A 55590-nucleotide genomic window follows, 5' to 3' on the forward strand; every position below is an offset into this window, starting at 1 on the left:
CGGCAGTAGTCGGCGAACAGCTGCGCCGGCTTGGTCAGTTGCCCGCGCTTGAGCCAGGCGGCCACCAGCCCCGAGCCCGTGACGTCCTCGACGATGTCCACGCACACCACCTTCTTGCCGTCGTAGGTGCATTCCGAGTGCGGGCGGGTGACCAGTATCGAGAAGCCGAAACCCTGGCCGACCATGCCGCGCACCATTTCGATCGAGGGCGAGCTGAAGGCGATGCGCGGGGTGAGGCCCAGTTCTTCGAACAGGCTGACGAAATAGGTACGGCTGGGCTGCACGTCGAGCAAAATCATCGGCTCGGTGGCCAGGTCGCGCAGCGATACTTGCGGCTGCCGGGCGAAGCGGTGGTCGGCCGGCAGCAGGGCGTAGGGGCGCTGGGCCGGCATCAGCGGTTCGGTTTCGATGGTGCTGTCCAGGTCGTGCTTGTAGAGGATGGCCAGGTCGAAGCTGCCCGAGGTCAGGCCCTGTACCAGCTCTTGCTGTTCGCCGTCGCGGATGCGGATCTCGACGCCGGGGTAGAGCGCGCTGAAGCCGGCGATCAGTTGCGGCAGGTACAGCGGTGCCACGGTTTCGAAGCAGCCGATGTCGATCTGCCCGGCCACCACGTCATTGTCGGCCAGGGCGTTCTGTTCGAACTCGCGGGCCATGCGCAGCAGTTCCTGGGCCTTGCGGTAGAAGCGCGCGCCGCTGGGGGTGAGGGACACGCCCTGGGCGTGATGGCGGATCAGCAGTTGCACGCCGAAGCTGTCTTCCAGCGCCTTGATGGCAGTGGAGATCGACGGCTGGGCGATGTACAGCTTGCGCGACGCCTCGGCGACGCTGCCGTATTCGACGGTGGTGATGAAATACTTCAGTTGACGCAGGTTGTAGGCAGCCACGGCGGACCTCGATGTTGGCAAGTGGCAGGCAACCAGCAAGTCGCGTACCACGGCTCCAGACCAGCTGGAACAATACCAACCCCGAGGGCTGCTGTGGGGGGCTTGCAGGCCAGTATTTTCATGGCCTGCAAGCAGGTTTTTTATCGCCAGCGCTTCAGAATTGCAGCTCTGCGGCCGCCGCCACGCGGGCGATAGGGCCATGCAGGGTCTGGTTGTGGTGGGCGATGATCACCTCGGCGGCCAGCAGGTCGGTGTCCATGCAGCTGTGCCCGTCGGCCACCAGCACCGGCTTGAAGCCCAGCTGCGCGGCGGCGCGGCAGGCGCTATCGACGCAGTATTGGGTCTTGAGGCCGACGATCACCAGGTCTTCCACCTGTTCGGCCTTCAGCCACTGCTCAAGGTCGGTACCCTGGAAGGCGCTGGAGGCCTGCTTGTCGAACAGGCGCACGTTGCCGTGCGAAAGGTTCAACTCGGGCGCCACCTGCCAGAACGGGCTGCCCTGGGCGATGGGGGAACCGTCTGGGCCGGTGTGGCGCACCGCCAGGATCGGCGCGCCAGCGGCCTGGGCCTTGGCGATGACCTGATTGATAGTGGCCAGCAGGCGCTCGCCTTGCCAGGGCTTCTGCGGCCCGTGGATCAGACCTACCTGGACGTCGACGATCAGCAGGGCAGGGCGGTTCAGCTTCAATGCAGCCATGGTGTTTCTCCTTGAAATAACCAGCGCCGGTGCGGCACAAAAAAGGCCCCGACCATTGCTGGCGGGGCCTTGGGTGTTGCGTGTCAGGTGTTGCTCACGCCTCGCCGCACGGCCCGCCGGTGGCGGTCGTGGTGGTACGGGTCGAGGTGGTGCGCAGGGCGTTGTTCATGGCTTTACGGTGCCCTATGCCGGGCGGGGACGTCAACCCGTGGAAGATGAAACTCGACTGCTCGGGTGAAATTGCCCCTCACTGTTATGGGACGCCATGCCCGGCTACGCGTACGCTGGCGGTTCAATTTCCAAGGCAAGGACGCAGCACCATGATCTCCCTCGATACGCTGCCGGTGTTTTTCCTGGCCGTGATTCTGTTGCTGCTCTCGCCAGGGCCGAACATGGCCTTCGTGCTCGGCCAGGCCATCGCCCGGGGTTGGCGCGGTGGCCTGATGGCGGCGCTGGGCATCACCATCGCCGACCTCAGCCTTGCGGTGTTGACCGCCACCGGCGTGACCGCGCTGGTGGCCAGCTGGCCGCCGGCGTTCGACCTGATTCGCTATGCGGGGGCGCTGTACCTGCTGTGGCTGGCGTTCAAGACCCTGCGCGGTGGCGGCCTGGGCGCGCTGAACAGCCGCGAGCAGCTGCCGCTGGCGCGCATCCTGTTTTCGGCCACGCTCAACAGCCTGCTCAACCCCAAGGCGCTGCTGTTCTTCATGGTGTTCCTGCCGCAATTCGTGGAGCCTGCGCGTGGCCAGGTGGGCTGGCAGCTGATTCAGCTGGGGGTGATGCTGGCGCTGACGGCCACGGTGTTTCATTCGTTGCTGGCGGTGTTCGGCGCGGCCATTTACCGGCGGCTGGCGGCCAACGGGCGCTGGGCCAAGGTGCAGTCGCTGGGGCTGGCAACGGTGCTGACCATGCTGGCAGTGCGCCTGGCGCTGTTGAACCGCCCTTGAGAGGAAGGGGCAGGGTGTAGCAGCGGCCAAAGGCCGCGTCCTAGAACACCGCTTGCATCAGCCAAGGCACGCGCGGATAATCCGCAGCGTGTATATCCAGCCGAGTCCGCCCTCCATGTCCCAACAAGTTTTCCTGCGCGATGCCATGCGCCGTCTCAACTTCACCCGCGACGCCCTGGCGCAGCGCATTGGCGTGTCTCGCCGGGCGCTGGACAGCTGGTTGCTGCCGGACGAGTCGCCGGAAATGCGCAAGATGCCCGACATCGCCCAGCGCTTCATGCTGGAGATTCTGAAAGGTGTGGCGCTGGATACACAGGGTGTACACATTCACGCCGCCAACAGTGAAATGGGTCATCACCTGCTGTCGGTGGACGGCTATACCCGTGACTCGGTCGAAGACCTGCTGCGCGTGGCTGACATCATGCAGCCCATCGCCCGCCGCCAGAAGACCACTCGCGTGCTGGAAGGCGCGGTGCTCGCCAACCTGTTCTTCGAGGCCAGCACCCGCACGCGCCTGAGCTTCAGCTCGGCGTTCGCGCGCCTGGGCGGCTCGGTGTGCGACACCACCGGCTTCACCTTCTCGTCCATGGCCAAGGGTGAGTCGATCCACGACACCAGCCGTGTCATCGCCGGCTACGCCGACGCCATCGTGGTGCGCCACCCCGACCTGGGCGCGGTCGCCGAATTTGCCCAGGCCACCCACGTGCCGGTGATCAACGCCGGTGACGGCCCCGGCGAGCACCCCAGCCAGGCGCTGCTGGACCTGTACACCATCCAGCGCGAATTCTCGCGCCTGGACAAGCTGATCGACGGCGCGCACATCGTCTTCGCCGGCGACCTCAAGTACGGCCGCACCGTGCACTCGCTGAGCAAGCTGCTGGCGCTGTACCGCAACCTGCGCATCACCCTGGTGTCGCCGCAGTCGCTGATGCTGCCGACCCACCTGGTGGAATACCTGGCCAGCCACGGCCACCACGTGGAGCAGTCCCACGACCTGCACACCGCGCTGAAGGGCGCCGACGTGGTGTACGCCACGCGCATCCAGAAGGAGCGTTTTGCCCAGGACGAGACCCTGGAAGGCTACAGCGCCGATTTCCAGATCAATCAGGCCCTGGTCAACGCCACCTGCGGCCCGCACACGCTGATCATGCACCCGCTGCCGCGCGACTCGCGCCCGGGCGCCAACGACCTCAGCGTGGACCTGAACCACGACTCGCGCCTGGCCATCTTCAAGCAGACCGACAACGGCATCGCCGTGCGCATGGCCATCTTCGCCACCCTGCTGGGCGTGGAGAACCAGGTGCAGCATTCGCTGCGTGAAGTGGGCTGGCGCGTGCCGGTGTACCTGGGGCCGGAAGAGGATATGCCGTACCGCGATCAATGATCGTTGGACGCGGCCTTTGGCCGCTGCTACAGGTTTTGTAGCAGCGGCCGATGGCCGCGTCGCCACTCCTCGCGGCGCAATTCCCATAACTGGCGCTGCAGCCTCCCGCATACGAATTCCCCCTCGGCCTCACCCACCAGCCGCATGCCCTCGCGCTCCGACACCCGTCGCGAGCCAGTATTGGCCACCGCCTTGGGCACCCGCAGCACGGGCCGGTCCAGTACCTCGAACCAGTAGCGGGTCACCGTGCCACAGGCTTCACTCATGTAGCCCTGGCCTTGCCAGGCGGGCGCCAGCCAGAAGCCTCGATGATTGTCCGTTTGATCCATCAGGCCGATGCAGCCGATCAAGTGCTGCGGTGCGTTGCGCAGGCGAATCGCCCACTCCCAGTGCTTGCCCGCCGCCATGGCCGGCAGCACGAAATCCCGCACCCAGGTGATGGCGCCATCGGCGGGGTAGGGCCACGGCACGTGGCTGTCGAGGTAGCGCACCACTTCCCACTGGGGAAACAGGCGCTGGATGTCGGCGGCGTCGCTCAGTTGCAGCGGCGTCAGCAGCAGGCGTTCGGTGTGCAGTTCAGGGGGCATGGCGGGGACTCCGTGTCAGTCCCCGCAGTGTAATCAAGGGGTGGCGGCAGGCCAACGGCTGTTCTTGTACGGGTTCTGCGACGGCTGCGGGGCGCTGTCGCCCGCCAGCGGCGCCAGCGACAGGGTGCCGTGGTCGCTGAAGCGCACGGTGCCGAACACGCCGTTGGCCAGCTTGCCATGCAGCTCGTAGGGCAGGTTGTCCAGCGACTGGGTCTGGCTCAGGCCCAGGGTCTGGCGCAGCACGCTGAAGGCGGTGACGCTGACCGGCACGGTGACGATGGTCTCGGAGAACCGCGCCAGGGTGCCGCTTTCATTGCTGACGCCCGAGGCCAGCGGGCGGCCGTTGACGTCCAGGTTCAGGGCCACGCCGTTGTAGGTGTAGCTGTCTTCATTGGGGTTCTGCAGGCGGATCTTCACCGCGAAGCGCACTTCCAGGTCCTGGCCCTGCAACGGCTCGATGCCCACCACGTTGATGTTGATCGGGTCCTGGGGCGGCAGCAGGGCGCAGGCGCTCAGGCCCACCACCAGCATCAGCAGCAGGTAGTGGCGCAGGGCGGGCAGTACGAATCGACGCATGTTCACATTCTCGAGACAGGTGTTGTTGTCTGCGTCAGACCACCGCCAAGGCCCCGCGTTCGCCGCAGTAGCCCGATGCTGGCCACAAAATGTTACGACTCTGACGCAGGTTTCATCGAACGCTCATCCAGGCAGCGGTTCCAATGGGCCTATAGTCAGGATTCGTCAACGGGAGAAGGCACCATGCGAGCATTACCGCCCATCCTCGCCCTGCTGCTGGCCGCCACGGCCGCCAGCGCCTGGGCCGACACCAGCAACCCCTACAACAGCGCCGTGCGCCGCGCCAACCCCAACAGCATGCAGGGCACCCGCCCGGTCACGCCCACCTCGCCGGCCCTGCGCCAGCAGGTCAACCCCAACCCGCCGACGCTGCAGAACGGCGGCATCGGCAACGGCAACAACCTGCGCAGCACCCCCGCCAAGCCCGACTTTGACAGCCAGCGCCCCGCGCGCGATGACAACCGCTGAAAGGAATAGCCCATGCTTCGTCAGATTCTGTTGAGTGCCTTGCTAAGCCTGCCCCTCGCCGTGCACGCCGCCACGGCGCCTGCCACCTACCCCAGCGAGCAGGGGCCCTTGAGCGTTACCCCGGTGGCCGAGGGCCTGCACCACCCCTGGGCCCTGGCCTTCCTGCCCGACCACAAGGGCTTCCTGGTGACCGAGCGCCCGGGCACCCTGCGGGTGGTCAGCCCCGAGGGCAAGCTGTCGGCGCCCATCAGCGGCGGGCCCAGCGTGTGGGCGCACGGGCAGGGCGGCCTGCTGGACGTGGCGCTGTCGCCGCAGTTCAAGGAAGACCGCCTGGTCTATTTGTCCTTCGCCGAGGCCGGGCCGGACGGCAAGGCCGGCACCGCCGTGGGCCGCGGCAAGCTGTCGGATGACCTGACCCACCTGGACAACTTCCAGGTGATCTTCCGCCAGCAGCCCAAGCTGTCCACCGGCGAGCACTTCGGCTCGCGGTTGGTGTTCGACCGCGACGGCTACCTGTTCATCGCCCTGGGCGAGAACAACCAGCGGCCCACCGCCCAGGACCTGGGCAAGCTGCAGGGCAAGGTGGTGCGCATCTTCCCCGACGGCCGCGTGCCCGACGACAACCCCTTCGTGGGGCAGAAGGGTGCGCGCCCGGAGATCTGGTCCTACGGCCACCGCAACCAGCAGGGCGCGGCGCTGAACCCCTGGACCGGCACCCTGTGGACCCACGAGCACGGGCCACGCGGTGGCGACGAGATCAACGTCATCGAGCGCGGGCAGAACTACGGTTGGCCGCTGGCTACCCACGGCATCAACTACAACCTGGCGCCGATACCCGAGGCCCAGGGCAAGACGCTCAAGGGCGCCAAGGATCCGCTGCACGTATGGGCGAAATCCCCGGCCATCAGCGGCATGGCATTCTACGACGCCGAGCGTTTCAAGGCCTGGCAGCATGACCTGTTTATCGGCGCGCTGGCTGACCAGGAGCTGATCCGCCTGACCTTCGACGGCGACAAGGTCAGCCACGAGGAGCGCCTGCTGGGCGGCCTGAACGCGCGCATCCGCGACGTGCGCCAGGGCCCGGACGGTTTCCTCTACGTGCTCACCGATGCGGACGATGGGCAGTTGCTTAAAATAGGATTGCAGCAATAACCCACCCCGTAGCAGCTGCCGAAGGCTGCGTCATGGCCAGCACGGTGCATCAGGTAGTGCGCGTGGGGGCCGGGACGCAGCCTTCGGCAGCTGCTACGGGGTCATCTACAGGACGTTTTATGCTTGAGCCACTCACCGCCTACCAGCAAGCCCTAACCGACCGCGGCTACGCCACCGACCCCGCCCAGGCCCGCGCCGCCCAGGCGTTGCAGGCCTGTTTCACGGCACTTGAGGCGGGCCAACCGTGCCCAGGCGTGTACCTGTGGGGCCCGGTGGGCCGTGGCAAGACCTGGCTGATGGACCTGTTCCACGGCTGCCTGACCGTACCCGCCCGGCGCCAGCACTTTCACCATTTCATGGCCTGGGTGCACCAGCACCTGTTCCAGCTGGACAGCGTGCGCGACCCGCTCAAGGTGCTGGCCGGCAGCCTGGCCAAGGAAATTCGCGTGCTGTGCTTCGACGAGTTTTTCGTCACCGACATTGCCGACGCCATCATCCTCGGCGGCCTCATGACCGCGCTGTTCGACGCCGGTGTCACCGTGGTGGCCACCTCCAACCAGCCGCCCGATCAGCTCTATGCCGATGGCTTCAACCGCGGGCGCTTCCTGCCGGCCATACGCGCCATCGAGGCGCACATGCAGGTGGTGGCGGTGGACGGCGATGAAGACCACCGGCTGCACCCTGGTACCGCGCTGCAGCGCTATTGGGTCAATGATCCTGGCGCCCTGGGCACCGCCTTCGAGGCGCTGAAGGGCGACGAAGCGGCCTCGCCGCAGCCGCTGGCGGTGGGTTACCGCCAGTTGCCGGTGGTGCGGGCGAGTGAACACGTGCTGTGGTGCACCTATGCGCAACTGTGCGAGCAGCCGTGGGCGGCCATGGATTTCATGCAGCTGTGCGACCGCTTCAGCGCCATCCTGCTGGGCGAAGTACCGGCCCTGGGCGCCGAGCAGCGTGCGGCGAAAATCGCCCGTGGCACCGAGGACGGCGTGGAACGGGTGGTGGCCGGCGACCGCGAGCTGCCGCAGCTGTCGCCCAACGACGACGGCGTGCGCCGCTTCATCGCCCTGGTCGACGAGTGTTATGACCGCAAGGTGCCGCTGTACATCGAGGCGCGGGTGGCGCTGGATGCGCTCTACACTCAAGGGTACCTGGCATTCCCGTTCCGGCGCACCCTGAGCCGCCTGCGCGAGATGCAGTTGCAACGCTTCAGCTGAGGAGAGCACGCGATGGCCGACCCCTTGTCCCATTACCTGCTGGCCCAGGCCTACAACAATGGCTGGGCCAACCACCGCCTGTACAAGGCCTGCCTGCAGCTGAGCCAGGACGAGTTCCTGGCGCCGCGCAGCAGCTTCTTTCCGTCGATCAAGGCCACCCTCAACCACATTCTCACGGTGGACTGGTTTTACCTGCAGGCGCTGGAATGCGAACAGGCGGGTGACGCGCCCGAACTGGACAGCGGGCGCTTCTTCGAGCCCGAGGAGCCGTTCAACACCTGCCTGGCCCTGCACCGCGAGCAGGCCCAGGCCGACCACCGGTTGATCGCCTATTGCCGGCTGCTCAAGGACGACAGCCTGGGCCGCCACGTGACTATCCTGCGCCCTGACCGCACCCAGCGTGACACCCGCGTGCGCCTGCTGGCGCACCTGTTCGAGCACCAGGTGCACCATCGCGGCCAGGTCCACGCCATGCTGGCCGACACCGACATCAAGCCGCCGCAGCTCGACGAATTCTTCTGCGAGGGCGAGGCGCACCTGCGCGCCCGCGACTTCGCCGAGCTGGGCTGGACCGAGGCCCAGGTGTGGTCAGGCCAGTAGGCGGATGGGCGCGCCGGCGTGCCAGGCGAGGATGCCCTCGATCATCTGGCTGTAGAACAGCCGGTAGTTGTTGGCGCTGACGTAGCCCACGTGGGGCGTGGCCAACACGTTCGGCAGCCTGCGGAAGGGGTGCTCGGCCGGCAGCGGCTCGACGCTGAACACGTCCAGCGCGGCGCCGCCCAGGCGGTTGGCCTTCAACGCTTCCACCAGCGCCTCTTCGTCGACGATGGGCCCGCGCGCGGTGTTCACCAGCAGCGCCCGTGGTTTCATCCAGCCCAGCGCCTCGCGGTCCACCAGGCCGCGGCTGCGCTCGCTGAGCACCAGGTGCACGCTGAGGATATCGGCCTGGGCGAACAGCTCCTGCTTGCTGACCCACTGCACGCCTGCGCCGGCAGCGCGTTCGGCGGTGAGGTTTTCGCTCCAGGCGATGACGTTCATGCCGAACGCCTTGCCGAAGTTCGCCACCTTCTGGCCGATGCTGCCCAGGCCGAGGATGCCCAGGGTCTTGCCGTGCAGGTCGCCACCCAGGCCGATCTGCCAGCCGCCGGTTTGCAGCGAGGTAGCCTCGGCCAGCACATTGCGGGTAGCGGCCATGATCAGCGCCCAGGTCAGCTCGGGCGCGGCGTGCTTGTAGCTGTCGGTGCCCACCACCGGCACCCCCAGCGCCTTGGCGGCGGCCAGGTCGATGGCGGCGTTGCGCATGCCGCCGGTGACCAGTAGCTTGAGGTTCCCTAGGCCCCGCAGCAGCGCCGCGTCGAACAGCGTGCGTTCGCGCATCACGCAAATCACCTCATAGGGCGCCAGGCGCGCCACCATGGTCTGGGTGTCTGCCGGGTAGTCCGGCAGGAAATCCACCTGGCCCAGCGCCTGCAACGGCGCCCAATCCACCACGTCACTGGCCACGTCCTGCCAGTCATCAATCACGGCTATGCGCACGGCGTTTGCTCCTTGAAAGTCAGTTTTTCGACAGCCAGGCCAACAGGGCCTTGTGGAATTGCTCGGGTTCTTCCATCTGTGGGGCGTGGCCCAGGCCATGGAACTCCACCAGGGTGGCGTGGGGGATGACCTGGCTCACCTGCTTGCCCAGCACCGCATAGTGGCCGATGCGCGCCTTCACCTCGGGCGGGGCGATGTCGCTGCCGATGGCAGTGGTGTCGGCGTCACCGATCAGCAGCAGGGTCGGCATCTGCAGGTCCTTGAACTCGTAGACCACCGGTTGGGTGAAGATCATGTCGTAGATCAGTGCCGAGTTCCATGCCACCAGGTTGTGCCCCGGGCCCGCGTTCAGGCCGGCGAGCATGGTTACCCACTGCTCGAACTCGGGCTTCCAGCGCCCGGCGTAATAGGTGCTGCGCTCGTAGTTGCGGATGCCATCGGCGTTGAGTTTGGCTTCGCGCTCGAACCACTGGTCGACGGTGCGGTAGGGCACGCCCAGGGCTTTCCAGTCTTCCAGGCCGATGGGGTTGACCATCGCCAGGCGCTGCACCTGGTCGGGGTAGAGCAGGGCGTAGCGGGTGGCCAGCATGCCGCCGGTGGAGTGGCCCAGCAGGGTGACCTTGTCCACGCCCAGGGACGCCAGCAGCGCGTGAGTGTTGTTGGCCAGTTGCTGGAAACTGTATTGGTAATAGTCCGGCTTGCTGGAGGTGCAGAAACCGATCTGGTCGGCCGCCACCACCCGGTAGCCAGCCTCGGTCAGCGCCTTGATCGACGTGCCCCAGGTGGCCGCGCAGAAGTTCTTGCCGTGCATCAGCAGCACGGTCTGGCCGTTGGCGTGGCCCTGGGCGGGCACGTCCATGTAGCCCATCTGCAGTGACTTGCCCTGGGAGTCGAATTCGAAGTGCTTGAGCGTGTAGGGGTAGTCGAAGCCTTGCAGTTCCGGGCCGTAGACCGGCGCCTGGGTGGCGGCGTGGGTGGTGCCGGCGAGCAGGCAGGTGAAGAGGAAGGCGGGCAGGCGCAGCATGGGTGGTCCTCATGACAAAAATTAGCAGACTCTACCCCGCCAGGCCCAGGTCTGCCAGCAGCCCTGTAGCAGCTGCCGCCAGGCTGCGTCCGGGCGTTGCGCGGGGTGTGCGGACGCGGCCTGCGGCCGCTGCTACGGGGGTTGCGTATGCGCAGGGAAAGCTCTGTTAGAGTGGGATCGTTCAAACCGTCGAGCAGTTCCATGGCGCAAAAAGACACCATCTCCATGCAAATGGTCCGCGAAGCCCTGCAGCAAAGCGGCGTCGACCCCGTGGCCCTCCTGCCGGAAGTCGGCATTGACCCCGCGCTGCTGCAGCAGGCCGACGCCCGCGTGCCGGTGCTGCTCTACTCGCGCCTGTGGCGCCTGCTGGCGCTGCGCCGGGACGACGAATTCTTCGGCATGGACCCGCGCCCGCTGCGCTCTGGCAGCCTGGCGTTCCTGTGTCGCGGCGCCATGGCCCAGCCGACCCTGGCGGCAGCGCTGGAAAGCGCCCTGGGCTTTTTGTCGCTGATGCTGCAGGACCTGCCCGCGCAGCTGGTGCGCGAGCACGGCCTGGCGGCCATCGTCATCGACGACGCCGCGCTGCCACCGCGCCGCGCGTTCACCTATTTCACCTACTGGATGATCGTCCACGGTGTGGCCTGCTGGCTGGCGGGGCGGCGCATCCCGTTGCTGGCCGTGGAGCTGCGCGGCCCGGCGCCGGCCTATTGCGATGACTACCGGGTGATGTTTTCGCACAACCTGCGTTTCGAGCGGCCGCGCACGCGAATCATCTTCGCCGCTGACTGCCTCGACCTGCCGGTACGGCGCACGCCGCAAGAGCTGCAGCGCTTCCTCAACCGCGCGCCGGCCAACATCCTGGTCAAGTACCGCGACCCCGATAGCCTGGCCCGGCGCCTGCGCCAGCAGCTGCGCGAGCAGCCGCCGCACAGTTGGCCGGAAGCCGAGGAGCTGGCGCGCCAGCTGCACCTGTCGGCGGCCACCTTGCGCCGGCGCCTGGCCGAGGAAGGGCAGACCTGGCAGGGCCTGAAAGACAGCGTGCGGCGCGAACTGGCCATGGCCTGGCTGGCCGAGGCGCCGCTGTCGTTCGAGAGCATCGCCGAACGCCTGGGCTTTGCCGATGCCAGCTCGTTCTACAAGGCCTTTCGCAAATGGTCGGGGGCAAGCCCGGGCCAGTACCGCAGCCTGATCCTGGCCGGCACTGGCCAAACCGCTCACCCCGTCTGAGCGCTTTGGCCATTGCCGCGCGGGCAGGGCGGGGCCATATTTCAGGGAGACGCCAACAACAATAAGGACGCGCTCCATGCAACTTGCCCAACGGACTTTCCTGGTCAGCGGCGCCGCCTCGGGGCTCGGCGCCGCCACCGCGCGCATGCTCGTCGAGGCCGGCGCCAACGTCGTGCTGGTCGACCTCAACGCCGACGCCGTGGCTACCCAGGCCCAGGCACTGGGCGACCGTGGCCGTTGCGCGGTGGCCGACATCCGCCGCGAAGACCAGGCCGAGGCCGCCGTGCAACTGGCGCTCAGCCATTACGGCGGCCTGCACGGCCTGGTCAACTGCGCCGGCGTGGTCACCGGCGAGAAAATTCTCGGCAAGCACGGCCCACACGCCCTCGAGAGTTTCAGCCGCCTGCTGGACATCAACGTGGTGGGCAGCTTCAACCTGATGCGCCTGGCCGCCGCTGCCATGGCCGAGGCCGAGGCGGGCGAGGACGGCGAGCGCGGGGTTATCATCAACACCGCCTCCATCGCCGCCTACGACGGCCAGATCGGCCAGGCCGCCTACGCCGCCTCCAAGGGCGCCATCGTCAGCATGACCCTGCCGGCCGCGCGCGAGCTGGCGCGCTTCGGCATCCGCGTGATGACCATCGCCCCGGGAATCTTCGAGACACCGATGATGGCCGGCATGAGCGACGAGGTGCGCGCCTCCCTGGCCGCTGGCGTGCCGTTCCCGCAGCGCCTGGGCCTGCCGAGTGAATACGCGGCGCTGGTGCGCCACATCCTGGAAAACCGCCTGCTCAACGGCGAGGTGATCCGCCTCGACGGCGCCCTGCGCATGGCCGCGAAATGAAGGGCTGCGACATGAAGGAGAGCGTCATGAACCACGACCCCATCGTCATCGTCAGCGCCGCGCGCACGCCCATGGGCGGGCTGCAAGGCGACCTGCACAGCCTGACCGCGCCGCAGCTGGGCGCCGAGGCCATCCGCGCCGCCGTCAGCCGCGCGCACCTTGCCCCCGACGCCGTCGACCAGGTGCTGATGGGCTGCGTGCTGCCCGCAGGCCTGGGCCAGGCCCCGGCGCGCCAGGCCGCGCTGGGCGCCGGGCTGCCCCAGGCCACGCCCTGTACCACCCTCAACAAAATGTGCGGCTCGGGCATGCAGGCGGTCATCCTGGGGCACGACCAGCTGCTGGCCGGCAGCGCCAGCGTGGTGGTGGCCGGCGGCATGGAAAGCATGAGCAACGCCCCCTACCTGCTGGACAAGGCCCGCAGCGGCTACCGCATGGGCCACGGCCGGGTGCTGGACCACATGTTCCTCGACGGCCTGGAAGACGCCTACGAACCCGGCCGGCTGATGGGCACCTTCGCCGAAGACTGCGCCCAGGCCAACGGTTTCACCCGCCAGCAACAGGACGACTTCGCCATTGCCTCGCTGACCCGCGCGCAGCAGGCCATCGCCAGCGGCCAGTTCAAGGACGAGATCGTGCCGCTGAGCGTGCGGGTGGGCAAGGAAAGCCGGCTGGTCAGCGACGACGAGCAGCCGCCCAAGGCGCGCCTGGACAAGATCCCCAGCCTGAAGCCGGCGTTCCGCGAGGGCGGTACGGTGACCGCCGCCAACGCCAGTTCCATCTCTGACGGCGCTGCGGCCCTGGTGCTGATGCGCCACAGCGAAGCCAGCCGCCGCGGCCTGCAACCGCTGGCGATCATTCATGGCCACGCGGCTTTTGCCGACGCCCCGGCGCTGTTCCCCACCGCGCCGATCGGCGCCATCCAGCAACTGATCAAGCGCACCGGCTGGGACCTGGCCGAGGTCGACCTGTTCGAGATCAACGAAGCCTTCGCCGTGGTTACCCTGGTGACCATGCAGGCCCTGGATTTGCCCCACGCCAAGGTCAATGTCCACGGTGGCGCCTGCGCGCTGGGCCACCCGATTGGCGCCTCGGGCGCGCGCATCCTGGTGACGCTGCTCAACGCCCTGCGCCAACGCCAGCTGCGCCGCGGCATTGCCGCCATCTGCATCGGCGGCGGCGAAGCCACCGCCGTGGCCATCGAATGCGTTTATTAAGGAATTGCCATGCTAGCCAATGACGAACAACGCCAGATCAGCGACGCCGCCCGCCAGTTCGCCCAGGAACGCCTGCGGCCGTTCGCCGCCCAGTGGGACCGCGACCACACTTTCCCCCGTGAGGCCCTGGCCGAGATGGCCGAGCTGGGCTTCTTCGGCATGCTGGTGCCCGAGCAGTGGGGCGGCTGCGACACCGGCTACCTGGCCTACGCCATGGCCCTGGAGGAAATCGCCGCCGGTGACGGCGCCTGCTCCACCATCATGAGCGTGCACAATTCGGTGGGCTGCGTGCCCATCCTCAACTTTGGCACCGAGGCGCAGAAGGCCCAATACCTGCAGCCCCTGGCCAGCGGTGCCATGCTCGGCGCCTTCGCCCTCACCGAGGCCCAGGCCGGCTCCGACGCCAGCAACCTGCGCACCCGCGCCCGCCGCGACGGCGACCACTACGTGATCAACGGCAGCAAGCAGTTCATCACCTCGGGCAGCAACGCCGGCATGACCATCGTCTTCGCGGTCACCGACCCGCAGGCGGGCAAGCGCGGCATCAGCGCCTTCATCGTGCCCACCGACAGCCCTGGCTACCAGGTGGTGCGGGTGGAGGAAAAACTCGGCCTGCATGCCTCCGACACCTGCCAGTTGGTGTTCGAGGATTTGCGCGTGCCGGCGGCAAACCTGCTGGGCAGCGAAGGGCAGGGCTACAAGATCGCCCTGGCTAACCTTGAAGGCGGGCGCATCGGCATTGCCGCCCAGGCGGTGGGCATGGCCCGCGCCGCCTTCGAGGTGGCGCGCGACTACGCCCGCGAGCGCGAAAGCTTCGGCAAGCCGTTGCTTGAACACCAGGCCGTGGCCTTCCGCCTGGCCGACATGCACACCCAGATCAGCGTCGCCCGGCAGATGGTCTATCACGCGGCGGCGTTGCGTGATGCCGGGCAACCGGCGTTGGTGGAAGCATCGATGGCGAAGCTTTTCGCCTCGGAAATGGCCGAAAAGGTCTGCTCGGACGCGTTGCAGACCCTGGGTGGGTATGGTTATCTCAATGACTTTCCGCTGGAGCGCATTTACCGCGACGTACGCATTTGCCAGATTTACGAAGGCACCAGCGACATTCAGCGGATGGTCATTGCGCGCAACTTATAACAAGGAGAGAGCCTCGATGGCGTACCACACCCTGCTGCTGGAAACCCGTGGCCGTGTCGGCCTGGTCACCCTCAACCGGCCCGAGGCGCTGAACGCCCTCAACGCCCAGCTGATCAGCGAACTGAACCAGGCCCTCGACGTGCTGGACGCGGACCGTGATATCGGCTGCATCGTCATCACCGGTTCCGCCAAGGCCTTCGCCGCCGGCGCCGATATCAAGGAAATGGCCGAGCGCACCTACCCGCAAATCTATCTCGACGACCTGTTCAGCGAGACCGACCGCATTGCCAACCGGCGCAAGCCGATGATCGCTGCGGTAGCGGGCTTCGCCCTGGGCGGCGGCTGCGAGTTGGCGCTGATGTGCGACTTCATTCTGGCCGCCGACACCGCGCGCTTTGGCCAGCCGGAAATCAAGCTCGGCGTGCTGCCGGGCATGGGCGGCACCCAGCGCCTGACCCACGCCGTGGGCAAGGCCAAGGCCATGGAGCTGTGCCTCACCGGGCGGCTGATGGACGCGGTGGAGGCCGAGCGCGCCGGCATCGTCGCGCGTATCGTGCCGGCCGAACAGTTGCTGGAAGAGGCCATGGCCTGCGCCACGCAGATCGCCGCCAAGTCGCTGCCGGTGGCCATGATGGTCAAGGAAAGCGTTAACCGCGCCTTCGAAGTCAGCCTCAGCGAAGGCGTGCGCTTCGAGCGCCGGGTGTTCCATGCAGCGTTCGCCACAGAGGACCAGAAAGAAGGCATGGCGGCGTTCATCGCCAAGCGCGAGGCGCGGTTCAAGGGGCGTTGACACTAAAACCCTGTAGCAGCGGCCGCAAGGCCGCGTCCGTAGGCGCCGCGCAGGGCCGGGAATACCCCGCCGTGGCCGGACGCCGCCTGGCGGCAGCTGCTACGGTAGTGCACCCTCCCTAATTACTTATGTCATTGCCTGCCCGGTGAACTGCTTCACTGCTGCCCCCGCCTGCCGTACTCCCACGGCAGGCCCGGCAGATGGAGCTACCGGCATGTCCCTTGATTTACTCCCCAATGAACGCACCCCGCACCGCGCGCTGATCGAGGCCGCGCTTCCGGCCTGGCTGATTCACGCCCCGGCAGCGTTGCGCCAGCGTTTTTTCGACAGCAGTGGCGTCAGCTCTCGCTCAACCGCCGCCGCCCGGCCGCTGATGGATCAGTTGCAAGCCCCGGCGGCGTTTTGTGCGCCGTTGCTGCAGGCCGAACTGGACCGCCAATACCCGGCGCTGAAGCTGGATGTCAGCGGGCATGAACTGGTGCGCATGACCCGCGACGTCAGCGCCCTGTACAGCCGCCTGCGGCCGCAACGCCAGACGCTGCTGGAGGCAGCGATGCAGAATTTCGCCCCGGGCAACGCGCAGCCCGGCGGTTTCGAGCGTGGTTCGGTGATCTTGCCCGTGGGCGTGTTCACCTTTGAAGTCACCGACAAAGGCACGCTGCGCTACACCTACCCGCAATCGAAAGTGGTCGAGCTCGAGCCCCACGCGTTCGCCCGGCTGTGCCGGCGCCTGGACCTGGGCGCGCAATACCAGGCCCACGTCGAGGCGGTCTGCGGCATTGGCCGCTACAAGGCGCCGGGGCAGGACCTCGCGCCGCAGAAGCAGCGCACCCTGCTCAAGTTTCACCTGCGCGACCGGCTGGAAGTCGAGGCCATAACAGCCTTCATGAAAGGCGACCTTTCCGCAGGCGCCTACCAGATGCTGCTGCAATTCACCCAACCGCAATCCGCCAGCCAGGTGCCGATGTGGGAGGGGCAAAAAACCTACGTGGAAAAGATCGGCCTGCTGCGTACCCGTTACCACGAACCCGTTGAGCTGCTGGGCGCGCTAAGTATCAGCCGGCGCTACGTGGACAAGGTGCCGGGCCCCTGCGTGGTGTATTTGCCTGGCGACCCCGACCAGCCGCTGAAGGAATACCCCAACCGCACCGCCTTCGAACATGCCCTGCGCGAAAAGCTGCGTGACCGTGGCTACCAGCGCTATTTCGAACGCTTCCTCGACCACCAGCAGGCAGCGGGCTTCTTCGAACGCTTGAACAACACCCTGACGCCACCGCCGGTGCTGCTGCCGGGCCAGTTCCCACGCCCCGGCACGCCGGACCCGCAGGCGGACATTGGCCTGGTGCTGCCCGGGCAGAAAGTCAGCCTGACGCGGGTGATGTTCAAGATGTACGTGGACCTGGTGCAGCGCAACGCCCGCGCGCAGATGGTGCCCACTGCCCAGCACGATGAACAGGCGCGCCGCGCACGGGTGGCCTGGTGGGAAAGCGCTGGCCTGAACTTGCTGAACCTGGCCGCCTTCGCCGTGCCTGGGGTAGGCGCGCTGATGGCGGTGGTAGGCGCCGAGCAGTTGGTGCGGGATATCTGCGTGGGCGTCGATGACTGGCAGCACGGCCAGACCGAAGAGGCCATGGCGCATTTCGCCAGCGTGGCGCAGAACCTGGCCATGGTAGCGGCAGGGGTGGTGGGTGGTGCGGCCATCGCCCGCTCGCCGTTCATGGAAAGCCTGATGCCGGTGGTCGACGGCAGCGGTGGCAGCAGCCTGATGCACCCCGACCTTGCGCCTTATGCCAGCGACCTGGCGCTGCCAGAGGGCTTGCAGCCCAACGTCCAGGGCCAGTACGAGATTGACGGTGGCACTTACGTCACCCTGGACGATCGGCTGTACCAGCAAACCTGGGACGCGCGTAGCGGCCAATGGCTGCTGGAGCACCCCAGGCTTGCGGGACGCTACCGGCCGGTGCTGCGGCACAACGGCGGCGGTGGTTGGCAGCATGTGCTGGAAGACCCGCTGCAGTGGCAGGGGGCCACGCTTATGCGCCGCTTCGGGCCGCTGACCGATGGTTTCACCGACAACGAGCTGTTCCGCATGCGCCGTGCCTGCGGGGTCGCCGATGATGAACTGCGGGCGCTGCACTTCAACCGCACACCCATGCCGGCGTTGCTGGAAGACACCGTGGTGCGGCTGCGCAGCGAGCGCCAGGTGGACCTGCTGGTGGAGCAATTGGCCGGTCAGCGGCCGCTGGGCGAGGGCAATGACTACGTGATGCCGCTGCTGGCGCGGCTGCAGCCCTGGCCGCGCGGCATGGGCCTGAGCATTGCCCTGGAGGATGGGCGGGTGCTGGACTACCGGTTGCCAGGCGAAGGTGGCGGGCGGGTGATATTGCGACGCGAGGACTGGCTGTCAGGTGAAGTGGCGCCCCAGGTGCTACGGCAGCTGACGCCCGGCCAGCGTGCCGAACTGCTGCCTGCCGGCGTCGAAGCCACGCCCCAGGCCGAGGCCCAGGCGCTGGCCGATGCGCTGGCCCGGCAAGCCGAACAAGCCCGCGCAGAGATCGCCGCAGGCCTCGTCGCCCGCCAGCAACCGGCGTTGCTGCCGGCTGCGCAGCCGTTGCAGCGTGACTTCCCCGGGTTGCCGGCGCGGGTGGCGAACGAAATCGTGGCCCAGGCCAACGAACAGGAGCTTGAACGCCTGGTCAGCGAGCACAAGGTCTCGGCGCGCCTGGGCGAACAGGCGCGGCTGGAGTTGCGCGAGCTGCGGCTGAACCGCGCGATGGAGGGTCTGGTCGATGCTCGCTACAGCTCGCCGGACCGCGACCTGCTGGTGTTCGGGCTGCTGGATACGCTGCCAGGCTGGCCGGCCGACAGTCGTTTTGAACTGCTGAGCGAGGACTTGACGCGGGTAGCGGCTGCTGGCCCAGCAACTGCGAGCAAGGTGATTCACATCATTCGCCGCGACGGCCTGTACCAGGCGTTCGACGCGGCTGGCACCGCGCTGTCGCCAGCCCAGGATGTATTCACGGTGATCACCCAGGCGTTGCCCGCTAGCGTGCGCGAAGCGATGGGCATCGCGACCGCCAAGCGGCTGCGCCAGACGTTGTTGCGCCAGGCGGTCACCGACCGCGACCGCGCAGGCTTGCTGCTGAACCAGCGGCGGTTGCGGCCGTGGTTCCAGGCGCCCACCCGGCACGGCGAACGCATTGGCTATGTGCTGAGCGGCAGGGGGCAGGCGGGGTGGCGGCAACGCCTGCGTGTTCGGCGTCTGTTCCCCGCAGTCATCGAGTCTCGCCAGGATGAGCTGTACGCGTGGATACAGTCCAGGCATGCCGATTTCGAACTGGCCCTTCAGGGGGTGGAGCAAGAGTACGATGTGTTGGTCGGCAGCCTGGATGAGTGGGTCGCGGCCGGTGCCGACCGGCATCAGGCCGAGGTGCGGATTCGTTATCGCCAGGAAATGCTGCGCGTCTGGCGCTGGGAATCACGGATGTTCCACGTGAGCGGCTGGGTAGGGGCGGGTGAGCTTCCAGTGGTTACCGCCCAGTTCCCCTTTGCGCGTAACGTTGGCATGACGCGATTGGGGCTGGTCGAAGACCCTTCGGCGTTTCTGCGCCAGTTCCCCAACGTGACGAATGTCGAACTCAGCGAGAACCGCTTGACCCGCATTCCCGAGGCGTTGGGCGAGATGCAGCACCTGCGCGTGCTGAGGCTGGACGGCAATCAGCTGGAGGCGAGCGATACACTGTTCCAGTCCTTGTTCCCCGAAGGGCGTGAAAGCACCATCACCCGCTTGGACCTCGACTTTGCCCTTCACACCGTCGTCGTGGAAGGGTTGCCTGAATCATACGCCCTGAGCGCTGCGGCGCTGGCGCCGTTGCGTCGTGCCACGCAGCTGCGCTGGCTGGACCTGTCGAGCAACGCCATCACCCTGAATGATGCGGCGTTCGAGGTGCTGGGGGAGCTGACTACACTGATCGACTTGCGGCTGCGGCGTACCTGGATCGATTTCAATGCCAACCGCCAGGCATCGCTCGCCCGGTTGGTGAACCTCAGTACTCTGGATTTGAGCGACAACTTCCTGGTGTTCCCGCCCAACGTTGGTGAATTCCACCGACTGCGGACACTTGGCCTGTGGAACAGCGGCATCACCGACATGCCGTTGGGCCTGAATCAATTGCTTGGCCGCAACCCCATGGAGCTACGCGACATCAACCTGGGTGATAACCTGATTATCGACGCGGGCGCGCTGCCGGTCGATGTCCTGGCGGCGATGGGCGACCATATCCTCGTGAATATTGCTGGCAACCCCTGGTCGGACGAAAGCCTTGCCACGTTGCGCGCCGCCCGAATCGCCCTTCCTGGGCCGGCAGTGGCCGCAGTGCCTGTACCTGCCCTCAGCCGCGCCTGGCTGGAAGGCGCCAGCGCGGACTTGCTGGTGCGCAGCGAAGCCGACCGCCTGCTGCCTGAAACACAGAACTTCTACCAGGTGCTGGACCAGGTGCCGCGCACCCGTGGCTACACCCTGGACCCCACCGCCATGCGCGCCCGCATGTGGGCCTTGGTGGACGCGGTGGCGCCCGCTGCCGACGCCTTGCCCGGTGACGGCCTGGGCATCGAGGACCTGCGCACGCAACTGCTGGCCCAGGCCGACCTGGTCGTCAACACCTGCGGCGATGGCATCAGCACCCTGGTGGATGAGCTGGAAACCACCTTGCTGGCCTGGCAGGCCGCTTCGTCAGCCGTGGAGGGCGGTGAGGCGATGATCGAACCGCTGGCGCGTCTTGGCCGGCAGCTGTTCCGCCAGCGCCTGGTAGATGACCTGGCCCGGGTGATAGAGGCTGCGCGCGATCGCCGGCGCGCAGGGCTTTTGGGGGCAGGCCCGGAGGCAGCCTTGGACCGGCTGGATGACATCAGCGACGAGGACCTGTTGGTCCACTTCCCGGATGAGGTCGAGATGCGTCTGTACCTGCGCGAGGTGCTGGCCACCGAGCTACGCCTGCTTCCGCAACCACCCCGGCTGTATGCCACCCACGCCAGCCAGGCCATGGTGGTACGCGCCGGGGCATGGGTGCGGGCACAGGACACCGCCGCCGCCTTCGGCGACTGGCTGGTGCAGCAACCTTTCTGGGACCGCTACTGGCGCCGGGTGCAGCCCGAGCCGTTCGCGGCGGTGCAGCAGCGCTGGGACAACGTGCTGACGGTATTCCTCGACGCCACCAGTGAATCAACGAACCTGCAGCAGCCGGGTTTCGACCCCGCCACTATTGTTGACAGCTTCGACCTGTCGGGGGCCGAGCTTGACGAGGCGGTGGAGTTGTTGGGCCGCTTCAGCTCGCCGCTGTTGCAGGCACCCATCCCCTGGCGCAATGCCGAGGGTGTGCCGCAGCACTTGCGCATCGTTCTGAGCGATGGCGTGGAGCTGCAGATCTACGACTGGTTCAAGGAACAGCAGCGGCTGCAGGATGAGGCAGGGCTGCTGAGCCTTACCCGGACGTGGCTTGAGGGGAACGACGCCGACGATTGACGCCGGCCCTCACACCCCCTCGAAAAATTGCTCCACCTGCTTGCGGTCCAGCAACTCCAGGGTTGCTGGCCGCCAGCGCGGCTGCTGGTCCTTGTCGATCAGCAGCGCCCGCACGCCTTCGAGCAGGTCGCCGTGGGCAAACCATTGGCGGTCCAGGTGCATTTCCATCGCGAAACAGTCCTCAAGGCTCAGGTGGCGGCCACGGCGCAACATTTCCAGGGTGACCGACATCGCCAGCGGCGAGCGCTGTTTCATCAGCTGTGCGGTGGCGTCGGCCCACTGGTGGCTGTCGGCGACCGTCACCTGGTGCAGTTGCTCGATCATGCTGGCGATGTCGGGCAGGGCGAAGAAGTGGTCGATGGCCGGGCGCAGGCGGTCCAGCGGCGCGTTCGGCAGTGTTTGCACGCCCAGCTTGGCCAGAGCGCTCTGCAGGTCCTTGAGCGGGTAGTCGGACCAGCTGATTTTATCCAGGCGCTCGTCCAGGGTGGGCAGCTTGCCGCTGTCCACGTACCAGTCGGCCAGGCCGCAGTACAGCGCGTCGGCGGCCTGGATCTGGGCGCCGGTGACGCCCAGGTAGATGCCCAGCTCGCCGGGGATGCGCGGCAGGAAATAACTGCCGCCCACGTCGGGGAAATAACCGATGGCCACCTCCGGCATGCCGATGCGGCTGCGCTCGGTGACGATGCGCAGGTCGGCGCCCTGGGCCAGGCCCATGCCGCCGCCCAGGGTGTAGCCGTCCATCAGCGCCAGCACCGGCTTGCGGTAGTTGTGCAGGCACTGGTCGAGGGCATACTCCTCGGTGAAAAAGGTCTCGTGGCGCTGGCTGCCGTCCAGGTAGGTGTCGTACAGCCAGCGCACATCGCCACCAGCGCAGAAGCCACGGCCGGTGCCGCGCAGCATTACTGCGTGAATGTGCGGGTCGCAGGCGTAGGCGTCGAGGTAGCCCTGCACGGTGCGCACCATGGCAAGGTTCAGCGCGTTCAGCTCGCCGGGGCGGTTGAGGGTGATGTGGCCGATGTGATTGCGCACTTCGCCAATCACTTGGTCATCCAAGGTGCCCAGGCTCAAATTGAGGGTGCCAAACGCCGCTGCGGTCATCGCGTACTCCCTGTTTTGGTAAGCATTCCAATGGCTTGCCGGCCCTGACGGCATTCAGGAAGCGGCGCCCAGCAAGCATAGACCGGATTTTGGCGGCGCGCCGTAGCAGCTGCCGAAGGCTGCGTCCTCAACACCGCAGTGTGTGGGACGCGCCGGTGGCGGCTTACTTGAGGATGTTGGCGAAACGGTCGATGGCCAGGGTGTAGCCCTGGGTGCCGAAGCCGGCGATCACGCCCAGGGCTACCAGCGAGACATAGGAATGGTGACGGAAGGCTTCGCGCTTGTGCACGTTGGAGATGTGCACTTCCAGCACCGGCACTTCGCAGGCGATCAACGCGTCATGGATGGCCACCGAAGTGTGGGTCCAGGCACCCGGGTTGATGACGATACCGGCCACGCGACCGCGGGCCTGGTGAATCCAGTCGATCAGCACGCCTTCGTGGTTGGTCTGTTTGCATTCCACGGTGAAGCCGTGTTCCTCGCCGCGGCGGGTGGCCATGGCTTCGACGTCGGCCAGGGTCTCGTGGCCGTACACGGTCGGCTCGCGCAGGCCGAGCATGTTCAGGTTGGGGCCGTTGAGTACCAGGATGATCTTGGACATTATGGGTTCCTTGTAATGGGCAGGCGAAAAGCAAAAGCGTGGCGCAGCGCGCGAACGACGCTCAGGATAACGGGAAAAGCAGGGCAATACGAACGGTCGGGGGGATGACAGATTTTTCATCTGCGGCAGCAAAAGATGTTATATCATAACCAACATTGCCCGCTGACACTGTCCAGACCATGCCATTGCCCTTCTTCTATTGCCCGCTTCGTTCCGGGGGCCGCCCTTGATCACCTGCCAACAACTGCAATGGGGCCCGGCCGCGCGCCCGCTCACACCGCCCCTGGACCTGCACCTGCCGGCTGGCAGCCTGACTGCGGTCATCGGCGGCAACGGCTGCGGCAAGAGCAGCCTGCTCAAGTGCATCGCCGGCCTGCAGCGGCCCCTGGCGGGCAGCCTCAAGGTTGACGCGCGCACCGGCGGCATCGGCTACCTGGTGCAGCAGCAGGCCATCGACCGGCAGTTCCCCATCAGCCTGGGCGAGCTGGTCAGCGCCGGCTTCTGGGGCAGCCGCCTGAGCCGCGCCGAGCGCCGCGTGCGCCTGGGCCGGGCCATGGACGACTGGCGCCTGGGTGGGCTGGAAAACCGCCACCTGCAAGCGCTGTCGGGCGGCGAATTGCAGCGCGCGCTGCTGGCCCGCCTGAGCCTCACCGAGGCGCCGTTGCTGTTGCTGGACGAACCCGACGCCAGCCTGGACGAGGCCAGCCAGACCCTGCTGTGGCAGCAGATGCTGCAATGGCACCACCAGGGCCGCACCCTGGTGCTGGTGTGCCACGACCTGGCGGCGGTGCGCGAGCGCATCGACCAATGCCTGCTGATCTCGCCCCAGGGCTGCCGGCTGGACCAGAGTGAACAGCTGATCGCCGGCGCCAGCCTGCGCAAGGTGGCCTGATGCTGGCGCACCTGTGGCAACCCTTCGTTGAATTCGCCTTCATGCGCCGCGCCCTGTTCGGCGGCCTGCTACTGGCCGCCAGCGCCGCGCCCCTGGGGGTGTTCCTGGTGCTGCGGCGCATGAGCCTGATCGGCGACGCCATCGCCCACGGCATCCTGCCGGGCGCCGCCACCGGCTTCTGGATCGCCGGCCTGTCGTTGCCGGCCCTGACCCTGGGCGGGCTCACCGCAGGCCTGGCGGTGGCGGGACTGGCCGCCTGGATCAGCCGCAACACCGGCCTGCGTGAAGACGCCAGCCTGGCGGCCATCTACCCTATCTCCCTGGCCTCCGGGGTGCTGATCCTGGGCCTGGCCGGCAAGCGCCTGGACCTGCTGGGGCTGCTGTTCGGCTCGGCGCTGGCGGTGGACAAGACCACCCTCGACGCCATGGTCTGGGTGGCCATCGGCAGCCTGGCGGTGCTGGCGCTGATCTACAAGGCACTGGTGCTCGACAGCCTCGACCCGCTGTTTCTGCGCAGTGTCAGCCGCTTCGGCCCCATGGCCCACGGCCTGTTCCTGGGGCTGGTGGTGCTCAACCTGGTGGTGGGCTTCCAGGCCATCGGCGCGTTGATGATGGTCGGCCTGATGATGCTGCCGGCCACCGCCGCGCGCTTCTGGAGCCGGCGCCTGCCGGTGCTGCTGTTGTGCGCGGCGCTGATCGGTTCGGTGTCGGTGTGGCTGGGCCTGCTGCTGTCCTATTACCTGTCGCTGCCCAGTGGCCCGGCGATTGTCGTGGTGGCCGGTGCCGGCTACCTGTTGTCCGTGCTGTTCGGCCCGGTGCATGGCGTGCTGCGCCGTGACGGGTCGCCCATCCCCCAGTGAGTCGAATCATGCGCGCGTTGATCCTGCTGTTGTCCGTGTTGTTGCCCGTTTTCGCCCAGGCCGCCGACAAGGTGAAGGTGGTGACCAGCTTCAGCATCCTTGCCGACATGACCCGGCAGATCGGTGGCGACTATATCCAACTGGACAACGTGGTGGGCGCCGACCAGGACGCCCACGTCTACGAGACTTCCCCCGACGACGCCAAGCACGTGCAGCAGGCCGACCTGATCATCGAGAACGGCCTGTCGTTCGAGCCATGGCTGGACCGCCTGGTGACCAGCAGCGAGACCCGCGCGCCAGTGATCAAGGCGAGCCAGGGCGTGCTGCCGCGCACCCTCGATGAAGAAGGCCAGACGGTGCCCGACCCGCACGCCTGGAACAGCCTGGCCAACGCCGAGATATACGCCGGCAACATTCTGCGTGGCCTGGTCCAGGTGGACCCGGCCCACGCCAGCCAGTACCAGCACAACCACGACCTGTACGTGGCGCAGATCCAGGCGCTGCTGGCCGTGGCCAAGCAGACGTTCGACAGCCTGCCCGAGGGCAACCGCCGCATCGTCACCTCCCATGACGCCTTTGGCTACCTGGGCCAGGCCTACGGCATCCAGTTCCTGGCGCCCCAGGGCCTGAACACCGAGCGCGAGCCATCGGCCGGCGAAGTGGCGGCGCTGATCCGCCAGATTCGCGCCGACCATATCAAGGCGGTGTTCATCGAGAACATCGAGGATGCGCGCCTGCTCAAGCAGATCGCCGAGGAAAGCGGCGCGCGCATCGGCGGCACGCTGTACTCCGACGCCCTCACCGCCAGTGGCCCGGCCAGCACTTACCTGGGCTTCTACCGCGCCAACATCGAGACCCTGGGCAAGGCTCTGAAGGATTAAGCGGCCAGCCCCCGCCGCCGTATTGGCACGGGACGGCTCCTGTAGCAGCGGCCCTTGGGCCGCGTCTCGCCGCGCCACCGTATCGGCGTCGAAGACGGCCACGGCTCACACCAGCTTTTCATAAATCTGCTTGGTCAACGTCTCCACCCGCTCGGCCAGTTGCCGGGTGGTCTCGGTCAACTGCGTGTTCTGGTCCATCAACTGCAATAGCAGCGCGGTGTTCTTCTCCGCGCGTTCCTGCCGTTCAATATTGGCTTTCGCCAGGTCTTCGCGGTGCAGCGCATCGGCTTCCGATTGCGCCTTGTCCCGCGCCGCCTGGCGGGTTTGCGCCAGCAAAATCAACGGCGCCGCATACGCCGACTGCAGGCTGAACGCCAGGTTCAGCAGGATGAAGGGGTACACGTCGAAGGTCACCAGGCCGGTGACGTTGGCCAGCACCCACAGCGCCACCACCAGGGTCTGCGCGCCAAGAAAGGTCGGCGTGCCGAAGAAGCGCGCGAACGCCTCGGCCTTGAGGGCGAAGGTGTCGTTGCCAAACGTGGTGTTCAGGTGTTGGTGTTCGCGGTGAAAGCGCAGGTGGTCTTTGGCGGAAGAAGACATGAAGGCTCCAGCAGGCTTGAGGGCACAAGGCTCATCTAAGCACAGCGCCGCGCGCCTTATCATGAAGCCGTGGTGATGCATTACGCCTGCCGCCAGGGGTGCCAATCATGCACTTTGCATGACGCTTTCCCGGGCGCCGTCAGTAAGTGCTTGAAATAAAACGCAACAAATTTCCGGCGCCGCTGGCATGGCCGGTGCACTACTCCCTATGCATGTCTCACTGACTGTTTGCCGGGAGCACCACAATAATGATCACGAACGCTGAACTTGCTACCACTGCCGCCGAGGGGTCCAACCACTCGGGCGTTTCATGGGCAGCGATATTCGCCGGGGCCGCCGCGGCCGCCGCGTTGTCGCTGATACTCGTGCTGCTGGGCTTCGGCCTTGGTTTCTCGGCGGTGTCGCCGTGGGCCGGGGAGGGCGCCAGCGCCAAGACCCTGGGGGTGTCGGCCATCGTCTGGCTGGCCCTGACCCAGATCATCGCCTCGGGCATGGGCGGCTATATCGCCGGCCGCCTGCGGGTGAAGTGGGCCACGGTGCACGGTGACGAGGTGTACTTCCGCGACACCGCCCACGGCTTCCTGGCCTGGGCCGTGGCCACCCTGGTGACCGCCACCCTGGTGGTGGGTTCGGTCAGTGGCGTGGTCGGTGGCGGGGTGAAAGCCGGCGCCACCATGGCCTCCGGCGCCGTGACTGCCGCCAGTGCCTCTGCCGGCGCCCAGGCCTCGGGCAACAGCGACCCGTTCGGCTACTTCGTCGACACCCTGTTCCGCGACGACCGCCCTGCCGCTGTCAGCGATGATGCCGCCCACGCCCAGGTCACCCGCGTGTTCGCCCGCACCGTCAACAACGGCGGGCAACTGAGCGCCGAGGACCGTGCCTACCTGGCACAGCTGGTGGCCCAACGCACCAACCTGACCCCCGAGCAGGCCCAGCAGCGCGTGGACCAGGTCTATGGCCAGGCCCGCCAGGCCGTGGAAGACGCCAAGGTCGCCGCGCAGAAAGCCGCTGACGCCGCCGCCAAGGTCGCCGCCTACACCTCGCTGTGGATGTTCGTCGCCCTGCTGTGCGGCGCCTTCTTCGCCAGCCTGGCGGCTACCTACGGCGGTCGCCGCCGTGACGCCGTGGTGATCATTCCCGCCACCGCTTACACCACCACCGCCCCGATCCGCTAACAGGAGAACCACCATGCGCTCACTACTGCTGTTTTTCCTCGGCGTGCCGATCCCGGTCATCATCCTGATCGCGCTGTTCATGCACTGAGTTCAATGCCGTAACCCGCGACCGCCTCCTGTTTCAGGGGGCGGTTTTTTTTCGTGCGGCGCGGCACGTCCGTACCATTTTTTATTGACGGGGCGTTGAGCTTTGTACAGGTCTTGTATAGGATCTGGTGGGTATTGGCACATTGCTATCAACTCCCTGACACGACGCTGCAGTGGCCCCCGGGCCAGCGATCGACATGTACGTCTGTCTGCTCAAGGTCGAGCATCAACCTCACCTTGCGTATACGAGATGCGACCATGTTCTTCAGCTCCCGCCTGCGGCAGGCCAATGCCGACCTGGAACAACGCCTGGCCCAGCAGACCAGCCTGCTGGCCGCCATCGAACGCAGCATGGCGGTGGTCGAGTTCGACCTTGACGGCGTGGTGCTGCGCGCCAACGACAACTTCCTCCGCACCCTGGGCTACCGCGCCGAGCAGGTCATCGGCCAGCACCACCGCCTGTTCTGCAGCCCCGACTACGCCCGTAGCGCCGGGTACAGCCAGTTGTGGGCGCGGCTGAGGGCCGGTGAATTCATTGCCGACACCTTCCAGCGCGTGGACGCCAGCGGCGCGCCGATCTGGCTGGAAGCCACCTACAACGCCGTGCGCGACGCCCAGGGGCGGGTGGTGAAAGTGGTGAAATATGCCACCGACGTGACCGGCCGCGTGCAGCGCGACAACGACGCCCAGGGCCGCCTGCACGCCATCGACCGGGCCATGGCGGTGATCGAGTTCGAGCCCGATGGCCGGGTGATCAGCGCCAACGACAACTTTCTCGCCGTGACCGGCTACAGCCTGGGGGAAATTCGTGGCAAGCACCACGGCCTGTTCTGCCCGCCCTCGGTGCTCAAGGGCAAGGACTACCAGAGTTTCTGGCAGCGCCTGAACAAGGGCGAGTTCTTCAGTGGCCAGTTCGAACGCGTGGGCAAGCGCGGCCAGGTGTTGTGGCTGGAGGCCAACTACAACCCGGTGTTCGACGCCAGCGGGCGGTTGGTGAAGGTGGTCAAGTTCGCCTCCGACATCACCGCGCGCATCCTCAAGCAGGCTGAAGACGGCCAGAGCGCCGCCCGTGCCTATCACATTTCCCGTGACACCCGCCGGGCGGCGGAGCAGGGCACCGAGGTGATCCACCAGGCCGCCGGGCAGATGCGCGAGATCGCCAGCAACATCGACCATTCCTCGCAGATGCTCGGCCACCTGGGCCAGCGCTCCGAGCAGATCACCACCATCGTCAACACCATCCGCGGCATCGCCGACCAGACCAACCTGTTGGCCCTGAACGCTGCCATCGAGGCGGCGCGCGCCGGGGACATGGGCCGTGGCTTTGCCGTGGTGGCCGACGAAGTGCGGCAGTTGGCCGGGCGCACCAGCGGCTCCACGGCGGAGATCTCGGCGATGATCGAGCGCATCCAGCAGGAGACCCGCTCGGCCATCGCCAGCATGGACGCCACCCGTGAGCAGGCCGGCCGCAGCGTGGCCCTGGCCGACCAGGCGGGCGAGGTGATCGTGCAGATCTGCGACGGCGCGAGCAGGGCGGTGGCGGCGGTAAGCGTGTTCGCCGGCGACGACCACCTGTAGCAGCGGCCGCCAGGCCGCGTCACCAGCACCGGGTACAGGTCCAACTGTCAGATCTACCAGTTGTGAGCTTTTGGGGGCAGGCGTTCAATCAGGGCTCTTCCTAACCTAGAAAGGTAAGCCTCCATGAACACTCTTATTCAAGAAACCTTGACCCCGCCCGAAGTCGAGGGTGTGGTTAACTACACCCTCGATCTCGCTGATTTTCCCTCGGTGAGAAATGTGAGGGTGTACTGGCCGGGGATGCAAGAGAACGACAGGATCCATATATTCTGGATAATCCTGGCTAGCGGCGAGAGTCCTTATGAGGACCCGCGAACGGTTGTCGAGGACGGTATTGAGGTGTGGTTCGACATCCCTCGGGAACACGCTCTCCTGAGTGAAGGCAGCGAGGTTTTGGTCCGGTATCAGGTCACCCGCAACGACGAGGAGCTGATGGTCTCCGCCCCTACGATTTTCCTGGTGCTCCCGCAGGATGTGGCGCCCTTCATTGACGAGGTGTATCAGGAAGACCGCCAGTATATCCCTGATGGTGGCAGCACCGGCGCTTCCAGCGTGGAGTTGCGCGGTCGCGCGAGCCCGAATCAGCTCGTCAAGATATTCGATAACGATGCCTACAAAGCGCAGGTTCGGGTCAACCCCAAGGGCTTCTGGAGCTTCCTGGACTCCCAGATTGACGTGGGTCCCCATGTCTATGTGGCCGAGGCTGTATACCGAAGCAACTTGTCTTCTGAGCCGAGGACCATCACACGGGTGGAAGAGTTGGTGATCGACCATTCGGTCCTGGTGTTGGATGGCGTGCACCTGCACCCTGATTATCCGTTGCTGGATGAGTGGAGTCGCGCCGAAGGGGCCTATCTGGCTAACGTCCGCGAGCTACGCGAAGCGACAGGAGGCCTTCCGCCGTATCGCTACATCTCGCAGGACCCGGCTATCGCCAGCGTGGATGCGACCGGGCTGGTCACAAGCCAAGGCGATGGCTCCACGGTCATCGAGGTTCGCGATGACAGCTTCCAGTTGACTCGATTCTCGGTGACCTGCTCGAACAACTTTACGTTGCATGCCTCGGGCCAGGAGACCAGCTTCAACTTTGCCCAGGCGCTGGAGTGGGTGGAACAATCGCCGTTGAATAAGCCCTTGCCGCACCACGATACGCCCTCGGGGGACGAGATCCTTCGAGACTTGCGCAACCACAAGTCGCACGCAGGCCAGCGGTATGAATTTCATACGGCAACGGTGAATCCTGAAGATACCGATCGCACCAATGTGATCCTGGCCACCAGCCTGGCGGAGGGTGGGCAGGTCAACTTATTTGGCTCAGTACCATTGGGCCGACTTGCGAGAGCCATTTGCATCCGCGATCTCTGATCTCTGTCCGGTAGCCACTGCCACCTGGCAGTAGCTACCGGTCACGACACCGCCAGCACCGGCTGCGAATACTGCGCAAACCGCACGTTGTCGCTCTGGTCCACCAGCTTCTTCAACCGCTCGTTGAACGCCCGGTTCACGCCATACTGCCCGCCGGATATGGTGCGGAACTGGGCGGTCAGGGAGATGCCGTTGAGGTCCATCTTGTCTACCCCGAACACCTGCAGCGGGCCCTGCAGGTTGTGCTTCAGCACGATGTCTTCGCTGATCGACCGCCCGGCCTCGCGGATCAGTTCCAGGGCGGTATCGATGTCGCTGTCGTAGCTCACCTGCACCGAGAAGAACGCGTAGGCGAACTGCCGCGACTGGTTGGTGACGGCCTTGATCTGGCCGAACGGCACCGAGTGCACGAAGCCCTTGCCGTCGCGCAGGCGCAGGGTGCGGATGGTCAGGCTTTCCACGGTGCCGGCGTGGCCGGAGTCGAGCACCACCCAGTCGCCGATGGCGATGGTGTCCTCGATCAGAATGAACAGGCCGGTGATCACGTCCTGCACCAGTTGCTGGGAGCCGAAGCCGATGGCCAGGCCCACCACCCCGGCGCCCGCCAGCAGCGGCGCGACATTGATGCCCAGGTTGGCCATGGTGGTGATGGCGCAGATCACCACCAGCACGATCTTGGTGGCGTTGCGCAGCATGGGCAGGATGGTCTTGACCCGGGTGCTGGGCTCGCGGCCGGCGCGCTTGCCCACCGCAGGCGTCAGCGCTTCCTGGATGGCAGTGTCGATTACCACCCACAGCAGCCAGGTCACCAGCAGGATCAGGCCAATGCTGCTCAGCGAGTCGCTGATGGCCCGGCCCAGGGAGTTCTGGGCGGCGAAAGTGAGGATCGACACCCCCCAGATGCGCCCCAGCAGTTCGATGAAGGCGATAGCCATGGCGATGCGCGACAGGGCGTGGCCCAGGCTGCGCAACAGCTCCATGTAGGGCCGGCGGCTTTGCCGCGGAGCGTTTTCACCGGGTTTGAACAGGTGTTGCAGCAAGGTGCTGAGGAACACCGTGCCCACCAGCAGCAGGGTAGTCAGCAGGGCGCTTTGCAGGGTGCGCTGGCTTTCGGCGCCAGCGCCGATCAGGTGCACCATGGACACCAGGATCATCAGCAGGATGGGCAGGTACCACACCCCGGAGAATATGCGCAGCGACTCCTGCACGGCACGGTGTTCCAGGCGCTGTTTCAGCGAGCGGTCGCGTATCAGGTGGGCCACCGGGCGGCGCATGCGAATCACCAGCACGGCGAAGGCCAGGGTTGCCAGCAGGCCGCACAGCACTGCCAGGCTGGCGGTGATGTTGCCGCCCAGCTGGCGGGCGATCTGAGGGCTGTTGAGGGCATCGCCCAGGGCCGCCAGGAAGCCGATCACGAACAGCCGCCGCGGCGCGCGCTGGCGCAGGATGCGCACGGCGGTGCGGCGGTGGCCGCTGTCGAACAGCACGATCAGGCACAGAATGATCGAGCTTGAGACCAGGCCGCTGCTGGTGGCGTAGGCCAGGCACAGGGCCAGGGCTCGGGCTACCGAGCCATCCAGGTTGTGGCTGATGGTCAGGGTCAGGGGCAGGCTGATCAGCGCCGGGACGGTGAACGGCAGCAGGTAGTCCAGCAGGCCCTGCACCCGCGGGCGCTGGTGGATAAAGCGCTGGCGCGCCGCGCGCCGGGCAATCCAACGGCCCAGCAGGCTCAGCACGGCGAAGATCCCCACCCAGCATAGGGTCAGCAGGGCGAAGTCGCCGGCCAGGCTCAGGGCCGAGTGCGCAGAGTGCTGGTTGACCAGGTCGCCGACTTCATCGGCAGCGCGGTCGGCGCGCAGGCGCCAGCTGTCGGCCAGGTGGCCGTCCAGGTCGAGACTGTCCTGCACCTCGTCGATGCCCGACGACAAGGTGCTGAGCAGGCCGCCCTGTACCAGCACCTCCGGTTTCGCCGGGGCAGGGGCCGCTGCGGTCGCCGCCGTGGCCAGATTTATGCTGAGCAGCAGGCCCAGAACCCATGGCAGTAATGATTTGGCCTTCATGGATAGCACCCGATTTCTCCTTGCTTGCCGACAGGGGTCTTAGGAACTGATCGACAAAAACCGCGCAAGTTCGCAAGACATTTGCGTAACCGCAGGACGCGGCCTGCGGCCGCTGCTACGGGAAGGATGCGCAAATTGCCCGTAGCAGCGGCCGTCAGGCCGCGTCCGGGCGGTACGCCGTGGACGGGGGGTGGATTTTTTTTTGGCGGCCACCAAGGTAGTTCGCACATTTCCCGTTCAGCGAGATAAGGCTGTCTCCCCATGTCTTCCACTTCTTCGGCAATCCAGGCGGAGCCTGGCAAGCAGGAATTTTTCTCCACCCGCGTCGCTTTCTTCATCGCCGGTTTCGCCATGTCGGCCTGGGCGCCGCTGGTGCCGCTGGCCAAGTCGCGCGCCGGCCTTGACGACGGCATGCTCGGCCTGTTGCTGCTGTGCCTGGGCGCCGGTTCCATCCTGACCATGCCCGTGGCCGGCTACCTGACAGCACGGGTCGGCTGCCGCCGGGTGATCCTGGTGGGGAGCGCGGTGATGTGCCTGGTGATGCCGCTGCTGGCCACCGTGGCCAACCCGTGGCTGCTGATGGCGGCGATATTCTGCTTCGGCGCCGGCATCGGCGCGCTGGACTGCGCCATGAACATCCAGGCGGTGCTGGTGGAGCGCGCCAGCGGCCGGGCGATGATGTCGGGCTTCCACGGCCTGTTCAGCGTCGGCGGCATCGCCGGGGCGGCCGGCATGACCGGCCTGCTCAGCGTGGGTCTTGAGGCGTTGCCTGCGGTGCTGTGCGTGGTGGCGCTGACCGTGCTGGCGTTGTGGGCTGCCGCCCCGCACCTGCTCACCAGCGGCAACGGCGAGCCCGGCCCGCTGCTGGCGCGGCCACGGGGCATCGTGCTGTTCCTGGGCGTGCTGTGCTTCATCGTGTTCCAGGCCGAAGGCGCGGTGCTGGACTGGAGCGCGGTGTTCCTGGTGGGCGACCATGGCATGGACCCGCGCTACGCCGGGCTCGGCTATGCGGCGTTCGCCACCACCATGACCATCGGCCGCCTGACGGGCGATGTTATCGTCACCCGCTTGGGCGGCGCCCGCGTGGTGATTGTCGGCGGCGCGCTGGCCGCCGCCGGCCTGGCCTTGTCGATCTTCGCGCCGGGCTGGGCGTTGGCCCTGGTCGGCTACGCGCTGGTAGGCGCCGGCTGCTCGAACATCGTGCCCGTGCTGTTCACCGCCGTCGGCCGGCAGAAGACCATGCCCCAGAGCGTGGCCATCCCGGCCATGACCTCCCTGGGCTACGCCGGCATCCTCATCGGCCCGGCCGCCATCGGCTTCATCGCCCATGCCAGCAGCCTGGCGGTGGCGCTGGGGGTGATGGTGCTGTTGCTGGCGTTCGTCGCCGCCAGCGGCCGGGCGCTGCGCACGGTGTGAACGGCGCGGCTTGCCCGGTGGTCTAGAGTAGCAACGCTCAACCACCGGGGAGTCCCGCCATGTTGCTCGAAGGTTCCTGCCACTGCGGCGCCGTCACGTTCAGCCTTGAAAGCCGGCACCCCTATCCGTACCAGCGCTGCTACTGCTCCATCTGCCGCAAGACCCAGGGCGGTGGCGGCTACGCCATCAACCTGGGCGGTGACGCGGCGTCCTTGCAGGTGAAGGGGCGCAAGCACATCAGCATCTACCATGCGCGCATGAACAAGACCGACGTCAGCAGCGCCGAGCGGCACTTCTGCAGCCAGTGCGGCAGCGGGCTGTGGCTGTTCAGCCCGGAATGGCCGGAGCTGATCCACCCCTTCGCCAGCGCCATCGACACGCCGTTGCCGGTGCCGCCGGAGCACACGCACCTGCTGCTGGATTCGAAGGCGCCTTGGGTGGAGGTGCAGGTGAAGAAGGGCGACCAGAAGTTTCCGGGCTACCCGCAGGAGTCGATCGCCCAGTGGCATGAGCGGTTGGGGTTGGAAAGCTGATACCTGCGGGACTGATGGCCCTTTCGCTCCTGTCAGTTCTGTCAGTTGGCAGGGTCGGCCATAGGGATCTAAATGGCACCTCCAATACACGAGAATTGAAGGTGAGTACCATGGCCAGCCGCCGCGCAGGTGATCGAGATCCCGGGTTTTATCCCATTGGAGCGCTGGCCTATGAGCCCTACGGGGCAACGTGGGATGCAACGGCATCGCCGCCGATGATCTGGCTTGCCGGGTATGCCAGGAATCGGTGTTACATCGAACGACGTGCAGACGATGGAACGAGTATGTTCCCTGCGCACCACCACGTTTTCCCAGGCGCGGCCGGATCCTGGGGGTTGAAAGTATTCCTGCTCGGCGATCAAGTGCTCTTGTTCGGCGCCGACTTTGACCGCGCCACGGCCAGCTACCGCCCCGCGGTGGCCCGCTACAGCCATGCAATGACCCTGGATACGTCCTTCGGCGATCCTGTGACGCCTGGCAACAGCGTCGTACCGACGCCAGGTGTGGCGGACCCATCAACCCTGGTCGCGCGGGTAACGGCCGAGCACATCTACATCCTCACCCCCGGCGGCGGCAGCCGGCCCAATCTGCTCACGCGGCTCATGCTCGGCACGGGCTTGCTCGACCCCAGTTTCAATGGCACGGGAACACTGGAGATCAGCGGGGTGCCCGGTTCAGACGTGCGGCTGAAGTCATTCGAGACTGCAGAGAGTGATAGCCGCATTATCCTGGTAGGGGATGCCATCAAGCCCCAGCAAGATGTCGAAGTGGGGGTTTACGTAGGCGTAACCCATGCTGGGGTCCTTGATCCCACCTTCGGTGAGGACGGTTTTATCTGGCCAAACCTGAACGAGTTCAGCCTCCGGGTCTTTGGCTCCATGCGCAAGCAGCAGGTAGTGGAAGCCGTGGTGGGGTTGGGCGCCGCAAGCGATCACGGGCTGCTCGACGGTTCGCCCATGGTGATGAGCCTGAACCGCGACGGCAGCCCGGACATCGACTTCAATGACGGCAAGCCGCTGTGGTTTCCCTTTGGACCTCACACGCTCGTCTGGACGCGAGGGGTGCAAGGCGAGGGTTCCAGCCTGATCGCGGCGGGCTATCGTATCGAATCCAACGTTGAGGTGACATTGCCAGCGTTTGGCCGGATTGACGCCAACTTCGAGTGGGACCCAAACTTCGGTGAGGGAGGCAAGGTTGTCATTGGTGACTTCGGCCAGTTCAAGGACGAGATCCGCGATATGTTTGTGCAGGGTGACGGGCTGGTCATCGTCTTCAATCGCGGGCCCAATGGCGGGGAATTGCGGCGTTATTTTCTCTGACCCACGTGTCAGTGACCGGCCGCCTGCCGCCACTGCCGCGGGCTCATTCCGAACCAGCGCTTGAAGGCGCGTGAAAACGCGCTGGTTTCCGAGTAGCCCAACAGTGGCGCCAGGTCGCTGATCGACAGGCTGGCCTGGCGCAGGTACTGGCGGGCCAGCAGCTGGCGGGTTTCATCGATCAACTGGCTGAAACTGATGCCGCGTTCGCGCAGGCGGCGTTGCAGGCCCGAATCGGTGAGCTCCAGCTGTTCGGCAATCAGTTCCAGCACCGGTTCGCCGTGGTGCAGCACCGCGCGAATGGCCTGGCGGGCCTGCTCCAGCAGGTCCGGGCCGGCGTCGGCGTCGCCCAGTTGCCGAATGGCATCCATCACCAGCATCAGCAGCACCGGGTCATGGCCCGGCATGGGCTTGCCCTGCAGGTCCTGCTTGGGAATCAGGATGGCGTTGCACGGCTGGTCAAAACGCACCGGCGCGTCGAACACCGCGCGGTGCTCCTGCCAGTCCATGGGCCGCGCGTGCTCGAACTGCACCTCGCGCGGTGCCCAGTGCTGCCCCAGCACGTGGCGCACCAGGTTCATGGCCATGCCCATGGTCAGTTCGGCGTCCTGGCGCTTCTCCAGGATAGCGCCGTGGCGCACCTGGTAGTCGAAACGGTAACACTCGCCCTGGTCCACCAGCTGGATCAGGGTGCTGTGCTGGTGGAAGGGGAAGGCCTGGGCGAAGTTCACCAGCGCCTCTTCCAGGGTGGCCGAGCACAGGCCCACGTAGCCCAGCAGGCCCAGGGCCTGAGGCTTGAACTGCTCGCCGTAGCGCAGGCCGAAATTGTCGCAGCCGGTCTGCCGCGCGGCCTCTTCCAGCACCTGGCAATAGTTGGGCAAGCCCAGGCTCAGCGTGGGGTGGCGCAGCTGCTCGGCGTCGATGCCGGCGTGGCCGAACACGCGGTCCAGGTCGCCGCCGTGGTGGGTGATGAACTGGTCCAGGCCGTTGGCCGCCGCCGACAACACCCCACGGTTGTTCGCCCGGGAGCCAGGGTGCGCGGCGGGTGAAAACAGCGAAGGGGTCATGGCGGTTACCTTTTCAGCAGGGGCATCATGAAAAAACTTCAAGCAAGAGTTGTTCCGGGTTCATGTTTCCGGCGGTGTAGAGGCCTGAACGGCCGATAAGCTGCAATTATCTGCCCCCTGACTGGGAATTCCGGTAACCCTGTGGGAGCGGGCCGTTGTGGTGCGTCGGCCGCAGGCCGTGCCCCGCCATCGCGCACCCTTCGCCAAACTTGACCGCAGGGCACAAAACCCGGTTTTCCCGGTCAAGTCTTGTAAGCAAATGCTTCGATATGCTGGGCTCCAGGCATCCTCTCGAAGGTACGACACAATGAGCAGCACGCAACTCAAACCGACATTGGGCACCCTGCATCTGTGGGGCATCGCCGTGGGCCTGGTGATTTCCGGCGAGTACTTCGGCTGGAGCTACGGCTGGGGCACCGCCGGCACCCTGGGCTTCCTGGTGACCACGCTGATGGTGGCGGTGATGTACACCTGCTTCATCTTCAGCTTCACCGAACTGACCACCGCCATCCCCAACGCCGGTGGCCCGTTTGCCTATAGCCTGCGCGCGTTCGGCGTGGGCGGCGGCATGATCGCCGGCATGGCCACCCTGATCGAGTTCGTGTTTGCGCCACCGGCCATCGCCATGGCCATCGGCGCCTACCTGAACGTACAGTTCCCGGGGCTGGACCCCAAGTGGGCGGCGGCCGGTGCCTACGTGGTGTTCATGGGGCTGAACATCATCGGCGTCAACATCGCCGCTACCTTCGAGCTGGTGGTAACCGTCCTGGCGGTGCTGGAACTGCTGGTGTTCATGGGCGTGGTGGCGCCGGGCTTCAGCTTCAGCAACTTCGTGCTGGGCGGCTGGGCCGGCAGTGACACCTTCAGCTTCGGCGCGCTGTCGGGCGTGTTCGCCGCCATTCCGTTCGCCATCTGGTTCTTCCTCGCCATCGAAGGCGCGGCCATGGCTGCCGAAGAAGCGAAGGACCCGAAGAAAACCATTCCGCGTGCCTACATCAGCGGCATCCTGACCCTGGTGGTGCTGGCCATCGGCACCATGATCTTCGCCGGCGGCGTGGGCGACTGGAAAGCCCTGTCGAACCTCAACGACCCGCTGCCACAGGCGATGAAAACCGTGGTGGGCAACAATTCCAACTGGATGCACATGCTGGTGTGGATCGGCCTGTTCGGCCTGGTGGCCAGCTTCCACGGCATCATCATGGGCTACTCGCGCCAGTTCTTCGCCCTGGCGCGTGCCGGCTTCCTGCCCGCCGGCCTGGCCAAGCTGTCGCGATTCCAGACCCCGCACCGCGCCATCCTGGCCGGCGGCGTGGTGGGCATTGCGGCCATCTTCAGCGACGGCCTGGTGAACCTGCAGGGCATGAGCCTGACCGCGGCGATGATCACCATGTCGGTGTTCGGCGCTATCGTAATGTACATCATCAGCTTGCTGAGCCTGTTCCGCCTGCGCAAGATCGAGCCCAACCTTGAGCGCAGCTTCCGCGCGCCGGGGTATCCTGTGGTGCCGGGCATCGCCCTGGTGCTGGCGCTGGTGTGCCTGGTGGCCATGGTGTGGTTCAACGGCCAGATCGCCTGTGTGTTTGCCGGCCTGATGATTGCAGGTGCGGTGTTCTGCAAGATCTCGCTGGGCCGCAATGCGGCGCGGGTCGCCCTTGCTGGCAACGCTTGAGAAAGGAGGCTTGAAATGAGTGGTTTCGTGCATACCGTGGGTGGCCTGGCCTGGCGTTTCGACAGCCTCAAGGAGCTGATGGCCAAGGCCAGCCCCGCCCGGTCCGGTGACTACCTGGCCGAAGTCGCCGCCGGCAGCGATGCCGAGCGTGCGGCCGCGCAGATGGCCCTGGCGGACGTGCCGCTCAAGCGCTTCCTCAACGAGGCACTGATACCTTACGAAAGCGATGAGGTGACCCGGCTGATCATCGACAGCCACGACGCCGCCGCCTTCGCCCCGGTCAGCCACCTGACCGTGGGCGGTTTCCGTGACTGGCTGCTGGGCGACGACGCCGATGAAACCACGCTGCGCGCCCTGGCACCGGGCCTTACCCCGGAAATGGCCGCCGCGGTGTCGAAGATCATGCGCGTGCAGGACCTGGTGCTGGTGGCGCAGAAGATCCGCGTGGTCACCCAATTCCGCAACACCGTGGGCCTGCGCGGGCGGCTGTCCACCCGCCTGCAGCCCAACCACCCCACCGACGACCCCGCTGGTATCGCCGCCAGCGTGCTCGATGGCCTGCTGTACGGTAACGGCGACGCCATGATCGGCATCAACCCGGCCACCGACAGCCTCAGCGCCATCAGCGACCTGCTGAAGATGCTCGACGGCGTTATCCAGCGTTACGAGATTCCCACCCAGTCCTGCGTGCTCACCCACGTCACCTCGTCCATCGCCGCCATCGAGCGCGGCGTGCCGCTGGACCTGGTGTTCCAGTCCATCGCCGGTACCGAGGCGGCCAACGCCAGCTTCGGCATCAGCCTGGAACTGTTGCGCGAAGGTTACGAGGCGGGGCTGAGCCTTAAACGCGGCACGGTCGGCCAGAACCTCATGTACTTCGAGACCGGGCAGGGCAGCGCGCTGTCGGCCAACGCCCACCATGGCGTCGACCAGCAAACCTGCGAGACCCGCGCCTACGCCGTGGCCCGGCATTTCAAGCCGTTCCTGGTGAACACCGTGGTCGGTTTCATCGGCCCCGAGTACCTGTACAACGGCAAGCAGATCATCCGCGCCGGCCTGGAGGATCACTTCTGCGGCAAGCTGTTGGGCGTGCCGATGGGCTGCGACATCTGCTACACCAACCACGCCGAAGCCGACCAGGATGACATGGACATGCTGCTGACCCTGCTGGGCGTGGCCGGCATCAACTTCATCATGGGCATTCCCGGCTCCGACGACATCATGCTCAACTACCAGACCACTTCGTTCCACGACGCCTTGTACGCGCGCAAGACCTTAGGTTTGCGCCCGGCGCCGGAGTACGAGGAGTGGCTGGCGCGCATGCAGATCATGACCCAGGGCGACGGTACGCTGCAGCTGGGCAAGGGCCTGCCGCCAGCGTTTCGCCAGGCCCTGGCACAGTTGAAGTGAGGCTAAGCCATGAGCGATGACCACAAGCAACCGGCCCAGGCCGACCCCTGGCAGCAACTGCGCAGCCTGACGTCTGCGCGCATCGCCCTGGGCCGTGCCGGTACCAGCCTGCCCAGCGCCGCGCAGCTGGATTTCCAGTACGCCCACGCCCAGGCGCGGGACGCGGTGCACACCCCCTTCGACCGCCAGGCCCTGGCCGCCAGCCTCAACGGCCAGGCCTTGTTGCTGCACAGCGGTGCCGGCGACCGCCACGTCTATTTGCAGCGCCCGGACCTGGGCCGGCGCCTGGATGCGCCGTCTGCGGCGCTGCTGGACGAGCACCGCCAGCTCAACCCCGAAGGCTACGACCTGGCAGTGGTGATCGCCGACGGTTTGTCGTCGTTGGCCGTGCACCGGCACAGCCTGCCGATGCTGCAGCGCATCGACGAACTGGCCGCCGCCGAAGGTTGGCGCCAGGCGCCGGTGAGCCTGGTGGAGCAGGGGCGGGTAGCGGTGGCGGACGAGATCGGCGAGCGCCTGGGCGCACGCATGGTGGTGATCCTGATCGGTGAACGGCCGGGCTTGAGCTCGCCTGACAGCCTAGGGCTGTACTTCACCTACGCGCCGCGCGCCGGCCTCAATGACGCGGCGCGCAATTGCATTTCCAACGTGCGGCTGGAGGGCATGAGCTACGCCATGGCCGCGCACAAGCTGCTGTACCTGATGCGTGAGGCGTGGCGCCGGCAGTTGTCGGGGGTGAACTTGAAGGACGAGGCGTTGGTGCCGGTGATTGACGGGCAGGTGGGGCCGGGGAATTTCCTGCTGCGCTGATACGGTAGCGCCGCCATCGCGACCAAGGTCGGCTCCTACCCCGGTAGGAGCCGACCTTGGTCGCGATGAGGGCAGCGGGGTCTACCGACCGTAGCGCCTTACCACGCTGGTGTTGGCCAGGATATGCCCCTTGATCTTCGCCAGCAGGTCATCACGCGTCAGCCCCGCCGGCAAGGCATCCGGCGCCAGGTCCAGGGCATACAGCTGAATCACGTAGTGATGTGGGTTCTCGCCCACCGGCGGGCACGGCCCGCTGTAAGTGGTGAGGCCCTTGCTATTGGTGCCGCCCACGCCTTCCAGCTTGCCCTTGAGGCTGGCATCGGCGCCCAGTTCATGGGTGCCGGCCTTGATGCCGTAGTGCACCCAATGGTTCACCCCCAGGCCTTTCTGGCCATCGGGGTCATGCATCACCAGGGCGAAACTCTGGGTGCCCTGGGGCGCATTGCTCCAGCCAAGCGCCGGCGACACATTCTCGCCGCCGCAGTCGCCGGTATTGGCGGCGTTGGCCTGGCGCAACAGGGCGTTGTCGTCGCCATCCGGGGTTTTCAGGGTCAGCGGCGCGGCCTGGGCCAGCAACGGCAGGCACAGGCAGGCGGCGAGGGCAATCGAGCGTGGCAACATGGAACGTCTCCTTCTATCCAGTTGCCAGCCAGTCTAGTCGGCCTGGGCGAAAGCCTGCAGCGAATCGCCGGCCAAGCGGTAGCGAATCCACTCCGGCTGCGCGGCGGCGCCGATGGATTCGTAGAATTTGATCGCCGGCTCGTTCCAGTCCAGCACGCTCCATTCCAGGCGGCCACAGCCACTGTCGTGGGCGATTTGCGCGAGGTGCTTGAGCAGCGCCTTGCCGGCGCCCACGCCGCGGTGCCTGGACGACACGTACAGGTCTTCCAGGTAAATGCCCTTGCGGCCCAGCCAGGTGGAGTAGCTGAGGAAATACAGGGCAAAGCCGACCGGTTCGTCGTCCAGCGAGCACACCAGCGCGCGGGCGTAGCCTTCCGGGTCAGCGAGGCTGCGGCGGATGTCGTCGACGTTGGCGACCACTTCGTGCTCGGCTTTTTCGTAGATGGCCAGTTCAGTGATGAAGCCCAGGATCAGTTCGGCATCGGCGGCGGTGGCGGGGCGGATGTGCAGGGGCAAGGGCGTATTCCTCAGGCCAGGGAAAACTGCCATTGTGCCTGACTGTGTGGGGGGCTCGCATCACGCTATCGCGCTATCGCGCATCACGCCGGCCACCCTTGATCTTGATCCCGTGACCATAAAGCGCCAGGGCCGACTGGAGGCGTTGACCGAGCGGTCCACGGCGTAGCGGATTTGGTTTCCCGCTTCGGCGATTTCGGACATATCCATTTTCGCGGTGCGACCACCGACTGTTTCGGCCTTACGCCGACTCACTTTTTTTCAGACGCCAAAAAAAGTAAGCAAAAAACGCTTGCCCCTGCTTGGGCCCTACGCTGCGCTACGGGTCCCCTCCTTCCGGCGCCGCTCAACGGGCAGACGGCACCCGCTATAGAAGCCTGCGGGTTACCGTCTCTTCGGCCTGCGGCCTCGGCCCTGCGGGCAGCCCGTTGATCGACGCCTCCAGTCGGCCCGGGCGCTTTACGGGGCATACAATCAAGATCACAAGCCAGATCACAAGCCAGATCACAAGCAGATCAACTGCGGATCACAAGCCAGGTCAACAGCAGATCACAAGCCAGCTAAGCGCTGTCTTCAAATGGTTGTTCTGTCATCAATTTGTCATTGATTTGCCATATAAATTCCCCAACCAAGGATGGCCAATGGCCTGCCGACGAACTGCATTCAAGTCATCGGCAACGCCGCCGATGCGTGGCATGAAGCATCGTTTTTTACTGCATGAAGAAAGGGACGTCTTCGACACCGCGCACCCAGCCGCGGTGCTTTATCCCTGTCATGAGTGCCCTGTCGATGTTCGTGCGCAAATCCCTGAAAGCCCAAATGCTGACCCTGATCGGCGGCAGCCTGCTGGCGATGCTGCTGATTGCCCTGTCCTGCTTTCACCTGCTGGCCAACGGGGTGCGAGACTACCATCAGTTGATCGAGGGGCCGCTGCGCACCTCGCAGTTGATCGACGAGGCCAACCTGCAGTTCAAGATCCAGGTACAGGAATGGAAGAACGTGCTGCTGCGCGGCAAGCAGCCTTCGGACCTGGCGCAATACTGGGGTCAGTTCCAGGACCGTCAGCGTGACGTGCAGGATATTCTCGGCCGCCTGGCCGCCCAGCCGGGTATCGATGCCGGGCTGAAAGCCGATATCCAGCGCCTGCGCGACGAGCACCGGGCCTTGGGTGATGCCTACCAGCGTGGGCGCGATGCGTTTGCCGCCGCCGGTGGCGAGGCCAGTGTCGGCGATGCAGCGGTGAAGGGCGTGGACCGCGCTGTCAGCGACCAGATGAGCGCGCTGGTCAGCCAGATCCGCAAGGCCGGCGAGCAGCAGGCCGGGGCTATTCGTGATGCGGCCGATAGCACCGTGTGGGGCGGGTTGGTGGTGCTGGTGGTGTCGGGGCTGTTGATTGGCCTGCTGAGCCTGGTGCTGGTGAGCCGCTTCCTGGTGGTACCGATCCAGCAACTGATCGACTACGTGGCCGAGCTCAGCCGCGGCCAGTTCAACCAGCGCGTCGACAGCCGCCGCCAGGACGAACTGGGCCGCCTGGCCCTGGCCGCCAATACCCTGCGCGACTTCCTCGCCGAGACGTTCACCGGCCTCAAGCGCAACGCCGGTGACCTGGATGGCGCCAGCGCCGACCTGCACGGCATTGCCGGGCAGATGTCGCAAGGCACCCACGACCAGTTCAACCGCACCGACCAGGTGGCCACGGCCATGAACGAGATGTCTGCCACCGCCCAGGAAGTGGCACGCCACGCCGTGGACGCGGCGCAGGCCGCCGACCAGGCCGACGCCTCGGCGCACCAGGGTGAGCAGGTGATGCGCGCCACCATCGAGACGATTACCCACATGCGCGGCGAGATCTCCACTACCGCCCAGGTGATTGGCCTGCTGGAAAACGACAGCGCGCGCATCGGCAAGGTGCTGGAAGTGATTCGCGGCATCGCCGAGCAGACCAACCTGCTGGCGCTGAACGCGGCCATCGAGGCGGCACGGGCGGGTGAGGCGGGCCGTGGTTTCGCCGTGGTCGCCGACGAAGTGCGCAGCCTGGCCCAGCGTACGGCGGCGTCGATCATCGAGATCAACCAGATCATCAACGCCGTGCAGGCCGGTGCCAGCGACGCAGTGAAGGCCATTCAGAACGGCCAGTCGCGCAGCGAGGAGGGCGTGGCCCAGGTGACCCAGGCCGGGGAGATGCTCAAGCGCATCACCTCGTCGGTGGAGGCGATACGCGACATGAACCGGCAGATTGCGACGGCGGCCGAAGAGCAGACCTCGGTGGCCGAGGACATCTCGCGCAACCTCACCGACATCACTCAGATCGCCAGCACCAACCAGGACAACGTGCAGCGCACCGAAGTCGCCAGCCGGCGCCTGCACGACCTGTCGCGTCAGCTCAACGAAGTGACCGCGCGGCTGGGGGCATAAGCCTCAGGTCGCCGCCTGCAACTCGGCGATGGCCTGCCACAGGCGCTCGTCGTTGAAGTCCTCGATCACCAGGTGCGCGCCGGCCGCCAGCAGGGTTTCGCGGCTCTGGCTGGTGGTCAGGGCCACGGTGAAGATGCCGGCCTTGACCGCCGCGGTCAGGCCCGGCACCGAATCCTCGAAGGCAATGGCATCGCTGGCGCGGGCGCCCAGGCGTTCCAGGCCGGTGAGGTAGGGCAGCGGGTCGGGCTTGGCCCGTGGCAGTTCCTCAGCCACCACCACGCTGTGGAAGCGCGCGGCGATGCCCAGTGCGCCCAGCATGTGGTCGGCGTTGGCGCGCGGGGCGTTGGTGACCACCACCTTGCCGATGCCCTGGGCTTCGGCGAACTCCAGCAGGCGCGGCAGGCCGGCCAGTGGCGCCAGTTGCGGCGACAGCTGGCGGAAGCGTTCTTCCTTGCGGTCGGCAAACAGTTGGTGCTCGGCTACCGAGCGCTCCGGAAACAGGTTGCGGCACATGGCCGGGTTGGCCTGGCCGCTGCAGTGCTTGACGAAATCTTCTTCGGTAAAGTCCCGGCCTTCTTCGGCCAGCAGTTGCTGTATGGCCAGCAGGTGCAGCTTGTCGGTGTCGGTCAGGGTGCCATCAAGGTCAAACAGCAAGGCGGTGAGCATCGCGATATCCATTCAGGGTGGCTGAAAGCTTTAAGCGCCTAATCCTAACAGGTGATTTCCCTAACGTCAGGGCGAAGGCTGCCGATAAAACCTTGTCGCCCATCAGTTTCTGGCGATGTTAATTCGCTATTATGTGACGACCGTTCGTTGCCTGACCGGCCCTGCAGGAGTTACACATGCTTCAACACGCTTACGCTCAGCCATCGGCGGCTTCGCGACTGGACCCCATCAGCGGGCTGCCCAATCGCGAACAGTTCGCCACCGACCTGGGCGTACTGGCCAGCCAGCACCCGGGCGAGGGGCGCACCCTGGTGTTGATCGACGCGCTGGACATGCACTGGGCCCATGACATGACCCTGGCCATGGGCCTGGCGCCGTTCGAGGGCATCATCCGCTGCATTTCGGCGCGGTTGAACCAGCAACTGGACGGTGTGGCACGTTTGTACCATATTGGCGTCAAGCGCTTCGCCTTCGTGATCAGCGCCGGCCTGGATGACTTCCCTGCGTTCATCGAAGGCCTGGTGGACACCCTGCGCCAGCCGGCCCTGCTCGACACCGTGCCGATCCACCCCACGGTGCGCGCCGGCAGTGTCGACTTCGAACTGGAACCGCTGGCCCTGCGCGACGTGTTGCGCAAGGCCATGTACGCCACCGAGCTGGCGGTGCTGGCCGGCCAGCGCTGGGCCGCGTACGACCCGGTGCGCGACGCGGAGTACCGGCGCAGTTTCTACCTGGCTGCCGACATCACCGAGGCCATGGCCGACGGGCAACTGAGCCTGCACTTCCAGCCACGCTTCGCCATTGGTGACGGCGCCCAGGTGAGCGCCGAGGTGCTGCTGCGCTGGCAGCACCCGCGCCTGGGCCGTGTGTCACCGGCCGAGTTCATTCCGGTGCTGGAACGCAACGGCATGATCCACGAAGTCACCCGCTGGGTCATCGACACGGCGCTGGGCAAACTCGCGCAATGGCGCGGGCAGACCCTGAGCCAGCTGTCCATCAACCTGTCGCCCATGGACTTCGACGGCCATGACGTGAGCGGCACCTTGCGCCGCCTGTGCCAGCAGCACGGTATCGACCCGCACCGCGTGGAAGTGGAGATCACCGAGGGTGAATGGCTGCGCTCCAACCCCAAGGTGCTGGGCGAACTGGCGCAGATTCGCGGGCTGGGCATGGACGTGGCCATCGACGATTTCGGCTCGGGCTACAGCAACTTCTCGTACCTGCACGAAATTCCCGCCAACGTGGTCAAGCTCGACCGCTCGATGGTGACCGGTATCGAGGACAACCCGCGCTACCAGAAGATCGCCCGTTCAATTCTCAAGCTGGCCAGCGAGCTGGGCTACCGCACCGTGGCCGAAGGCGTGGAGACTTTCCGTTGCCTGCAACTGGTGCGCGAGTATGGCTGCGACGAGGCCCAGGGCTATTTCTTCGCCCGGCCGATGGACGAGGCGCAGTTCCTGGCGTGGAGCGAGTGCGGCGAGTTTCCGTTGGCCTATTGAGGGCCGGCACGGCCCCCGTAGCAGCGGCCGTCTTGTGGGAGCTGGCTTGCCAGCGAGCTTTTATGGCCCCACCAGCTCGCTGGCAAGCCAGCTCCCACAGGATGTAGTCAACGCCGCAGGTAGGCCGCGAAGTCGATCTCGCCAGCGCTGAGAATCGCCTGCACCCGGTTGTGCACGTTGAGCTTGCGCAGGATCGCCGACACATGGGCCTTCACCGTGGTCTCGGCGATTTCCAGGTGCCAGGCGATCTGCTTGTTCGATTCGCCCTTGGTCATGCGCTCCAGTACCTGCAACTGCTTGCGGGTCAGCGCTTCCAGTAGCGCCACCGACAGCCCCGGCGTCGGCGTGCCGGCCTGCAGCGGGCGCCCGGCGCCGCTGCGAATGATGTCCGCGGGCAAATACACGTCGCCCTCCAGCACCTGGGTCAGGGCGCTGGTCATCTGCGCCCGTGGTGACGATTTGGTGATGAAACCGGCGGCGCCGTAGGTGATGGCCTGCAGCACCACCTGCTTGTCCTGCTCGGCCGAGACCACCACCACCGGAATGGTCGGTGTCGCGTTGCGCAGGTTGAGCAGGCCACCCAGGCCGTGCATGCCAGGCATGTTCAGGTCGAGCAGAATCAGGTCCAGGTCATCGTGCTGCCGGGTCAGGTGCAGGGTGCTGTCCAGGTCGGCGGTTTCCAGCACCTCGCAGCCCTCGAACGCGTCGAGCAGCACGCGGGCCATGGCCTCGCGGAACAACGGGTGGTCGTCGGCAATCAGGAATCGGTACATGGGCGTCGGCTGTTCTTGTTGTGGGCAAAGGGCCTGGAACAGGGTATCACAGCGCACGAACAAGCCTGCCGCGCTGGCCGGGTGGCGGGTTTTCGGCGTGGGCAAAGTTGGCGACGAGGCAACCGAAGGCCAGGCCGAGCGCGGCTTGGCAAAGCAGGGAGGCAAGGAAGCGAATCATGGTGGCGATGCTCTTTCTAGTTATGCGCGCATTACAGGGCGCATCGCAGGCATTTGCCAATGCTGCTTTCGGCCTGCCATACCAGTACCAAAGTAGTAGAGGGGCGGTGGCGGGCGGGCTGCGCATTGCCCCGGCAATGCATTACCCTGAGCCCAACTGTCCCTGCCAGAAGAACAGACATGAGCCCTGCCATCAGCCAGCTGCGCAAATTCGTCTCCCCGGAAATCATCTTTGGCGCCGGTTGCCGCCATCACGTGGCCAACTACGCGAAGAATTTCGGCGCCCGCAAGGTGTTGCTGGTCAGCGACCCGGGGGTGGTGGCTGCCGGCTGGGTGGCCGACGTCGAGGCCAGCCTGGCGGGCGAGGGCATCGACTACTGCCTGTACAGCACGGTGTCGCCCAACCCGCGGGTGGAAGAGGTGATGCTGGGCGCCGAGCGCTACCGCGCCGAGCACTGTGACGTGATCGTCGCGGTGGGCGGCGGCAGCCCCATGGACTGCGCCAAGGCCATCGGCATTGTCGTTGCCCATGACCGCCACATTCTGGAATTCGAGGGCGTCGACACCCTGCGCGTGCCCAGCCCGCCGCTGATCCTGATTCCCACCACCGCCGGTACTTCGGCGGACGTCTCGCAGTTCGTCATCCTGTCCAACCAGGAACGGCGCATGAAAATCTCCATCGTCAGCAAGGGCGCGGTGCCGGACGTGGCGCTTATCGACCCCGAGACCACCCTGAGCATGGACCCGTTCCTGTCGGCCTGTACCGGCATTGACGCGCTGGTGCACGCTATCGAAGCCTTCGTCTCCACCGGCCACGGGCCGCTCACCGACCCCCATGCGCTGGAGGCCATCCGCCTGATCAACGGCCACCTGGTGCAGATGATCGCCAACCCGCAGGATTTGGGCCTGCGCGAGAAGGTCATGCTGGGCAGCATGCAGGCCGGGCTGGCGTTTTCCAACGCCATCCTTGGCGCAGTGCACGCCATGTCCCACAGCCTGGGCGGCTTTCTCGACCTGCCTCACGGGCTGTGCAACGCGGTGCTGGTAGAGCACGTGGTGGCCTTCAACTACAGCGCCGCGCCCGAGCGCTTCCAGGTCATCGCCCAGACCTGCGGCATCGACTGCCGCGGCCTTAACCACGCGCAGATTCGCCAGCGCCTGGTTGAACACCTGATCGCCCTGAAGCACGCCATCGGCTTCCACGAAACCCTGGGCCTGCATGGCGTGCGGGTGGCGGACATTCCGTTCCTGTCGCACCACGCCATGCACGACCCGTGCATCCTTACCAACCCGCGCCAGTCCAGTCAGCGTGACGTCGAGGTGGTCTTTGGCGAAGCCCTCTGACCCGCGCCAGCAGGCCCTGGCCGGGTTGTTGGGGCTGACCAACCATTCGGTGCGCAAAAGCCATTACCCCGAACTTGCCGCACGCCTGCAGGAGCTGGAAACCGAGCGCAACCGTTACCAGGCGCTGTCCCTGCGCCTGCAAGAGCTTAACGACGAGCTGGAGCGGCGCGTCAGCGAGCGCACCGAAGAACTGCGCGAGGCCCGCGACGCCGCCCAGGCCGCCAACCTCAGCAAGGACAAGTACCTGGCCGCTGCCAGCCACGACCTGCTGCAACCGCTGAACGCGGCGCGGCTGCTCATTTCCACCTTGCGCGAACGCGCGTTGCCCAGCGCCGAGAAGGGCCTGGTGGAGCGTACGCACCAGGCGCTGGAAGGCGCCGAGGATTTGCTCACCGACCTGCTGGACATCTCGCGCCTGGACCAGGCCGCGATCAAGCCGGATGTCGACGTATACCGCCTGGATGAGGTGCTGGCACCGCTGGCCTCGGAATTCCAGCCGGTGGCCGAAGCCGCCGGGTTGGGCCTGAGTCTGCGCTGCGGGCGCTTTGCCGTGCGCACTGACCTGCGGCTGCTGACGCGCATCCTGCGCAACCTGCTCAGCAACGCCTGCCGCTACACCGAGCAGGGGCGCATATTGCTCGGCGCGCGGCGGCGCGGCGACCAGCTGCGCATCGAGGTGTGGGACACCGGGCGTGGCATTGCCGCCGACCAGCTGCAGGCTATTTTCCTTGAATTCAACCAGCTGGAAGTGGGGCGCGCCGCCGAGCGCAAGGGCGTCGGCCTGGGCCTGGCGATTGTGGAGCGCATCGCGCGCATTCTCGACAGCAGCGTGCAGGTGCGTTCCACCCCGGGCCGCGGTTCTATGTTCAGCATCCTCGTGCCGCTGACCGCGCAACCGCCGGCGCCCAGCCCCGTGCCCCAACAACGCCTGGGCAACCCGCTGCCGGGCCGGCGCCTGCTGGTGCTGGACAACGAGCCCGACATTCTGCGCAGCATGGCTGACCTGCTGGGCCAGTGGGGCTGCGAGGTGGTCACCGCCACCGACGAGACCGCCGCGTTGGCAGCCCTGCAGGGCCAGGCCCCGGAGCTGATCATCGCCGATTACCACCTGGACCACGGCGTCACCGGCTGCGAGGTTGCCCGCCACCTGCGCGAACACTTTGCCCAGGCCATCCCGGTGGTGATGATTACCGCCGAGCGCAGCGACCAGTGCCGCCGGCAGTTGCAGCGGCTGGGGGCACCGCTGTTGAACAAGCCGGTGAAGGCGGGGAAGTTGCGGGCGGTGTTGAGTCAGTTGTTGGGGTGAGCGGTGCTGGTCGCCGGTGTCTTGCCCATTCGCCAACCCAACCACCCGCCGGCCAGCGCGCTGGCAAGAATGGCCAGCGGCATCATCGGTGCAATCAAAGCGGCCGCCAGCCCCGCCGCTGCGCCACCGCTCAGCGCAGTCGCCAGGCGGGTGGCAATGTGGGAGTCGACTTCCGGGGCAGTTGCAGGCGGCTCGAAGCGCTCCAGGGTACTTTTCAAGGCATCGATATCCGGGGCCTGTGCGCTGGGGTGGGTGATACGGTAATAGTTGAGGATAGTGTCGACTTCTGCGGGGGTCAGCGACGGAGCGGTCGTGCCTTTCATTGCATTTCTCCAGTGATCATGGTCTGCGCCTGGTAACCGGCGCACAAAATAACGATGACCAGCAAGACCGAGAAAGTTTTTAGCCGGGCGGGGGGTAACCATCCCTGATTTTTCCCACGCTCGGTCATCGCCGCCATCAAGATCAGCAGGCAGACGGCGGAGACGGTGAAGCAGGCAGCAGGTAGCACCCCAGGCTCCTTGAGTGACAACGTTTTGATGCCTGCCTGTACGGCGATGATAGTGCCGCCGTAAAGCCAGCCCAATGGATCGAAGGCCTGCACCCAATGAAACGTGAACCTGCCCTGGCTGCTGACTACATAGCTGGAAAGCCCCATCAGCAGGTAAAGAATGGCGGCACCCAGCAGTGGCAGGATGCCCTCGAGCAGAAGCCATTTTGTCGCGTTGTCCATCACCATTACCGCGTCCCTGATACCCATGCTGTTCAGGTGCGGTAGCGTGTTGGTGTTTAGGCTGTGGGTCAATCCGACAGATACAAAACACTACACTTTTGCTGGGGCATAGGGCGCGGACGCAGCCTGGCGGCAGCTGCTACGTGAAGGTGTTCACACCGCCCCCGCGTTAATCCTCGAACCCCACCTGCTCGTGCATTTCATCCACCTTCAACTCCAGCCGGTAGGCCACGGCGATGAACAGTGCCTGGCACAGGCACAGCGTGGCGCTCAGGGAGCGGAAGGCGAAGGAGCTGCCTTCGTTCACCAGCAGCACGCTGTTGGCGCGCTTGGCCAGGGGCGATAGGTTGGAGTCGGTGATGATCAGGGTCTTGGCCAGGTGGTGCTGGGCAATGCGCAGGCAGTGCTGGGTTTCCTTGCCGTAGGGGGTGAAGCTGATGGCGATGACCAGGTCACCTTGGCGTACGCTGCGCATCTGCTCGCGGTAGCTGCCGCCCAGGCCGGACACCAAGTGAATGCGCTTGTTGGTGTGCTGCAGGTTATAGACCAGGTAGTCGGCCACCGCGAACGAGCGGCGCACGCCGACCACGTAGATATTCTCGGCGTTGACCACCAGGTCGACGGCCTTCTCGAAGGCCACGTCGTCCAGTTCGCCGCCCAGGCGCTCGATGCCCGACAGGGTGGCATCGATGCACTCGCGGGCAAGGTCGGCGCCGCTGGTCTTCTGCGACTTGTTGGCGATCAGGTTGCGAATGCGCTGCTGGTAGTTCTGCACCGGCGTGGTCTTGTGCGTGTAGGCCTCGCGGAACAGCGCCTGCATTTCGCTGAAGCCGCTGAAGCCGAACCGCTGGGAAAAGCGCACGATGGCCGAGGGGTGCACCTCGCATTCGCCGGCGATGTCGCTGATGCGGTCGACCATGATGCGGTCGCTCTGCTGGCTCATGTAGCTGGCGATGCGCTTGAGCTGGCGCGGCAGCCCTTCGTACTCACGGGTGATCAGTTGCAGCAGCTGCTCGGCGGTGGCCGGGGCGCTGGCGGCGGTTGGCTCGCTGGGGGCCGGCTGATCGGGGCGGGACATGTTCTTATCCTTCTGGGGCTTCAAGCAATTGGCTCGCGCAGTCTACAGGGTAGGCAAGAAAAAAAACCTGAGCAAAAGGTCCAGTTCCCGTGGCAAACCCGCCAGAAGCGCTCAAGGCCAGTATGCGGGATTGAAAATAGAAAATAAATTCCGCATAAAATTTTTATGGAAAAAAAGTTGATTCGGTGGAAAAGCCGTTCTAATCTGGACCCAAGACAACGACATCGGCCGCCATTGGCCGGTGCGCAGGCTGATAAAAATAACAGGAGCCAGCATGGGCCAGACTCGTTTTGCGACTGGGCGTCAATTGGATCTGATTTGTCTGGGGCGCCTGGGCGTCGACCTTTACGCCCAACAGGTGGGCGCCAGGCTGGAAGACGTCGCCAGTTTCGCCAAGTACCTGGGCGGCTCGTCCGCCAACATCGCCTTCGGCACCGCGCGGCTGGGGCTCAAGTCGGCCATGCTGAGCCGGGTAGGGGACGACCACATGGGCCGGTTCCTGGTGGAGTCGCTGCAACGTGAAGGCTGCGACACCTCGGCCATCAAGGTCGACCCCGAGCGCCTCACCGCCATGGTGCTGCTGGGCCTCAAGGACCGCGAAACCTTCCCCCTGGTGTTCTACCGCGAAAACTGCGCCGACATGGCCCTGCGCGCCGAAGACGTGCGCGAGGACTTCATCGCCGCCAGCAAGGCGCTACTGATCACCGGCACGCATTTCTCCACCGACGGCGTGTTCAAGGCCAGTAGCCAGGCGCTGGACTACGCCGAGCGGCACAACGTCAAGCGCATCCTCGATATCGACTACCGCCCGGTGCTGTGGGGCTTGGCGGGCAAGGCTGACGGCGAGACGCGCTTCGTCGCCGACCACAAGGTCAGCGCCCACGTGCAGCGCATCCTGCCGCGCTTTGACCTGATCGTCGGCACCGAGGAGGAATTCCTCATCGCCGGCGGCAGCACCGATTTGCTCACCGCGCTGCGCACCGTGCGCGAACTGAGCGCCGCCACGCTGGTGGTGAAGCTCGGCGCCCAAGGCTGCACGGTGATTCACGGCGCTATTCCGGCGCGCCTGGAAGATGGCGAAATTCACCCCGGCACCCGCGTCGAAGTGCTCAACGTGCTGGGCGCTGGCGATGCCTTCATGTCCGGCTTCCTCAGCGGCTGGCTGAACGATGCCGACGACGCCCGCTGCTGCCAGCTGGCGAACGCCTGCGGTGGCCTGGTGGTCTCGCGCCATGCCTGCGCCCCGGCCATGCCGACGCCTGCGGAACTGGACTACCTGTTCAACAGCGCGGTGCCCATCACCCGCCCGGACAAGGACGAAACCCTGCAGCGCCTGCACCGGGTCACGGTGCCGCGCAAGCAGTGGCAACAGCTGTTCATCTTCGCCTTCGACCACCGCGGGCAGCTGGTGGAGCTGGCGCAGCAGGCGGGCCGCGACCTGGCGACCATCCCTGCGCTGAAGCAACTGTTCCTGCGCGCCATCGAAGAGGTGGAGGCGGACCTGGCCACGCGCGGCATCGCCGCCGACGTCGGCCTGCTGGCGGACCAGCGCTTCGGCCAGGACAGCCTCAACGCCGCCACTGGCCGCGGCTGGTGGATCGCCCGCCCGGTGGAGGTGCAGGGTTCGCGGCCGCTGGCCTTCGAGCACGGCCGTTCGGTGGCCAGCAACCTGATTGCCTGGCCCACCGAGCAAATCATCAAGTGCCTGGTGCAATTCCACCCGGACGACGAACCCCTGTTGCGCCTGGAACAGGAGGCGCAGATCCGCGGCCTGTACGAGGCGGCCATCGCCAGCGGCCACGAACTGCTGCTGGAAGTCATACCGCCCAAGGACCTGCCCGGCGCCCACCCCGACGTGCTCTACCGCGCCATCAAGCGCTTGTACAACCTGGGCATCTACCCGGCCTGGTGGAAAATCGAGGCCCAGAGCGCCGAGCAGTGGCAGGCCCTGGACGCCTTGATCAACGAACGCGACCCCTATTGCCGGGGCGTGGTGCTGCTGGGCCTGAACGCGCCGGCCAGCGACCTCGCCGAGGGCTTCGCCCAGGCGGCCGCCAGCACCACCTGCCGCGGCTTTGCGGTGGGCCGCACGATTTTCCATGAGCCCAGCCGCGCCTGGTTCCAGGGCGAGCTGGACGACGCCGGCCTGGTGGCGGCTGTACGCCAGCGGTTCAGCCAATTGATCGAAGCCTGGCGCTCGGCCCGTCACGGCCGCTGAGTGTCACCCCACCGATAACAACAACAGGTGCAGCCATGCCATCCGCGATTCGTATCGGCATCAACCCGATTTCCTGGAGCAACGACGACCTGCCGTCCCTGGGCGGCGAAACCCCGCTGAGCACGGCCCTGAGCGAAGGCAAGGCCATCGGCTACGCAGGCTTCGAGCTCAACGGCAAATTCCCCAAGGACGCTCAGGGCGTGGCCCAGGTGCTCAAGCCCTATGACCTGGCGCTGGTGTCGGGTTGGTATTCGGGGCGCCTGGCGCAGCGTTCGGCCGCCGAGGAAATCGACGCCATCGCCAGCCATGTACAGCTGCTGGCCGCCAACGGCGCCAACGTGCTGGTGTACGGCGAGGTGGCCGACTCTATCCAAGGCAGCCGCATCCGCCTGGTGGAGCGCCCGCGCTTCCACAGCGAAGCGGCCTGGAAAACCTACGCCGCCAAGCTCGACGAGCTGGCCAGCTACACCCTGAGCCAAGGCGTGCGCCTGGCCTACCACCACCACATGGGCGCCTACGTGGAAGCGCCCGAAGACATCGACACGCTGATGGCGCTGACCGGTGAGCAGGTGGGCCTGCTGTTCGACGCCGGCCACTGTTTCATGGGTGGCGGCGACCCGCTGGTGGTGCTGCGCAAGCACATCAAGCGCGTGTGCCACGTGCACTTCAAGGACGTGCGCCAGCCAGTGGTGCAGCTGGCGCGCAACAACCTCTGGAGTTTCCCCGACTGCATCGTCAACGGCACGTTCACCGTGCCGGGCGATGGCGACATCGATTTCGCACCGCTGCTCGACGAGCTGCTGGCGGTGGACTACAACGGCTGGCTGGTGGTGGAGGCCGAGCAGGACCCGGCCGTGGCCCCCAGCTACTTCTACGCCAAGAAAGGCTACGACACCCTGAGCACCTTGCTTGCCCAGGCCCGGCAACGGAGGACTGCAGCATGAGCCTGCTGGTGAAGAGTAATAAGCAGGGCCAGGAAGTGGTACGCCTGGCCGAGGGCGCTTTGGAATACGTGGGTTTCAGCGCCCACCGCCTGAGCCTGGGCGAAAGCCTGCCGCTGCACGCCGGCAGCCAGGAACTGTGCGTGGTGTTGCTCAGTGGCCGCGCCAGCATTGCCGGCGAGGCACCGGTGCAGGGCGCGTTCAGCTGGGACAACCTGGGTGAACGGCAATCGGTATTCGAGGACAAATCGCCGTGGGCGGTGTACCTGCCCAGCGGCAGCCAGGCGCGCCTGCAGGCGCTGAGCGATGTGCAGGTGGCGGTGTGCGCCGCCCCCGGTGCGCCGGCCGGCGAGTTGCAGGCGCGGGTCATCAGCGCCCAGAGCATGAAGCGCAGCACCCGCGGCAAGGGCGCCAATACCCGCTACGTGTGCGACATCCTGCCGGACACCGCGGTGGCCCACTCGCTGCTGGTGGTGGAGGTGCGCACGCCATCGGGGCACAGCTCCAGCTACCCGCCGCACAAGCACGACCGCGACGCGCTGCCCGCCGAGAGCTTCCTGGAAGAAACCTACTTCCACCAGGTCAACCCGCCCCAGGGCTTCGTGTTCCAGCGCGTGTACACCGACGACCGCAGCATCGACCAGGCCATGGCCGTGGAAAACAACGACCTGGTGGTGGTGCCC

General features: G+C 66.1%; 49 protein-coding genes and 3 pseudogenes (2 of these 52 cut by a window edge). 33 read left to right on the forward strand and 19 right to left on the reverse strand.

The window, feature by feature from the left end; genetic code table 11:
• Positions 1-884 carry the 5' portion of a LysR family transcriptional regulator gene (locus AC0SZ7_RS23940; protein WP_475506696.1) on the reverse strand. Its footprint begins 46 nt before the window's first position, so 884 of the gene's 930 nt are visible here — the first part of the coding sequence; it begins with the start codon at positions 882-884; its stop codon lies off the left edge, out of view.
• A gap of 154 nt (positions 885-1038) precedes the next feature.
• Positions 1039-1581: a cysteine hydrolase family protein gene (locus AC0SZ7_RS23945; RefSeq protein ID WP_475506697.1), complete on the reverse strand. Its 543-nt coding sequence runs from the start codon at positions 1579-1581 to the stop codon at positions 1039-1041.
• Positions 1582-1901: 320 nt separating this feature from the next.
• On the opposite strand from AC0SZ7_RS23945, the gene AC0SZ7_RS23950 reads away from it, so the two are divergent.
• On the forward strand, positions 1902-2528 hold the full coding sequence (locus AC0SZ7_RS23950; protein ID WP_475506698.1) for a LysE family translocator: 627 nt from the start codon (positions 1902-1904) through the stop codon (positions 2526-2528).
• Between the two features lie 115 nt (positions 2529-2643).
• The gene (locus tag AC0SZ7_RS23955; protein ID WP_475506699.1) at positions 2644-3912 is read left to right on the forward strand and encodes an aspartate carbamoyltransferase; all 1269 of its coding nucleotides are present in this window, start codon (positions 2644-2646) and stop codon (positions 3910-3912) included.
• Between the two features lie 26 nt (positions 3913-3938).
• Here the strand turns inward: AC0SZ7_RS23955 and AC0SZ7_RS23960 are convergent, their stop codons facing one another.
• The gene (locus AC0SZ7_RS23960) at positions 3939-4499 is read right to left on the reverse strand and encodes a GNAT family N-acetyltransferase (RefSeq protein ID WP_475506700.1); all 561 of its coding nucleotides are present in this window, start codon (positions 4497-4499) and stop codon (positions 3939-3941) included.
• Between the two features lie 33 nt (positions 4500-4532).
• The gene (locus AC0SZ7_RS23965) at positions 4533-5075 is read right to left on the reverse strand and encodes an LEA/WHy family protein (protein WP_475506701.1); all 543 of its coding nucleotides are present in this window, start codon (positions 5073-5075) and stop codon (positions 4533-4535) included.
• A 183-nt stretch (positions 5076-5258) separates the two neighbouring features.
• Between AC0SZ7_RS23965 and AC0SZ7_RS23970 the strand changes: the two genes are divergently transcribed.
• The 4 genes from AC0SZ7_RS23970 (at position 5259) to AC0SZ7_RS23985 (ending at position 8509) form a co-directional block, all read left to right on the forward strand.
• Positions 5259-5543 (forward strand): hypothetical protein, encoded by a 285-nt coding sequence (locus AC0SZ7_RS23970; protein WP_416423570.1) that lies wholly within the window; start codon positions 5259-5261, stop codon positions 5541-5543.
• A gap of 12 nt (positions 5544-5555) precedes the next feature.
• The gene (locus AC0SZ7_RS23975) at positions 5556-6695 is read left to right on the forward strand and encodes a PQQ-dependent sugar dehydrogenase (RefSeq protein ID WP_475506702.1); all 1140 of its coding nucleotides are present in this window, start codon (positions 5556-5558) and stop codon (positions 6693-6695) included.
• A 119-nt stretch (positions 6696-6814) separates the two neighbouring features.
• The gene (gene zapE / locus AC0SZ7_RS23980; protein WP_475506703.1) at positions 6815-7909 is read left to right on the forward strand and encodes a cell division protein ZapE; all 1095 of its coding nucleotides are present in this window, start codon (positions 6815-6817) and stop codon (positions 7907-7909) included.
• A 12-nt stretch (positions 7910-7921) separates the two neighbouring features.
• The gene (locus AC0SZ7_RS23985; protein WP_475506704.1) at positions 7922-8509 is read left to right on the forward strand and encodes a DinB family protein; all 588 of its coding nucleotides are present in this window, start codon (positions 7922-7924) and stop codon (positions 8507-8509) included.
• Here the strand turns inward: AC0SZ7_RS23985 and AC0SZ7_RS23990 are convergent.
• Positions 8498-9445, reverse strand: a complete 948-nt coding sequence (locus AC0SZ7_RS23990) for a D-2-hydroxyacid dehydrogenase family protein (RefSeq protein ID WP_475506705.1) — start codon at positions 9443-9445, stop codon at positions 8498-8500. The genes AC0SZ7_RS23985 and AC0SZ7_RS23990 overlap by 12 nt on opposite strands.
• Before the next feature lie 19 nt (positions 9446-9464).
• The gene (locus tag AC0SZ7_RS23995; protein ID WP_475506706.1) at positions 9465-10469 is read right to left on the reverse strand and encodes an alpha/beta fold hydrolase; all 1005 of its coding nucleotides are present in this window, start codon (positions 10467-10469) and stop codon (positions 9465-9467) included.
• A 201-nt stretch (positions 10470-10670) separates the two neighbouring features.
• Here AC0SZ7_RS23995 and AC0SZ7_RS24000 point away from each other — a divergent pair, with 201 nt between their 5' ends.
• The 6 genes from AC0SZ7_RS24000 (at position 10671) to AC0SZ7_RS24025 (ending at position 21202) form a co-directional block, all read left to right on the forward strand.
• On the forward strand, positions 10671-11696 hold the full coding sequence (locus tag AC0SZ7_RS24000; RefSeq protein ID WP_475506707.1) for an AraC family transcriptional regulator: 1026 nt from the start codon (positions 10671-10673) through the stop codon (positions 11694-11696).
• Between the two features lie 76 nt (positions 11697-11772).
• Entirely contained in the window at positions 11773-12540 is a 768-nt protein-coding gene (locus tag AC0SZ7_RS24005) for an SDR family NAD(P)-dependent oxidoreductase (RefSeq protein WP_475506708.1), read from the forward strand.
• A gap of 26 nt (positions 12541-12566) precedes the next feature.
• Entirely contained in the window at positions 12567-13754 is a 1188-nt protein-coding gene (locus tag AC0SZ7_RS24010) for an acetyl-CoA C-acyltransferase (protein WP_475506709.1), read from the forward strand.
• Between the two features lie 9 nt (positions 13755-13763).
• On the forward strand, positions 13764-14891 hold the full coding sequence (locus AC0SZ7_RS24015) for an acyl-CoA dehydrogenase (protein ID WP_475506710.1): 1128 nt from the start codon (positions 13764-13766) through the stop codon (positions 14889-14891).
• A 16-nt stretch (positions 14892-14907) separates the two neighbouring features.
• Positions 14908-15681: an enoyl-CoA hydratase gene (locus AC0SZ7_RS24020; protein ID WP_475506711.1), complete on the forward strand. Its 774-nt coding sequence runs from the start codon at positions 14908-14910 to the stop codon at positions 15679-15681.
• A 214-nt stretch (positions 15682-15895) separates the two neighbouring features.
• Positions 15896-21202: a dermonecrotic toxin domain-containing protein gene (locus AC0SZ7_RS24025; protein WP_475506712.1), complete on the forward strand. Its 5307-nt coding sequence runs from the start codon at positions 15896-15898 to the stop codon at positions 21200-21202.
• Positions 21203-21211: 9 nt separating this feature from the next.
• On the opposite strand, the gene AC0SZ7_RS24030 is transcribed toward AC0SZ7_RS24025, so the two are convergent.
• Together AC0SZ7_RS24030 and aroQ are read right to left on the reverse strand one after the other, a co-directional pair.
• On the reverse strand, positions 21212-22300 hold the full coding sequence (locus tag AC0SZ7_RS24030) for an enoyl-CoA hydratase/isomerase family protein (RefSeq protein ID WP_475506713.1): 1089 nt from the start codon (positions 22298-22300) through the stop codon (positions 21212-21214).
• A gap of 163 nt (positions 22301-22463) precedes the next feature.
• Positions 22464-22901: a type II 3-dehydroquinate dehydratase gene (aroQ, locus tag AC0SZ7_RS24035; protein WP_475506714.1), complete on the reverse strand. Its 438-nt coding sequence runs from the start codon at positions 22899-22901 to the stop codon at positions 22464-22466.
• 226 nt (positions 22902-23127) lie between these two features.
• Between aroQ and AC0SZ7_RS24040 the strand changes: the two genes are divergently transcribed.
• The 3 genes from AC0SZ7_RS24040 to AC0SZ7_RS24050 are packed head-to-tail and all read left to right on the forward strand — an operon-like array spanning position 23128 to position 25534.
• Complete coding sequence (locus AC0SZ7_RS24040; RefSeq protein ID WP_475506715.1) at positions 23128-23793, forward strand: metal ABC transporter ATP-binding protein; 666 nt, start codon at positions 23128-23130, stop codon at positions 23791-23793.
• The gene (locus AC0SZ7_RS24045; RefSeq protein ID WP_475506716.1) at positions 23793-24653 is read left to right on the forward strand and encodes a metal ABC transporter permease; all 861 of its coding nucleotides are present in this window, start codon (positions 23793-23795) and stop codon (positions 24651-24653) included. The genes AC0SZ7_RS24040 and AC0SZ7_RS24045 overlap by 1 nt, the downstream gene beginning before the upstream one ends.
• Positions 24654-24661: 8 nt before the next feature.
• Entirely contained in the window at positions 24662-25534 is an 873-nt protein-coding gene (locus AC0SZ7_RS24050; RefSeq protein WP_475506717.1) for a metal ABC transporter substrate-binding protein, read from the forward strand.
• 105 nt (positions 25535-25639) lie between these two features.
• On the opposite strand, the gene AC0SZ7_RS24055 is transcribed toward AC0SZ7_RS24050, so the two are convergent.
• On the reverse strand, positions 25640-26134 hold the full coding sequence (locus tag AC0SZ7_RS24055) for a DUF1003 domain-containing protein (RefSeq protein ID WP_475506718.1): 495 nt from the start codon (positions 26132-26134) through the stop codon (positions 25640-25642).
• A gap of 248 nt (positions 26135-26382) precedes the next feature.
• Between AC0SZ7_RS24055 and AC0SZ7_RS24060 the strand changes: the two genes are divergently transcribed.
• The 4 genes and pseudogenes from AC0SZ7_RS24060 (at position 26383) to AC0SZ7_RS24075 (ending at position 30339) form a co-directional block, all read left to right on the forward strand.
• The gene (locus AC0SZ7_RS24060; protein ID WP_475506719.1) at positions 26383-27309 is read left to right on the forward strand and encodes a hypothetical protein; all 927 of its coding nucleotides are present in this window, start codon (positions 26383-26385) and stop codon (positions 27307-27309) included.
• Positions 27310-27654: 345 nt separating this feature from the next.
• Positions 27655-28425: pseudogene (locus AC0SZ7_RS24065) on the forward strand (PAS domain-containing protein); the annotation flags it as partial.
• 111 nt (positions 28426-28536) lie between these two features.
• Positions 28537-28974: pseudogene (locus AC0SZ7_RS24070) on the forward strand (methyl-accepting chemotaxis protein); the annotation flags it as partial.
• Positions 28975-29097: 123 nt separating this feature from the next.
• Positions 29098-30339, forward strand: coding sequence for an Ig-like domain-containing protein (locus AC0SZ7_RS24075; RefSeq protein WP_475506720.1), 1242 nt, complete (start codon positions 29098-29100; stop codon positions 30337-30339).
• 41 nt (positions 30340-30380) lie between these two features.
• Here AC0SZ7_RS24075 and AC0SZ7_RS24080 read toward each other — a convergent pair whose 3' ends face one another.
• On the reverse strand, positions 30381-32399 hold the full coding sequence (locus AC0SZ7_RS24080) for a mechanosensitive ion channel family protein (RefSeq protein WP_475506721.1): 2019 nt from the start codon (positions 32397-32399) through the stop codon (positions 30381-30383).
• 261 nt (positions 32400-32660) lie between these two features.
• Here AC0SZ7_RS24080 and AC0SZ7_RS24085 point away from each other — a divergent pair, with 261 nt between their 5' ends.
• The 3 genes from AC0SZ7_RS24085 (at position 32661) to AC0SZ7_RS24095 (ending at position 35667) form a co-directional block, all read left to right on the forward strand.
• A complete protein-coding gene (locus tag AC0SZ7_RS24085; RefSeq protein ID WP_475506722.1) occupies positions 32661-33815 on the forward strand; it encodes an MFS transporter in 1155 nt (384 codons plus the stop codon).
• A 59-nt stretch (positions 33816-33874) separates the two neighbouring features.
• Positions 33875-34348 (forward strand): GFA family protein, encoded by a 474-nt coding sequence (locus tag AC0SZ7_RS24090; RefSeq protein WP_475506723.1) that lies wholly within the window; start codon positions 33875-33877, stop codon positions 34346-34348.
• 110 nt (positions 34349-34458) lie between these two features.
• Positions 34459-35667: a hypothetical protein gene (locus tag AC0SZ7_RS24095; RefSeq protein ID WP_475506724.1), complete on the forward strand. Its 1209-nt coding sequence runs from the start codon at positions 34459-34461 to the stop codon at positions 35665-35667.
• A gap of 8 nt (positions 35668-35675) precedes the next feature.
• Here the strand turns inward: AC0SZ7_RS24095 and qhpR are convergent, their stop codons facing one another.
• Entirely contained in the window at positions 35676-36731 is a 1056-nt protein-coding gene (gene qhpR, locus AC0SZ7_RS24100; protein ID WP_475506725.1) for an AraC-like transcriptional regulator QhpR, read from the reverse strand.
• 307 nt (positions 36732-37038) lie between these two features.
• Between qhpR and eat the strand changes: the two genes are divergently transcribed.
• The 3 genes from eat to eutC are packed head-to-tail and all read left to right on the forward strand — an operon-like array spanning position 37039 to position 40620.
• A complete protein-coding gene (gene eat, locus AC0SZ7_RS24105; RefSeq protein WP_475506726.1) occupies positions 37039-38400 on the forward strand; it encodes an ethanolamine permease in 1362 nt (453 codons plus the stop codon).
• A 15-nt stretch (positions 38401-38415) separates the two neighbouring features.
• A complete protein-coding gene (locus AC0SZ7_RS24110) occupies positions 38416-39810 on the forward strand; it encodes an ethanolamine ammonia-lyase subunit EutB (protein ID WP_475506727.1) in 1395 nt (464 codons plus the stop codon).
• A gap of 9 nt (positions 39811-39819) precedes the next feature.
• The gene (gene eutC, locus AC0SZ7_RS24115; RefSeq protein ID WP_475506728.1) at positions 39820-40620 is read left to right on the forward strand and encodes an ethanolamine ammonia-lyase subunit EutC; all 801 of its coding nucleotides are present in this window, start codon (positions 39820-39822) and stop codon (positions 40618-40620) included.
• An 81-nt stretch (positions 40621-40701) separates the two neighbouring features.
• On the opposite strand, the gene AC0SZ7_RS24120 is transcribed toward eutC, so the two are convergent.
• Together AC0SZ7_RS24120 and AC0SZ7_RS24125 are read right to left on the reverse strand one after the other, a co-directional pair.
• The gene (locus AC0SZ7_RS24120) at positions 40702-41241 is read right to left on the reverse strand and encodes a YbhB/YbcL family Raf kinase inhibitor-like protein (protein ID WP_475506729.1); all 540 of its coding nucleotides are present in this window, start codon (positions 41239-41241) and stop codon (positions 40702-40704) included.
• 33 nt (positions 41242-41274) lie between these two features.
• Positions 41275-41757 carry an N-acetyltransferase family protein gene (locus tag AC0SZ7_RS24125; protein WP_475506730.1) on the reverse strand — a complete coding sequence of 161 codons (483 nt, stop codon included), beginning with the start codon at positions 41755-41757 and terminating at the stop codon, positions 41275-41277.
• 1272 nt (positions 41758-43029) lie between these two features.
• Between AC0SZ7_RS24125 and AC0SZ7_RS24130 the strand changes: the two are divergent.
• Positions 43030-43239: pseudogene (locus AC0SZ7_RS24130) on the forward strand (methyl-accepting chemotaxis protein); the annotation flags it as partial.
• Positions 43240-43467: 228 nt separating this feature from the next.
• Entirely contained in the window at positions 43468-44172 is a 705-nt protein-coding gene (locus AC0SZ7_RS24135) for a methyl-accepting chemotaxis protein (protein ID WP_475506783.1), read from the forward strand.
• A 3-nt stretch (positions 44173-44175) separates the two neighbouring features.
• On the opposite strand, the gene AC0SZ7_RS24140 is transcribed toward AC0SZ7_RS24135, so the two are convergent.
• Positions 44176-44838 carry an HAD family hydrolase gene (locus AC0SZ7_RS24140; RefSeq protein WP_475506731.1) on the reverse strand — a complete coding sequence of 221 codons (663 nt, stop codon included), beginning with the start codon at positions 44836-44838 and terminating at the stop codon, positions 44176-44178.
• 176 nt (positions 44839-45014) lie between these two features.
• On the opposite strand from AC0SZ7_RS24140, the gene AC0SZ7_RS24145 reads away from it, so the two are divergent.
• Entirely contained in the window at positions 45015-46337 is a 1323-nt protein-coding gene (locus AC0SZ7_RS24145; protein ID WP_475506732.1) for a putative bifunctional diguanylate cyclase/phosphodiesterase, read from the forward strand.
• Between the two features lie 107 nt (positions 46338-46444).
• Here AC0SZ7_RS24145 and AC0SZ7_RS24150 read toward each other — a convergent pair whose 3' ends face one another.
• Together AC0SZ7_RS24150 and AC0SZ7_RS24155 are read right to left on the reverse strand one after the other, a co-directional pair.
• Positions 46445-47110, reverse strand: coding sequence for a response regulator (locus AC0SZ7_RS24150; RefSeq protein WP_475506733.1), 666 nt, complete (start codon positions 47108-47110; stop codon positions 46445-46447).
• A gap of 46 nt (positions 47111-47156) precedes the next feature.
• A complete protein-coding gene (locus AC0SZ7_RS24155; protein ID WP_475506734.1) occupies positions 47157-47288 on the reverse strand; it encodes a hypothetical protein in 132 nt (43 codons plus the stop codon).
• 179 nt (positions 47289-47467) lie between these two features.
• On the opposite strand from AC0SZ7_RS24155, the gene ercA reads away from it, so the two are divergent.
• Entirely contained in the window at positions 47468-48631 is a 1164-nt protein-coding gene (gene ercA, locus AC0SZ7_RS24160) for an alcohol dehydrogenase-like regulatory protein ErcA (RefSeq protein ID WP_475506735.1), read from the forward strand.
• On the forward strand, positions 48615-49937 hold the full coding sequence (locus tag AC0SZ7_RS24165) for a hybrid sensor histidine kinase/response regulator (protein WP_475506736.1): 1323 nt from the start codon (positions 48615-48617) through the stop codon (positions 49935-49937). The genes ercA and AC0SZ7_RS24165 overlap by 17 nt, the downstream gene beginning before the upstream one ends.
• Here AC0SZ7_RS24165 and AC0SZ7_RS24170 read toward each other — a convergent pair.
• From AC0SZ7_RS24170 to AC0SZ7_RS24180, 3 genes are all read right to left on the reverse strand, one after another.
• Positions 49922-50260, reverse strand: coding sequence for a hypothetical protein (locus tag AC0SZ7_RS24170; RefSeq protein WP_475506737.1), 339 nt, complete (start codon positions 50258-50260; stop codon positions 49922-49924). The genes AC0SZ7_RS24165 and AC0SZ7_RS24170 overlap by 16 nt on opposite strands.
• Positions 50257-50676: a hypothetical protein gene (locus tag AC0SZ7_RS24175; protein ID WP_475506738.1), complete on the reverse strand. Its 420-nt coding sequence runs from the start codon at positions 50674-50676 to the stop codon at positions 50257-50259. Before AC0SZ7_RS24175 ends, AC0SZ7_RS24170 begins: the two co-directional genes overlap by 4 nt.
• A gap of 163 nt (positions 50677-50839) precedes the next feature.
• Complete coding sequence (locus AC0SZ7_RS24180) at positions 50840-51748, reverse strand: MurR/RpiR family transcriptional regulator (RefSeq protein WP_475506739.1); 909 nt, start codon at positions 51746-51748, stop codon at positions 50840-50842.
• Positions 51749-52022: 274 nt separating this feature from the next.
• Between AC0SZ7_RS24180 and AC0SZ7_RS24185 the strand changes: the two genes are divergently transcribed.
• The 3 genes in view from AC0SZ7_RS24185 to iolB are tightly spaced (at most 35 nt apart) and all read left to right on the forward strand, a layout consistent with a single transcriptional unit that may run on beyond the window.
• Positions 52023-53966: a bifunctional 5-dehydro-2-deoxygluconokinase/5-dehydro-2-deoxyphosphogluconate aldolase gene (locus AC0SZ7_RS24185; protein ID WP_475506740.1), complete on the forward strand. Its 1944-nt coding sequence runs from the start codon at positions 52023-52025 to the stop codon at positions 53964-53966.
• Positions 53967-54001: 35 nt separating this feature from the next.
• Positions 54002-54910, forward strand: a complete 909-nt coding sequence (gene iolE / locus AC0SZ7_RS24190; protein ID WP_475506741.1) for a myo-inosose-2 dehydratase — start codon at positions 54002-54004, stop codon at positions 54908-54910.
• Positions 54907-55590, forward strand: partial view of a 5-deoxy-glucuronate isomerase gene (gene iolB, locus AC0SZ7_RS24195; RefSeq protein WP_475506742.1) — the 5' portion only. 126 nt of this gene lie beyond the right edge of the window; 684 of the gene's 810 nt are visible here — the first part of the coding sequence; the start codon lies at positions 54907-54909; its stop codon lies off the right edge, out of view. The genes iolE and iolB overlap by 4 nt, the downstream gene beginning before the upstream one ends.

The organism is Pseudomonas sp. JC1203 (assembly GCF_056175065.1).

Excerpts from the sequence above, each read along its gene's own strand:
- AC0SZ7_RS23975 (WP_475506702.1), top strand. The coding sequence starts at position 5,556 with ATGCTTCGTCAGATTCTGTTGAGTGCCTTGCTAAGCCTGCCCCTCGCC.
- AC0SZ7_RS24140 (WP_475506731.1), bottom strand. The coding sequence starts at position 44,838 with ATGCTCACCGCCTTGCTGTTTGACCTTGATGGCACCCTGACCGACACC.
- zapE (WP_475506703.1), top strand. The coding sequence starts at position 6,815 with ATGCTTGAGCCACTCACCGCCTACCAGCAAGCCCTAACCGACCGCGGC.
- AC0SZ7_RS24000 (WP_475506707.1), top strand. The coding sequence starts at position 10,671 with ATGGCGCAAAAAGACACCATCTCCATGCAAATGGTCCGCGAAGCCCTG.
- AC0SZ7_RS23995 (WP_475506706.1), bottom strand. The coding sequence starts at position 10,469 with ATGCTGCGCCTGCCCGCCTTCCTCTTCACCTGCCTGCTCGCCGGCACC.
- AC0SZ7_RS23955 (WP_475506699.1), top strand. The coding sequence starts at position 2,644 with ATGTCCCAACAAGTTTTCCTGCGCGATGCCATGCGCCGTCTCAACTTC.
- AC0SZ7_RS23960 (WP_475506700.1), bottom strand. The coding sequence starts at position 4,499 with ATGCCCCCTGAACTGCACACCGAACGCCTGCTGCTGACGCCGCTGCAA.
- aroQ (WP_475506714.1), bottom strand. The coding sequence starts at position 22,901 with ATGTCCAAGATCATCCTGGTACTCAACGGCCCCAACCTGAACATGCTC.
- AC0SZ7_RS24170 (WP_475506737.1), bottom strand. The coding sequence starts at position 50,260 with ATGAAAGGCACGACCGCTCCGTCGCTGACCCCCGCAGAAGTCGACACT.
- AC0SZ7_RS24055 (WP_475506718.1), bottom strand. The coding sequence starts at position 26,134 with ATGTCTTCTTCCGCCAAAGACCACCTGCGCTTTCACCGCGAACACCAA.
- AC0SZ7_RS24120 (WP_475506729.1), bottom strand. The coding sequence starts at position 41,241 with ATGTTGCCACGCTCGATTGCCCTCGCCGCCTGCCTGTGCCTGCCGTTG.
- qhpR (WP_475506725.1), bottom strand. The coding sequence starts at position 36,731 with ATGACCCCTTCGCTGTTTTCACCCGCCGCGCACCCTGGCTCCCGGGCG.
- AC0SZ7_RS24135 (WP_475506783.1), top strand. The coding sequence starts at position 43,468 with ATGTCTGCCACCGCCCAGGAAGTGGCACGCCACGCCGTGGACGCGGCG.
- iolE (WP_475506741.1), top strand. The coding sequence starts at position 54,002 with ATGCCATCCGCGATTCGTATCGGCATCAACCCGATTTCCTGGAGCAAC.
- AC0SZ7_RS24020 (WP_475506711.1), top strand. The coding sequence starts at position 14,908 with ATGGCGTACCACACCCTGCTGCTGGAAACCCGTGGCCGTGTCGGCCTG.
- AC0SZ7_RS24080 (WP_475506721.1), bottom strand. The coding sequence starts at position 32,399 with ATGAAGGCCAAATCATTACTGCCATGGGTTCTGGGCCTGCTGCTCAGC.
- AC0SZ7_RS24180 (WP_475506739.1), bottom strand. The coding sequence starts at position 51,748 with ATGTCCCGCCCCGATCAGCCGGCCCCCAGCGAGCCAACCGCCGCCAGC.
- eutC (WP_475506728.1), top strand. The coding sequence starts at position 39,820 with ATGAGCGATGACCACAAGCAACCGGCCCAGGCCGACCCCTGGCAGCAA.
- AC0SZ7_RS23945 (WP_475506697.1), bottom strand. The coding sequence starts at position 1,581 with ATGGCTGCATTGAAGCTGAACCGCCCTGCCCTGCTGATCGTCGACGTC.
- AC0SZ7_RS24155 (WP_475506734.1), bottom strand. The coding sequence starts at position 47,288 with ATGATTCGCTTCCTTGCCTCCCTGCTTTGCCAAGCCGCGCTCGGCCTG.
- AC0SZ7_RS24145 (WP_475506732.1), top strand. The coding sequence starts at position 45,015 with ATGCTTCAACACGCTTACGCTCAGCCATCGGCGGCTTCGCGACTGGAC.
- AC0SZ7_RS24025 (WP_475506712.1), top strand. The coding sequence starts at position 15,896 with ATGTCCCTTGATTTACTCCCCAATGAACGCACCCCGCACCGCGCGCTG.
- AC0SZ7_RS24095 (WP_475506724.1), top strand. The coding sequence starts at position 34,459 with ATGGCCAGCCGCCGCGCAGGTGATCGAGATCCCGGGTTTTATCCCATT.
- AC0SZ7_RS24045 (WP_475506716.1), top strand. The coding sequence starts at position 23,793 with ATGCTGGCGCACCTGTGGCAACCCTTCGTTGAATTCGCCTTCATGCGC.
- AC0SZ7_RS23950 (WP_475506698.1), top strand. The coding sequence starts at position 1,902 with ATGATCTCCCTCGATACGCTGCCGGTGTTTTTCCTGGCCGTGATTCTG.
- AC0SZ7_RS24075 (WP_475506720.1), top strand. The coding sequence starts at position 29,098 with ATGAACACTCTTATTCAAGAAACCTTGACCCCGCCCGAAGTCGAGGGT.
- AC0SZ7_RS23965 (WP_475506701.1), bottom strand. The coding sequence starts at position 5,075 with ATGCGTCGATTCGTACTGCCCGCCCTGCGCCACTACCTGCTGCTGATG.
- ercA (WP_475506735.1), top strand. The coding sequence starts at position 47,468 with ATGAGCCCTGCCATCAGCCAGCTGCGCAAATTCGTCTCCCCGGAAATC.
- AC0SZ7_RS24150 (WP_475506733.1), bottom strand. The coding sequence starts at position 47,110 with ATGTACCGATTCCTGATTGCCGACGACCACCCGTTGTTCCGCGAGGCC.
- AC0SZ7_RS24085 (WP_475506722.1), top strand. The coding sequence starts at position 32,661 with ATGTCTTCCACTTCTTCGGCAATCCAGGCGGAGCCTGGCAAGCAGGAA.
- AC0SZ7_RS23985 (WP_475506704.1), top strand. The coding sequence starts at position 7,922 with ATGGCCGACCCCTTGTCCCATTACCTGCTGGCCCAGGCCTACAACAAT.
- AC0SZ7_RS24185 (WP_475506740.1), top strand. The coding sequence starts at position 52,023 with ATGGGCCAGACTCGTTTTGCGACTGGGCGTCAATTGGATCTGATTTGT.
- AC0SZ7_RS24090 (WP_475506723.1), top strand. The coding sequence starts at position 33,875 with ATGTTGCTCGAAGGTTCCTGCCACTGCGGCGCCGTCACGTTCAGCCTT.
- AC0SZ7_RS24050 (WP_475506717.1), top strand. The coding sequence starts at position 24,662 with ATGCGCGCGTTGATCCTGCTGTTGTCCGTGTTGTTGCCCGTTTTCGCC.
- AC0SZ7_RS23970 (WP_416423570.1), top strand. The coding sequence starts at position 5,259 with ATGCGAGCATTACCGCCCATCCTCGCCCTGCTGCTGGCCGCCACGGCC.
- AC0SZ7_RS24060 (WP_475506719.1), top strand. The coding sequence starts at position 26,383 with ATGATCACGAACGCTGAACTTGCTACCACTGCCGCCGAGGGGTCCAAC.
- AC0SZ7_RS24030 (WP_475506713.1), bottom strand. The coding sequence starts at position 22,300 with ATGACCGCAGCGGCGTTTGGCACCCTCAATTTGAGCCTGGGCACCTTG.
- AC0SZ7_RS24110 (WP_475506727.1), top strand. The coding sequence starts at position 38,416 with ATGAGTGGTTTCGTGCATACCGTGGGTGGCCTGGCCTGGCGTTTCGAC.
- eat (WP_475506726.1), top strand. The coding sequence starts at position 37,039 with ATGAGCAGCACGCAACTCAAACCGACATTGGGCACCCTGCATCTGTGG.
- AC0SZ7_RS24005 (WP_475506708.1), top strand. The coding sequence starts at position 11,773 with ATGCAACTTGCCCAACGGACTTTCCTGGTCAGCGGCGCCGCCTCGGGG.
- AC0SZ7_RS24175 (WP_475506738.1), bottom strand. The coding sequence starts at position 50,676 with ATGGTGATGGACAACGCGACAAAATGGCTTCTGCTCGAGGGCATCCTG.
- AC0SZ7_RS24010 (WP_475506709.1), top strand. The coding sequence starts at position 12,567 with ATGAACCACGACCCCATCGTCATCGTCAGCGCCGCGCGCACGCCCATG.
- AC0SZ7_RS24015 (WP_475506710.1), top strand. The coding sequence starts at position 13,764 with ATGCTAGCCAATGACGAACAACGCCAGATCAGCGACGCCGCCCGCCAG.